Below are 57671 nucleotides of genomic sequence, written 5' to 3'. Positions count from 1 at the left end.
TAATGTGATTTTTTAAAAAAAGGAAAGATTTTTAATGCCATTATTACAAAAACCGAAAAAATGGGCTGCTCTTGCACTCGTTGCCAGTGTTGCTTGCATATCAGTCGTTGTTTGGTGCATGTTTAGTGTAAAAGGTGGAACGATGGGGTTTAGGGATGCCGCAGGAATAACAAGATTGACTGTTCAGGTAAGTGCCGGTATCGCTATTTTTTCGACTGTAATTTTGATCGTTTCATTGATTCGTAGAGAGCTTATTTCGAGCTTAATGAGTGGGATTGCGGCACTAATGCTTTCTGCGCTCGTTTTTGTAGCTGTAACTAGTCAACCCTCTGAATATGACTCGCCTGCAGGGCCTGCACTTAATGATATTTCAACAGACACTTTAGATCCGCCTAAATTCGATGCAGTTGCAGGAGTTAGACCTAGTGATAGCAATACTTTGGTTTATCCTGGTGAATCGGCTGTGGCAAGGCAATCAGTCGCATTTCCTGATATTGCACCTATCCAATCAGAACTTGGTAGCCAAGCTGCTTTTGAACGTAGTCTTAAAATAGTTGCAGATTCAGGATGGAAACTAATTGCAGAAGATGATGTTAGCGGAGTTATTGAAGCCGTCGCTACAACCGCTTTTTTTGGCTTTAAAGACGATATTGTTATTCGAGTTCGCGATACTGGCAACAGTAGTATTATAGATATTAGATCTCACTCTCGAGTAGGTCGTGGTGATCGGGGACAAAATGCCAAACGAATTCGTCAGTTTATTGAGGATTTTTAATGCTAGTTATTGTTAAGTGAATCAATTATCTATATGAGTAGCTAAATAAGTAGCAATACAACCAGCAGTAGATATATGCATTTTTAATCGAGGAAGGTTACTAAACCTTGCAGATTAGAATACATCACTTCAGCGTTGTAAACTTTACCCTCAGACTTAATGTATTTGGTTAAATGCTGGCTGTATGAATAAAAAAGGTGAATCATTGCTGATCCACCTTTTTTAATGCTAGAGGCGTTAGCCCTGCTTAGTGAAAACTCCCCAAATTACTGAACTATTGCTATAGCTGCAAGGACTACAAGTTTTAATTACATGCGGTAAGTTAAGTTTAAACCGACAGTGCGGCTTTGGCCTACTGATGCACGATAACCACCGTTAATTAAATACACTACGTCTTCATCTGTTAAGTTAGTGATGTAACCACTGATTAATAGATCACCGACAGTATAATCAACACTTGTACCTATGATTGCATAATTACCCGCTTTGTAATCTTCAGTATTATCAAGGTCAGAGTAGTATTCACTGACGTAGGTCACATCAGCACCTAGTGTTAGGTTTTCGCCAATGTATTGTGTTAATCCTAATGATGCATTTAGCTCTGGGGCATTTGATAATTCATTACCTGCAAAGCTGTCATCTGAATCAACTTTAGTTTTTAATAAACCAATTGACGGACGTACTTCTAAGCTGTCAGTTAACCAGTGAGATAATTCAACTTCTAACCCCATTGTATGTGCTTCACCTACGTTAGTGATTTTGTAATCAGAAATACCTTGGTAGTCTGTGTAGTCATTATAGAAAATGGCAGTGTTGATGGTGGTGCTGTTATTTAATGCTGTTTTAGCGCTTAGTTCATAGGCATTGACCGTTTCACTTTCATAAGTATAAACCTCAGAAGCACCTGCGTAGTTATAGTAACCAAGCCCACCTGAGTTATAACCTTGACGTACTGAAACTCCAAACGTTGTATCTTCATTTGGGCTGTAAGTTAAAGCAAGTTTAGGTAATACAAACACATCTTCAATATCATCATCTATATCATTAGTCACATAAGTCGCAGTAAATAATCTGTCTTGTTTTTCGTATTGAACTCGTGCACCAGTTGTCAGTGTGAATTGATCGTTAATGTAATAATTCATTTCACCGAACAGACCTAAGCGTGTTTCGTCTGTTTGACCTTCTGTAGAAAAGCTTTGACTTGAAACTGTATTCTCCCGATCGGCAGCCATCACACCTACAAACCCATCGACTTTAGAATTACTTGGTGTGAAAGTTAATTGGCTCTCTATTTTGCTCGTTTTATCTTTAAAGTTATAAGTTTGTTCGGTTGGGTATTGGTCAAAAATATTTGTCTGACTATTAAATGACAGTAGGGTGCTACTTTCTATTTGATTACTAAACTTATATTTAATTTCCGAAGAAATATTGTAAACTTTAGAATCTTGAATACGTGTGTTGTAACTGTAGTTGCGGCCAAGGCCTTCATTATAATTAGTACCTAAGGTGAAGCTTTCATCTTCATGCCCTGAACCATCGTCCCAGTTTGCCCAGTTCAAATAGTTGCCGTCTGCTTTGCGGTAATTAGCTGTCAATTTGATTGATAGATCTTCATTAAAGGCTGGTTTCCACAATAATTTACCACGGAAGTTTAGGTTTCTTGAATCTTCAGGATCGACTGGCACGGTATCAGTATCGCCATCGTAGGTAATATAGCTTTGTCCATCGGTACCGTCGAATGCGAAGCGATAGGCTAATTGTTCATTGATTGGGCCTGATGCCATTAATGCAACATTTTTCATCACATTACCGTTTTTGTAAATTTCAGCACCACCACGAATTGCATATTCTGGCGCAAAAGTAGGGTCGTTGGTTTTAACTGAAACGGCACCACCAATAGAGTTTTCACCCTGTGTCGTTGATTGTGGGCCACGCATTACTTCTACTTGTTGTACATCCCACACTCCTGAACCACTAAAGTTATAACCAGTAAATGCATCGGAAACACCATCGACATTTGTATCAACACGTTGACGAGCACCACTTCGAATCGCGTAGAATCCGGTTGCCGCTCCACTACCATTAACACCACGAATATTAACACTACCAAATCCTGATGTGACCACATTGGGGGCTTTGATGATCACATCATTCACCGTTTTGGCCCCCGTTTTATCAATATCTTCACCTTCAATTAGGGTTATTGCTGTGGTGGTCTCCTTGATATTTCTATTCATTTTTTCCCCTGTCACAATGATCATTTCTGTCTGTGAAGGTTCTTCTGCCATGACTTGACCGGTTAACGCGATCATAATGCCTGCATATACTTTGCAATGCTTCATATTTACTAGTTCCATTATTAAGTTGTTTTTATATTAATTGGTAATGATATTTATTATCATTAATGTCAATGTAATTACTGTTAAGATCACAGCACAATAAGTTATGCAAAACGGCTATTCAGTTATGGAAAAAAATTTTATGAAGTTTAAAGGGAAGTTAAAGCAGACTTTACCTAAAGGTACTTTTATTCGAACAATTGGAGATTTAAAGCAAAAAACTATCTTTTCTGACAGTCACTCTAACACCTGTGCTACAGATAAAAACAAGCAAAGCTTAGCGTTAATAGAAGGCGACCTGATATCTTATCAAGTGAATAATAACTTTATACTGCATGGTGGAAAGACTAAGGAATTAGTCGATTTTCAAGTACTGGCTACTGCCAAAAAATCGCTTTGTATCACCATATTGTTAACTGGTAAATTAGACTTTGGATATGATGATCTAAACTTTTTTTATGATGCAACACAGCAACAACGTGGCGTGGTGGTTAGTCTCACAAAACCTGTGAGTTTTCGTCGAACGTTATATAAAGACAATCAAGTCGCTAAACTTAACATCATATTACTGCACCAATGGATTGAACATCGTATTCGCTGTGATGATAATTTTAGTCATTTTATTAGCCAACATTTAGCGAATTTTGAATTTCAATTAACAACTGAGATACTTTATTTAACGACTAATATTATTGAATCCAGTACACCAAGTACGGCCATCGAGCAAATACACCTTGAATCTTTAACGCAGCAGTTATTGCTTAAGGTGCTCATGCAACTAAATGATGCCGCGAGTGTTATAAAGCAGCTTGAGAACACCAGTTTAATCAATGAATCAAAAGGATACGATCCTGTATTAGATAAGTTAGTGTCTTATATCGAAGCTAATTTATACATGGATTTATCTGTTAGTGACCTAGCAAAGTTTTCGGCAATGAGTATTTCTAGCTTGCAACATAAATTTAAAAGTTCACTGGGTATCAGTGTGTTAGGTTATATTCGCCGTCGGCGTTTAAATATTGCCAAACAGCAACTTGAGGCGGGTTTAATGTCAATCTCTGAAGCCGCTTATAATGCTGGGTATCGCCATCCTTCTAATTTTACCAGTGCATTTAAAAAAGCGTTTGGTATTCCACCACAGGATCTCATTCTTAAAACAGATCATGCGTAGATGCTTTAAATGATTACTTATTACATTTTTTAGCAACACTTGTATAAAATTTAAAAGGTTATTAATGAACAACGCATTACCATTAGATAGTTTATTAACGTATTTTGATCTCTCAAAAAATGCTATTGGTTCTTCTCGATGGTGGAATGACTTATCTAAAAGTAAAGCTCCTTTTACCAAGGTACAGCAGAATGGCACTTGTAGAGTGTTATTTATATGGCAGGATCCTGAAGGCGGTAAGCACTCATCAACAACCAGCTCGGTTATCTTAAATGTTAACGGATTGACCAACCACAACACATGGCAACCTAACTGTTTAAACAGATATAACGACAGCGCTCTATGGTTTGCTTGTTTGGATATTAATGACAAATGGCGCGGCAGTTATTCTTTTATTCCGATTCAAGCTAATCAGTTACCACAACTTGTTAAACAAGGCGATGAAAGTCGAGAAGCACAACGCTGCTGGTGGTTAGAAATGGTAAAGCAACAAGTGCTAGATCCATTGAATAGCGGTCCGTCGGTTGCGTCTGGTTGGGGACTGAACTCCTCATTACATTTACCGAATGCACCACGTGAGTTAGGTTGGCAAGAATGGGACCAAGGTAAGCTTAATAATTTACCTATTGCGGCAAATGTTAATATTACATGGTTTGCAGACCAACTGGATAATCAACGTCAATGTACGGTTTTTTCTACGGCGACGGGCAAAGCACCTTTAGTTATTTTGTTAGATGGAGAAAAATGGGGGGCAGATTCTGGGATGCTTTCTGTACTGCAATACTTAACTAACATTAACAAAATAGTGCCCGCTCATTACTTGTTAATTCCGTCTATTGACAGTAAAACAAGGTGGCAGGAATTGAGTTGTTCTGCATTGTTTTGGCAAGCGGTTACGGAACAGTTGTTACCTCGAGTTACAGATAGGCTTTTACAATCGGAAAAATCAATCTCAGAGTTCATCTTAGCAGGGCAAAGTCTGGGCGGATTATCTGCTGTCTACGCAGGGATACATTTTCAGACGTATTTTACTAAGGTGATTTCATTATCTGGTTCGTTTTGGTGGCCGGAGGTTGAAAGAATGCAAGATCCAGATGCTTATAAATCAGCGCATCCAGAATGGAAAAAAATAGTACCCAAAAACAGCTTAGCTGATCGGGTATCAAATAATGAGGTGAGTGTGGCTGGTTTGCATATTTATCAAACCGTAGGTAATGCTGAAACACAATTAAGTGTTTATAACGATTTGCATTATGAAATTTTCAAGCAACATGGTGCGAAAATTACCTATCAAAAAGTGGATGGTGGCCACGATTGGTTATCATGGCGATCCTCTTTGATAAATGGTTTAATCTCGCTTTTACCCAGTCAGGTTTAGCCTGTTTAGTGTTTAGATTAGTGTGGATTTAATTTAAGCTTCATTTCGTTAATTGTGACTGTTGAGGCTCTGCCTCGTGGTATAATTAACGGCGTATGCGAAATAGGATCAGGCAAAATTAAACAGGATAAACCAAATACTTCTTCAATAAGTGTTTCGGTGATGATGTCATTTGGTGAACCAGTGGCAATTATTTCACCTGATTTTATCATGATTAAATGGTCGGCATAACGACAAGCATGATTAAGGTCATGCAACACAGCAACTAATGTATGGCCTTGAATTCGATTAAGATCTTGAAATAGATCCATCAGTTCGATTTGGTGGGCAATATCTAAATAAGTGGTGGGTTCGTCCAATAACAATAATGATGTTTCTTGTGCTAATGCCATCGCAACCCAGACCCGTTGACGTTGGCCGCCAGATAACTGGTCGACATTGAGCTGCGCAAAGTCGATTACGCCTGTGGCTTGCATGGCTAATTCCACGGCTTTTTGATCCGCTTCAGACCAAGGTTGAAACCATTTTTGATGCGGGAATCGGCCACGTGAAACTAAATCGATTACCTTAATGCCGTCAGGAGCAATGGCAGATTGCGGCAACAAACCCAATTTTTTAGCCACTTCTCGCGTCGATTGACTGTGTATGTTCTCGCCATTTAATAAAATCTCACCTGATTTAGGCACCAGTAAACGACTTAATGATCGTAATAGGGTCGATTTTCCACAGCCATTTGGTCCGACTATCACCGTGAATTTACCGTGAGGAATATTCACTGAGAGGTCTTTAGCAATCACATTGTGTTCGTAGGCTAGGGTTACTGATTTTGTTTCCAGTGCTGCTTGTTCAGTCATTGTTTCTGATGTGCTGACACAACGTGCCTTAAATGATGATTGTGTCATTATTTACCTTCTCGAATAATCAAATAAACTAGATAGAGGCCACCTAAGCTAATGGTGACAAGTCCTACTGGCAAGGTCGTGTTTTGCCAACCGTGTTGAGCAATAAAGTCAGCACTGGTGAGCAACAATGCACCCACTAGCGCAGAGCCGAACAGGGTAATATGGCGTTGTGGATGTAGCCGACGTGCTATTTGTGGGGCGGCCAATGAAATAAAAGAGATTGGGCCGGTGATAGCCGTCGTCACTGCGGTTAGCGACACGCCAACTAACATTAATACCAAGCGTGTTTTATTGACTGAAATACCTAATGCTGCCGCGGTGTCATCGCCCATTTCTAATAATTTCATACGGGTGTTTAATAGCATTGAGAGGCCGATTAACAGCAAAATTAATAGGGTCGCTGGCATGATGCGTGACCAAGTCATGCCATTTAATGATCCCGCACTCCATAAAGCGGCGGTCATTGCGGTTTCTAATGAAACGGTTAGTGACAACCATTGATTAAATGCGGTTAAAGTAGCACTAATTGCAATACCAACAATAATCAACCTGAAGCCTGAGTGACCATCACGATAAGCAAAGAGATAAACTAAAACCGCCGCACCTAAACCACCGATTAATGCGCCAATCACACTGTACCAATAGAGGTTACCAAATAGTGCGATGGCAATGAGTACGCCAGTGAAGGCACCAACATTAAAGCCTGTAATATCAGGGCTGCCAAGTGGATTTCTGACTAATGATTGGAAAACTGCACCACTAATGCCTAGTGCGGCTCCAATGATGAGGGCCGCGAATAACCTTGATGCTCGCCACTGCCACACGACAATCGATTGATATTTGTCTGCTTCACCGATGATTAACTGCCAGATACCTTGTAGGTTGCTCGCAATACCATCACCAATACCATGCCCAATAAACAGGGTAAAAAAGATTAAGGCTAACGCTAAAGTAAACACAAAAGCTGGGCCTAAAATGGTGCGGGTAGGGGTACGTAAAGAATAGCTGCTATTGGCGATCATAAACTACTTGCTCCCTTTCGACGTACCAGATAAATAAGAATAGGTGCGCCAATAAAAGCCGTGACAATAGAGACTCTTAACTCACCAACCACTAAAACTCGGCCGATAATGTCAGCAATAAGTAATAAACAAGGCGTGAGAATAAAACTGAATGGAATGATCCATCGTTGATCAGGGCCAACCATCCAACGCGCAATATGCGGCATCATTAAGCTAACAAACCCTATAGGGCCTGCGGCAGCGGTTGCTGCTCCGCATAATAAGGTAATGGTAATTAAACCAACAATTTGCACACGAATAGGGTTACTGCCCAGCGAAGCCGCTAATGCATCGCCTAAACCAAATGCGTTTAATGCGGGTGTAATGCTTAAGGCTAATAAACATCCGGCAATAACAACAGGCGCGATATATAAAGGGACTGCCAAGGTGCGAATATCCAAACTACCCACTGTCCAAAATCGTATTTGGTCAAAGGCCAGAGGATTAAATAGAATTAATGCAGAACTAAGGCCTGCAAATACCGCCCCTAATGCTATACCTGCTAAGGTTAATTTAAGCGGGTCTACTTTACCGGCACTGAGACTACCAATAGCAAATATCAATAAGCTCGCTACTAATGAACCTAGCGCGGCATAAATGAAAAAGTCACTAAACTGAGTAGCGCCTAAAAATACCACTGCAATGGCGACTGTCAAGCTCGCGCCTAAATTGATGCCGAGTATGCCTGGGTCTGCCAATGGGTTTCGTGTGATTGCTTGTATTAAGGCACCTGAAGTCCCTAAGGCCATGCCTACAAATAATCCATTTAATGTTCTTGGTAAACGACCTTCAAAGATAATTGTGCTGGTTAATCCAGGTTGGTCGGAAAATAGAACATGGTAAATATCACTGATCGATAATGATTTAGCACCAATACATAGGCTGGCGACCATGATCAAGGCCAACAATAATATGCAAAGCATTAGCCATTGAAAACGACTTAATACTAAGCTACGTAAGCATTGTAAGGATTGATAGCGACTTGTTGAACCGTTATGAGTTTGATCATTAATCATTGCTGCTGTCACCAAACAACGACTGTAATCGTGTTAGCAAGTTGGTTGCGCTGTAATAGTCGAGCCTAAAAGTATCATTACCAACAGCATAAACTTGGTTATTTTGAACTGCTTTATTGTTTTGTAAAAAACTATTGTCGAGTACTAATTGCTCTGACGCTTGTTCAGTAGCAAATAACAGAATGGATTGACCGGTCACTGCATCTGGGAATCGTTCACCTTTAGCGATAATAATGTCATCGCGAACGCCCATACTAATATCGCCTTTAATTGAATTTGGAATGGTGGCCAGTGTAAAGCCTAACTCTTCTAGTAAACGCCCTTGAGCAGATTGGCTTGTCCAAATGCTGGCGCCACTGCCATCAGGGTTATAAACCATCGCAGTGGTAGGTTGTGCAGGTAATGTAATGCTTTGTTTGGTTTTTATGGCTTGTTGTTGGAATGAATCGATTACTGATTTCGCTTGTGCTTCTAACCCAAACAGGTCACCAAATATCTGTGCCAATTGCAGCCAGCTTTTATCATCGTAACGAATGACCAAAGTCGGGGCGATATCTTTAAGTTGATCATACAAACGCATTGCAGAGTCAGCGCCAGTGGTTGAAATGATAATAATATCGGGTTTTTCTTTAATAATAGCTTCGGCATTAGGCTCACTTTGATACAAGGCTTTTACACCACGTTGCTCTGCAATACTGTCCCACTGACGCATAAAGCCTTTTTCTGAGGCGACGTTGGTATTGGGCATGGTGGCGCCAGAGGCGACTAAGGGGGCATCTATTGCCAGTAATGTGCCAGATAAAGTCACACTGGTAGACACGATACGTTGCGGTGGTTTATCGAGTGTTAATAGGCCCTGTGAAGTCATGATGCTTCTTGGCCAACCTGCAGGGTTTTTTTCAACTTGATCCAGTATTAATGCTGAATTGGTTTTTGGTGCTTCACCACAACTTGCTAATACAAGTCCGATAAGCAGTATTAAGGAAGGGCGGACAAGTAATTGAATCATGCGTAACACCTTGAATAAAATAATATGATTATATCGTTAAATTCATTTATTTAATACAAATGATAACTATTAGTATTAATGGCTTTTAAAATTATTTATTAAGGTAGTCGTTTGGTAAGGATGAACTGTCAAATAGACTAACATCCTGCATTCTGAACTGCTATCAAGAAGCGAATAAATAACACTTTAAATAGATCGTTAGAAAAAGATGGGTTGTGTTTTTTTACAGATAACGCATGACGTCTGGTCTATCGTTGCACGATAAAGAAGCAATATGATTTGATATATGTTGGATTTAATAATTTAAGGTGTTATTAATTATAGAGGGATTAAAACAGAAATTTTAAAAATAGAAAAGAGGGTCTGGTACTGAATTTCTTATTTAAACTTGAAGAATTACTAAGACTAAAAAATGGTGCCGCTACTGGACTCAACTTTTAAGCTCAAGCCATTGAAATTAATGATTGTAATTTATTTTTTATGTTGCCGTGTTACCTGAGGTGTTACTTTAAAGGAAAGTGACTCGTTTATTTATTTAAAAAACACTCTATTAAATATTATATTTAAAAAGCTGCAGCTACACAGGGTTATTTATGTAGTTTTAATTGTTCTCTTTAATAAACAACCCTGCCTATTATTTATCATGAATTAGAAGGGCCTCTTAAGCGCTCAAATTCATTATCAATAAGATCCTTTATTAAAGAATTAATTTTTTGGTCTTTATTGTTAGCGAGCCAATCTAAACGCTCGCTAGTGCGTTTACTCATTGATATGCCACGAGATTTAGGGCCATTTTCCTTATTTCGGGCTGTCATTTGATTCCAAGCCAAGCGAGCCTTTAAAAATAAAGATTCAGTTCCCACTGGGTTCTTCAAAAATTGGTAATCAAAATCCGCTTGTAAAGCGAAATAACGCTCTTCGTCATTGATAGCCTCCCATGGTAGGCGAAGCCTTTTTATTTGCTTTTCCATATAGTTATGTAGCCACTCAACCTTTTGCTTATCGTTACCATCTAGCCACCGAAACAACTTTATATTAGTTTTTTCTTTGAAGCTTTTTACCCAGGCTTCTGAAAGCAAGCTCATTATATACTGTTGCCCGCTCATCGAAACTTCTCCCTCCCAGAAAGCACATTTAATTATTTCCAGTCTTTCTTGATGACTATTAGGCATTTTGTTGCGAGGGCGAATATCAAACAGTCTCATTGCATTTTTACCATTCAAAATGCTATTTAGCCCACCTCTCTCTTCTTGATTTTGTAATGGTTCACGGTTCCCTTTAGGGTCGTAATCCTCCTCTTTAGCTCGGCTATATGGACTATTTTCTTTTAGGAAATGATAACAAAAAGCACATATTCTTCTGTCATTTTTTATCCATTCAAAAGCATCATTGGTAAGCTGTTCTTTTTCATGAAAGCTTTTCTTGAGTAAAGAAATGAGCACAGCTTTAAGGTCATTATCATCAGGTTTTTGAATTGTGCCGGCTAAACATTTTCTTATTCTTTCAGGAGTAAAATCAGATATATCTTGATGCAAAAAAGAATCTGCTCCCGTCAAATCTTTGGCTTGGTTAATCAACGAATTTGAATTAATACCAAACATTTCTCTGAGGTTATTGGCATAGAAAACGGCTTCTCTCCAACTCTTTGACTCTAAAGAATTACTCATTATGGTCTCGTTATTTAAATAAAATTTAAGTAATAATAAGCTAGTTAATTGATAGTTTAAAGGTAATTATTGCATAATTATAACGTAATTATATATTTCTCTATTAATTGTAAATACTGAGTTTAGAGTCTATTTGGCATCATAAATGTCACCTCTTGCGTTATATTTTACAGTTATTTAAATCTACCAAACACAAAACAGAACAGCTAATAACTAAAATAGCTGTATATCTATGTGTTAATACAATCTACATGTAATAGATTATTCTGAGTGAGTGTTACTTTAAAAACATTATCTTCCTTATGCTTTAGGGATCAGAATATTAACCGGAAAATTGTAACTTACGGCTGAAAAAAGGACGGTATTAAGTGGATAAGATAGGAACAATATAAAATATATTATGCGTGTGATTTTTCAATATTGTTGATTTCATGATTACTCATTATCACTGGCTCAATGACCATTTTTATTTTTTGCTATAAAGAAAGGAAAGTGTCGGCTATTGGTAATACTATTACTCATTCCATATCACTCATAGAGTTCATTAGTAACCCCTAGGTTACTAATGCGTTAGTGGCTCCAACTTAATAATTACTACACAAGCATTCATTTGAACGTAAATCACAAATGGATCTAAAATAATGTCAAAACACCCAATTAATAAAAACTTAAACATCATAAAAGCCAGTACCTTTGAAAACCTCCCTTTGGGAAAACCTAAAATACAAGGTACTTATAGATTTATTGAAGAATATCTTAATTCGAATATTAACGTAATGGATGACGCGTTACATACTCACGCTAGAACGCTCGCAGTGAGAGTTGATTTACACATACCAACATTACTAGACAGAAGCCTTAACAACCTCCAAGAGGCGATTATCACTCGATTTATTAAATCATTAAAAAGTAAGGTGGAGAGCCACATTGCACGTACAGCACGAGGTGGCAGACGTGTACATTATTCAGGAGTAAAATACATTTGGGTTTGTGAACGTGGTAAATCCAATAAAGACCATTACCACCTAATGCTATTCCTAAGCAGTGACACTTTTAGATACCCTATTTTTAAAAGTTCACTAAAATCCAGTCACCTCGCTATTATGATTGTAGAAGCATGGCAGAGTGCGCTTAGGGTTGATTTTGAGACTGCATGGCATTTAGTAACTATTCCTTCGAAGGGCTCTTATTCCTTATGTAATACGCCTTCCCCTAAAGACGATCTAACGTATTGTGCTGTATTTAAGCACCTTAGTTATTTTGCTAAAGTTAAGACAAAAGCTTATGGAGAAAATAGAAATAGTTACGGTTGCAGTCGTTTACCTAGATTTTGAATAAAAAGAATGTTGATAGTAATCTGTTGGTATTCTTTTATGGGGAACCTAGTGCATGGTACTTTGTGGTTAATGAGATTAAATCCTCTACAGGAGCGCGATAAGCGTGTATCTGGGCGACTAGAGAAGGCTAACTATTAGCCTTATAAATAATAAATCGAATCTTTGAAAAATATACATGAAACCATTCTAATTAAATAAACCAAGTCATTACTTATGTAGAAAGGGTGAGCACAATACGGATTAAGTAAAGCAATGTTAGGTTTATTGAAACGGATTATATGAAGGAAGAAGCTCTATTAAACGTGTTATGGCATGGTTCAAATTTACATTTAAGCATTAAAATTAATACTCAGCGAAAAATATATTATGCGAGTACCATACAAAAACTTGTTGCCCATTATTAGGGGGCTCACGACAAGTTTGAAATAGGAGTAAGGAAAACTACTGTCTAGATAATATACTCACCATATATTCTATTCATTAATAACCCTTAGGTTAGTAATGCGACGAGGAAAGATAAATAACTAAAAAATTATAGAGAACGTATTCATTTGATAGCAACTAACCAATGGATATAATACTCATGCGTAAACACCCAACTAATAAAAACCTTAATGTCATCAAAGCTACCACCTTCGAAAACTTACCAATAACAAGACCAGAGGGGCGTGGTGCCTACGAATTCATTGAACAATATTTAGTATCGAATAAGCGTGTAATGAATGATGCTTTGAACACTCATCGCCGAACCATTGCAATAAGAGTAGATCTACGCTTTCCTTGCAATTATTTCGATGCTGATTATCCTAAAGTGTTCAATGAAATTGAAATAACGAGGTTTATTAAATCGTTCAAAAGCAAAGTAGAGAGTCTCCTTAATCAGCGTAGAAGAGAAATTAAATCCACTTCGAATGTTTACAATACTTCAGTGAATTATATTTGGGTGTGCGAATGTGGAGAACATGGTTCATATCACTATCATCTCGTTTTGTTTTTAAATAACGACACATTTCGTAGCTTAGGTTTTAAGAGTAGTCCTCAGGAATCCAGTAATTTAGTCAATATGATCGTTGAAGCTTGGGAAAGCGCTCTAAATATTTCTTTCAGAAAAGCTTGGGATTTAGTCTCTATTCCTCCTAAGGCTTCGTACAAGCTAATTAAAAGGGACTCCCCTGAACAGGATATAAACTATCGTGATTTGTTTAATAGGATCAGTTACTTTGCTAAAGTTATTACTAAAGTTTATGGTGTAAGCCGAAATGCCTATGGCTGTAGTCGCAGACGTAATATCTGACATAAAGAGTTTTTAATAATAATATATATTTGAAACACTTTTCATCCGGAGCCGCGTGTACTTTGATTGCATCCATTTTTAGCGCTGTAAGCATATAACCTAATTGCACCACTGACTAAGCCTTGTAACAGGCCTCTATTGGTGAGTTTTATTTGTATCAAGTGTCAGTCATGGATCAAACATACAAAAAAAAGAAGTAACACCTCTTTTCTTTTTATTCTGGTCTCGATTAGAAGTAGTGCTCTAGGTCTTTCAATAAGGCCTGTGCACTTTCAATCATGGCTAACTGTACCATTGCTTGTTTACTTGCTAAGAATTGATGTAATGCTTTAGGCTTTTGATTCAAGATACAGATAAGCACGTCTTGAAGTTCATCTTGATTTGCTGAGCAAATTGCGTCAATCAAATCTGTCGATTGTTGGTTAGATGCTTCATCAATTATCTTCTGGCGATATTCGTCCGCGATACTGGTATCGATGTGACTGAGAAATTGCACAATATCATCAGTATCATTAATGTTATCGTATAGCTCTTCTTTCGCTTTTTCCCTTAGTTCCTCTTTGTATAAATCAACGGTATGAGGTGAAATCCCTTCAAGCAACTCTTTTAGGTTGTCGACAGATTCAATATGATCATAGGCGAGTTCAATTAAATCGATTTCTAATTCAACATTTTGTGTAGTGATGACTTGGTTTAAACTGGACATAATACTTTCCTTATTAAATTTTAGGCATAAAAATACTCGTGCTTTAGCACGAGTATTAGAGGCTATGTTGTGGATTTTTAGGTTTTTAACTCTGTAAGTTCTTTACCTATATCGCCTTGTTTGGTTTTGGTATCAGTAAGTTTTATACGCAGCTGGAATATACGCAATGCGAGATTTAAACAGATACCCCAAATATAAGACATTTGCTTACTGAATCTAATTTCAAGTAAGTGGCTAAGTAGTTTGATGATGTCAGTGCTTTTAACGACTGTACTTCTGTCATAGTGAGTTACTTGCGCTCGCTGAAGGCCCGTGGTTACTGGTGTGGTGATGCGCTCTCCTTGAGTAACAGTTTACTTTCCAAAATGCCAAGTCGGGAAGCATGATGATTACTATTAAGTCGATACTTTGATTTGGTCAAACGCACTAAACTCTAGATAGCTTATAAAGTTATGTTGCCACAACTCAAATAACGCTTTAACTGTATAATGAGTAATCGGTCTAGGAGGGCAATAATTTGTAAATAACATGCCTTCACTGAAATCGAAATTTAATTCCTTAACCAGTTCTGCATAGGGGTAACCCAGGTAGCTGAAGTCTGTAATGTATAACAAACTCCATCGCTTATTATCTCCCATTTTCTCTAATCCAATTTCAACAGGGTGATAGCCACCAAGTTTATAATTATATTCACTATCACGAAAGTTAATGCTGATATGTGTTCTCTCTTTAGCAATCTTATTGCGACTAATTGCTTCATTGATATGAACTAATAACTGAGTAGATATTTTTAATGGGCTAGATTTAAGTTTAATATTTTTCATATCAATCCTCTCTCTGCAAATGAAAGCGCCGTTCTGCCTACTACGACATGATCTAATACTCGAACATCGATTAACTTTAATGCATCAATTAATCGTGTAGTAATGCGTTTATCTGATTCTGATGGCGTCGGCGACCCCGACGGGTGATTATGAGCAAGTATTAGCGCACTCGCATTTACTAATAAAGCCGCTTTCACTACTTCACGAGGATACACATTTGCACTATCAATCGTCCCATGGAACATCTCCTTGTACTCAATTAACTGATGTTGACTATTTAAAAACATAATTGAAAATACCTCATGTTCGTAATGAGCCAGCTTGAACGTTAGATACTCTTTTGTGGAAGTTGCACTTATAAACTCTTCACCATCAACAAATTTAGTTGCAATAATCTCCGATGCTCTTTCAAGTATTTGATGTTCGGTCATTGGGGTATTAGTAGGGTATTTTGTATTAGTTTCTTTGTGCATTGATTGCTCCTTAAAAGCAGGTGGGTTGGTTATGCACAAAATGATATATATCTGAATATATTTTCAATTAAAGCTAGGTGAAAGTATCTCGTTCTTCTTATTTTTTACTGACGTCCTCTATGTATGAGAAGTAATACAAATGAGGAAGTAATAATGAAATTCATGAGATTAAAAGAAGTGATGGAAATGACGGGTCTTGCACGTGCAACGGTTTACAAATACATTGCTAATAACCAATTCCCTAAGTCGGTATCATTGGGTGATCGTGCTGTTGCTTGGTTGGAAAGTGAGGTTGAAGAGTGGATGCTTGAACGCATTGCGGAACGAGATGCAGAGCAATGTGAGTGTAATAAGTTCACTGATTATAAATATGCTGATAATTAGGAACATAACCATTTAAAAGTTAACTGTATTTGTTAGTATTTAATGATTACCTAAGTAATTGAGAATGCTATGGACTGCGCTGTAAAACAAAACTACTTCGAACAAAAACTTTCTACCCTATCCAAACAGGGGATTAGTAATGACGACGCCATATTAGATGTTATCGAAGCATATTTAGATGGTAAACCTAAACCTGCAAAGTCCAAAAAACAAAAAACAGCAACTAATGACCAACTATTTTGGTCGTCTGTGTTTTTGTGGGACTTAAGTGTTGAAGTGATAAGTTCAGAAGCCTTTATTCTTGCACTCGCGCGTTACTTTTCTGTTGAGAAAATATCTAACTTTAGTTTATTTGAGCAAATTACTTACAGATCCCCTGAATCGATGAGAAAGGCGATAAGAGCTTCCGAGATAGTATTAAGGCCATCGAGCAATAAATGGACTGAAATAAAGCAATTAGCATCGAGGATTCCTGGTGAGCTGTCTGAGTTAGTCGCTGTTTGTAGTGCCTTTCAGCACTCTCATCAAGAACGTGTAGATTTAGTTGTTAAATATCAACAGCCGTTCAAAGATTTAAGTGTATTTGAGTTATTAAGTTATTCGAGTGTGTATGCGTTTAAATATCTGTTTAATGAGCCAGATGCATTTGATGGTAGTGTAATTTCAACAGGTGAACGTTTCTGCGCATTAAAAGAAATAGCTGAATGGAAGCTCCGTCATGCGGAGCATAGCTCTTTTAACCTAACCGAAGTTAATATAGGAAAATCATTAAAAATTCATCAATCCCCATTAGTATTTCCTTCTCAAGAAGACTCATCAATCCCTGAGTACTTCTTACACCATTTTGAAAAACTGATGCAAGCTCAAGTTGAATTAGATGGATTTCTATCTCGCTGTGTTACTCCATTTTGCTTTGATGATGAATGTGGATATTATTTAGAGGGTGAGCGCTTGGAAATGCGTAAAGACACGTTTTCAGAACAACGAGCGTGGGATCTAAATGGTAAAAAACAAAACTTAATCGATGGTTATTGGGTTATGCGAGGAGGTTTAGAATTTAAAGATAGGGGGTTGGATAAACAGTTAATCGGTTCAGTAGAAAACCATGACGATAATCAAATTGCTTATATCAAATCACTTGGTGCATATCTTCAGCTATCAGATATCTACGGCATTGATAACGTTATTCAAACGGATAATGGGCTAAAGGTAGATGTACACCAGGCGTTGTTATCACTAGAGCTAATGATTGCATTTTATAACAAAGACTATATTAAAGTGTTTGCAACAAACTTACATGAAACAGGTGACTGGAAAACATCTTTAGGAATGCTAGCACTTAGTGGGTTAATAGACCCCAATAACCTACAAAATAGATTCCCTATCACGTTCTGTAACTGGAAAGAAAAAGCAAAAAATATAGTTGGATGGACTGTTAGTAAAGATTTTCCTAAAGGGAATATTAACGCTGCAGAAGCAATACTCGATTTTTGGTCTTTTGATTGTAAAAAATGGTCAACTCAACTACAAGCCAATAATCATGAGAACATGCCTCAACTAACTGAAAGGCCAATCTTTAAACTTGGTAATTACAGTGTTCAATTACCTTGGATGATGGCAGGGCAGTTAACCAGCGTAAATGTGATAAATACATTACGTCGCTTTGCGAATAAGCGTCCAGAAATTAGAAGTGAAACTCAAAGAATCGAGACTAACTTAGGTAATCAATTTAAAAAGCGTGGCTTTACCGTTATTGAAGGCTATGAGCCTGATAGAACTGATGATTTTAATCCTGGTGAGATTGACCTGATTTGTGTTCTAGATAACACCGTAATAGTAGTTGAAGTTAAATCGACATATCGAAGAACCAGCAAAAGAGAAGTTATACGTTACAAGCATTCCGCATTAAGAAAAGCGGGGCAACAAATAAAAAGGAAAACCGAAGCTGTAAAATACCTGTTAGAAACTGATGATACATTTCGGGAACTGTTAGGTATTAAACAATCAGAGGAATCGAACGTAGTAGGGTGGATAGCCGATACAAGTTTAGAATATGACCATGAGTACTTTAATGGGTATTTGAAGATCTCAGTAGAAGAGTTACATATAGCATTAAGAGACGAAGCTGAGATGCTGGTGGACTTGGTTGAACTAATTGATGAAGACAATAGAGTCGGTTCACTTTATCTTGATGGGTTTAGTGCTACAAGCTTTGTTGGGGTAATTGAACATTCAAAACTTTGGGCTTATTCGCTTTAAAATGCTTGCTTGGGAGCTGGCTTAATTAACCATTAAAAAGTTGTTTCCAAAAAGCCAGATTACTTTATGTGATGACTTAACTACTATTCTAACTGTCGTTAACAAACGACATTTAATTAACTAGAAAACTATAGGAGTTCATCATGTCAAAAAATAATAGTACGCCAAACAACACAGGAAAATCAAGTTCAGGAAGAGGGCCTTCAAGCCATAGTGGTCCTGGTGGGAACTGGCCAAGCACTACTGGTGGGAAGTCGGGTGGAGGTCGTGGAAACGCAGTGCCTAAGGGGAAATAATGAAACTAAATAAAGTGAATAAGGATCAGCTACAAGCTGATCCTTATATTAGTAGTGAAATTTTTAGTTTTCCAAGTATAGGGGAGGTAGTTAAGTCATTATTCGACCACTCAGGTTTGCTTGCAAATAAAGGAGATAAACATGGAATATCAGAACAAACGAAAAAGAAAATTCAAATACAATTAAGGCGGCTTGCTAAAGAAGAATCGGAGCTTGAAAATAATTTACAGGATTTATTAAAACAATATTCTGAGTTATTGAAACTGGTAAATAACAGTAAAAAGTTTAGTGATGCGTTTATGAATAGCGTCATTGATATCCTCGTGCAGTATAAAGATTTAATTAGAGGTGATGGCACTTTCTTAAATAAACCTGAAACAATAAAATTTGTACTCGTAACCAAACTTATTGATAGATTAGTCCTGTCTTATCAAAAAAACAGTTTAGCATTTAACCTTTCTTCTCTTGATTTAACAACACCTAACTTTAAAGGCTGGTGGTTACCGGTAATAAATGCGTATTAACATGATGCCGATCGCTCAATAACATTCATCGCGATCGCTTTTTTGTTTGTCTGTAGACCTCAGTAAAATCTAACTTAGGTGATCGGGTGACGTCAAGGTATTTAGTTTTTTACGCATCGATTCACCCTTTAATTCTAGTTTAATTGAGCCATGTACTAGACGATCTAATATCGCATCGGCATGCGTTGATTCTCCAATCATTTCATACCAATTTTCTATCGGTAACTGACTACTAATCATGGTCGATTTAGTATCGTATCTTGCATCAATTAGCTCTAATAAATCACTACGCTGTTGTACTGTTAACGGTTCTAGTCCCCAGTCATCTAATATTAATAAACTTGCTGAACTGAGTTTGTTAATAAGTTTTCGGTAGCTACCATCTGCTTGTGCAAGATACATTTTTTCAAGTAGCTCTTTGAGTCTAAAATAATAAACGCTTTCGCCTTGCTGACAGTGATTGTATCCAAGCGCGCAAGCGAGATACGTTTTACCGCACCCCGTAGCCCCAGTAATAAGTATGTTTTGATGTAGTCGTAACCACTCGCCTTGCCCAAGTGAGCGTATTTGAACTTTGTTAATCTGACGACTCGATTGATAATCTAACTGTGCTAATTGCGCACTTACTCGGAACTTTGCTTGCCGTGTTAAGCGTTCAATCCTCCGGTTGTCTCGTTGTGTTATTTCATTATCGAGTAGTAGCGCCAGCCGCTCTTCGAAAGCAAGTTCAACATAAGCGTTCGGTTGTTCAGTTTGCTGTTTAAGCGCATCACGCATGCCACTTAATTTTAGATTGTTGAGTTGTTGATAGACTGTTTTCATTGTATTTCCTTAATGGTAATAGCTATTTCCGCGAATGTTTTCATGTTCAATTTCATTCAATAAATCAAGTTGAACTTCGGGTAATGGTTGCTTATCTAATCCTTTTTCAAGGATGTTGGTGATTTGCTTTAAACGGGTTGCCCCCATCCACAGACCGCGATGACAAGCGGCTTCTAACCGTGCAGGGCTGTATTTTTTGGCAAGGCTCAGTAATCCTAAACAGACACGGTAACTTTGCTCTGGGTGCTTTTTAGCTTGTAAAAATTCAATCACCAGCTTCTCTGTTGATTTACCGATATCTCTTGCCCAACTTTCAAACCGCTGGGGAGACCATTGTTGCTGTTTTTGATGAGCTACCGGCATGTGCTGTTCGTTTGTGGTGTGCCCGCCGAGCCGATGATTGCGAGAATGAACCGCAACCTGTTTTCCATGATGATAAAGCGTGACCAGCTGACCGGTGACATGCGCTTCAAGCTTTTGTTTTATCAAGCAATGAGGGACAGAGTAGTAATGCTTTTCTACTTCAATATGGTAATCAATATGCACTTTCACCTGCTTGATTTGGGTAAATATGTAAGCCTTGTCGGGTAACGGTTTTAAGACTGGTTTATCGAGTAATTCAAATTGAGATAAGCGGGATCCTGGTTTCTTCTTCATTTGACGCGTATTTAAATCAATCAATAATTCTGCAATGCGCGTATTTAATTGACGTAAGCTGAAGAAAGGCTCATGACGTAATCGCACCATTATCCAGCGTTCAACAATTTGCACACCGACTTCAGCTTTAGACTTATCCTTAGGTTTATAGGGCCTTGCAGGGACAATGACGGTGTTGTAATGCGCGGCAAGCTGTTGGTATGTAGGATTAAGATCTGGTTCGTAACGACAAGCCCGTGTTACACCACTTTTCAGGTTATCTGGAATGATTAGTTCCGGTACGCCACCCAGAAATTCAAAGCAACGAGAGTGACTCATTACCCAATTTTCTAAGCCTTGGGTAAATGTGGCTTCCGCATAGGTGTAATTTGATGCGCCCATAACGGCAACAAAAACTTGTGCAGTCCGGCATTCGCCGGTACTGGGATCGGTAATATTCATGGTGGGACCACAGTAATCAACGAAGAGTTTTTCACCAGCTTTATGGTTTTGGCGCATTGAGGGCTTCTGGCATTTCAACCAGGTTTTGTACTGCCGGCAGAAGTGATTGTAACTGTAAGCACCTTCTGGATGCCGTTCAACATACTCCTGCCAGAGCAAAAGTAATGTCATGGTCTTTGGCCGGAGTTCTTGTTGTAGCACCGCCCAATCGGGTATGGCGAATTGCTTTGGCCGAGGCTTTGATTTAAGGAATGCCCGCTGCAATGACTCATCATTCCACTCATCGTTTAAAGGCCAACTTGCGATGCCCAAGGATGCTGCTCGCGCAGAATAAGTAGAAACAATAGAAGCTGAAATTGATAGGCTTTTTGCTATTTGGCGATGGCTAAGTAAACAGCCATATTTTAGTCTTAAGATCTCTTTAAGTTTACGCATAGAAATGTGTACCGTTGCCATGGTTATTCCCCAAATGAAACCAAGAAGAATAACGGTTAAAAACACCTACAGGCAGACAAAAAAGTACAAACTATGAGCAATAACATTTCAGGCGATCACTTAATAACATTTTCGCCAAAAGTGATCGGCATGAATGTTAATGAGTGATCGCGATGGATGTTATTAGGTGATCGGGTCAGAGGTTATTAGGTGATCGGCATGGATGGTAATATGCAATGGCATTTTGTGTAACTCGGGTGACAGTTATGTACGTGAATACATTATGGGTAAAAAAGATGAAAAAAGCGGTAAATTTAGTGGAGGAAAAGCCATTGTTAAAGCCGTCATTTCTTTACCTTCGGATACATTTAAGCTTTCAGGCACAGGTGCTAAAACCAGTATTCTGTATCTACAAAAACGTAATGCACATCATGATGATGAAAATACTTTCGCTAATCAAGAACAGACGGATGTATTTATGGCGGTGGCTGATACACTGGGTTATGTCGTGAAGAATAACGTTGAAGATTACTCAACAGGGGTTCCGAATGATTTAGCTGCTATAGCCGGTGCTTATGTGAGGGGCGAGTAATGTTTACCAAGCGTTATAAAGCTAAAGAGCTAATTGATATTATTGCAGCACCATCATACTCCCCAGATCTATTACGTATTATAGAGAAAACCAAAAATGGAAAAAAATTGGGGACATTCCTCAGTGCTAAGCCCAGACTTGGAGTTACAGGGACAATTGCAAAGGACTATGTATCTAGTGAAGTAGAAGGTTCCATTCCTTACTTTACTACGAAACAGGTTAGAGAAAACCTATTTGCCACATTAGATCAATGTAAATACATTTCAAAAGAAGCTGACTTGGAGTGGGCTCACTGTCGCGTTTCCAATGGATCTATCATTATAAACAAAAGTGGTCGTGTCGGAGCGGCTGCAATAGTTAACTCTGGTAGTTTTGATTATGTAAATTCAGTGTCTGACATTATAAATATCAAACTTGAAATTTCAGCACCAATAGATAAATATTTCTTGGTTGTTTTTTTAAATAATATATATGGCCAATCACAATTGATACGACTCTGTGGAGGCGCTGTATTTGACCATGTAAGTTTACACGAAATTCCAGATATTAGGCTTCCTAATGTAGGATTAATAGCTCAAACCTACATAGGAAATAAAGTTCGCCAAGCAGAGGTTTTAGCTGAGTGGGCAAAAAATAAAGATGAAGAAATCCAAACTTATCATAGTGCCTATATTCCAGATCAAACTAGGCTTAATTTCGGAAAAAAAACACGCCTAGTTTCTGCAACTATAATGACAGAAAGAATGGACGCCCATTTCTATCCAGGGGTTGTTGATACATACTTAAGTCAAAAGCCTGAAAATTTTGGAAAGCTATCAGGTTACTGTAATTCGATATTTAATGGGCAAACGCAAACGCAAACGCAAACTGGCAAGGATGGATGTAAGCAAGTTACGGTAGCAAATTTATCCCCTGATTATATCAAAGGGCACCCAAGAATAGTCGAAGCACCAAAAAATAAGGAAAAGCTTACTAAAAAATACGATTTACTTATGTGTAATGCAGCTCATAATAAATCGTATATAGGTAAAGATATAACTTTTGTACACAGTGATAAACCACTACTCCCTTCAACTGAAGTGATGGTTATTAGAACTGATTCGTCTAGAGTGCCATCTTCATACTTACGTACCTATTTGTTAAGTAAACTAGGCTTTGTTCAAATTCAATCGACTATTCGTGGAATTACTGCCCATTCATACCCAACTGATATGGAAAAGTTAGATATATTTGTACCTAAACTAGAGGGGAAGGAATTAGAACGCTGGCTTGCTACTGATCAATCACTCGCCAAAGCTGCCCTTGCTAGTGAGTGCTCTACTCAATTAACTATTGCCGCTAAGTTTATCGTAGAAGCATTGATAGAAGGTATTATCACTGAAGCTGAAATCATTGTTGCCCAGCAAGCTCTAGATGATGGCGATAACTCAAAAGATAAAGCAATCCTTAGTAAACTCACCGATAAAGGTTTTGGAGAAAAAAAAGGGGACCTACTATTTTCCGACCTTAATGTACTGTATGACTTATTTGACGAAGTGAAGTTTACTAAAAATGGGAAGGGTATAAATGATGAGTAAGGAGACTCTCCTTTTACTTGCTCTCATTGAACAAGGTATCTGTGTTAATACGTCAAACTTGGAGGTATTGCAAACCTTGGGACTTTGGCATCTATCTGATGATCAGCAATGCTTAATCGCAAGCAAGCTATTGCTAGATTTACGCCAATCCTTACCGACTAGCCAAGATACCGTCGCTGCTATTTTTGCTACACAAGCGACTTATCAAACTGCGTGGAGCAATATTGTTGCTGCACAATTAAAAGATGCGGGTTCTCGTAACGATGAACAAGCGTTGATCGAGCAAATTAGTCAGTTAAGTGATGCTGCAGAAAGCGTGTTAAACCAGCTTGATAATGCTTCATTACAGGCAACGAATTTTATAGAGGTTGAAAGCTTAGCGTTTGGTCAAGCTGCCGAGCAAAGTGCCAGTTATCCCAAACTGTTACGCGCTTTAGCCTCTGCAGTAACAATAAAAAAAGATGAAAAAAGTGCTATTGAACTAACTAAAATCGATAGCGATAACATATCTTCGACTTGGCAAATTAATCGCTTAATTCGAGTGCCTGATATTACCTCTATCTCGGATAAAGCAGATCAATATTTATTAACGGGTAATGTTGAAGCAATCGGTTCTGAAATAGATAAACAATCTAGTTTAGCTTGGCTATTAAAGACTCCTTGGGCTTACCTATTAGCCCACGTGGCTTATGCACAAGATGTGTGGCGTTCAGAACAAATTGCGGGTGGGTTGAGATTAGAGATTGATCCCACACAAGCGAAGCATTTTATGCAACCCAGTAAAATTCAGGTCATTGTCACGACACGTGATGATGTAGAAGTGAGCTGTGGCACGTTAGCAGAGTTACTTTTACGTGTATTAGATAACTTGAGTATTTCACTGTTTACCGAGCTCGCCCCTAAACAGCAAGTGGCTAAATTAGATGCTGTCATTAGTCCGATTATTGGTTATATGGTGGAAGCCAAAGTTTGGCAATTTATTCAGGGTAGTAGTAAAGACATTCCCCATTATCAAATCCATCCGCAATTCGAACCCATTCCTAATACACGTTTGGGTACGATTAATTTTGCGCGACCTGGTCAACATATTACCGCTGCAATTCGTGAACAAGCAGAGCACTGGGCAGTAGAGTTAAGTGGCCAGATAAGGAGTGTTCGATGAGTGTTTGTTTATTTAGAACGATGATTTTTACAACCAACAAATTTCAAATAATTAGAGGCTAACAGATCGTGACTACTACAAACGAATTACATGAAACGGCTTGCGTTGCCGAAAGCCCTGTGAATTATGCATTTCAATCATCAGCTAAGCATCATTGGCAGTCCGATGGTTTGTCATCTTATCCGCCTAAAGACCCTTTGGTTGGTCAAAGCCAGTTTTTTAATGATTTCGAAAGCTTCATTCATCTAGTGGATAAAGAAGACAATAATTTTGCCCAGGTATTTTCGATGGTGGCGGAATGGGGCCGTGGTAAATCTCGTTTAGGCTATGAACTAATTGCACAAATTAATGATGCAAGCCCTGGATGGTATTGCCGTGACCAAGCTGGTGATTTAAAGCAATCAACATTATTTAGAAGTGATGCTGATCGTGAGCAGTATTTAGGTTTGTATATTCGTTATAGCCAAATCGCAACAGAGTTTCAAAATTCTGATAATTGGTTTGCTTATGGTTTATATACAGCATTGCAGCCATTAGCAAAAAACACCTTTGACGGCTCTATTCAATCTCAGGTAGCGAAACAGTGTTTTGACCGATTAGAGGTAGAAGGGTTTGATCACCAAGAGCTTGCTAACCGTTTAGAAATTAATAAAAAATATAGTGATAAAGAACTTTACGATGATGAGTTTCTCGCCACTAGACTTGTTAATGCTGCCTATGAATACTTACAGCAGTTTGGTATTAAGTATCTATTAGTTGTATTGGATGAGCTAGAAACTGCTGCAGAAGCCGCGACTTACGGATTAGAAGGGGATGATTTAAAACGCCTTGATGGCCGTGCTATTAAGCTGATGGGACAGGCGATTAAAGAGGAAGATCCGCGCCGAAAACTACCTTGGTTGCGTTATGTGGCGTTATGTTCGCCTGCCATTGGTGAAGAGCTGAGAGAAGTCTCGTCGTTAGCACGTCGTTTTTCGATGCTGGATTTAGAGCACAATGCGTTTTCTGATGTAAGTGATTATGTTGCAACATTAACAAAAAGTGGTCGGCTTGCTCAGAATTATTTACCAGGCTTAGTTGAATCAGCTTATGCCATGAGTGGCGGAAACTTCGGTTGGTTCAATGTGATTATGGCCGCGGTAGATGAGAAGCTTACTAGCTTAAAAATGAATGGAGAAACTGTAAAAAGTATTGGGCAACTTTTCAATGCGGTGGTGAATAGTTCACCAAGAATAAGGGACCATGTTTTAGATGCGGGGGCTATCGGGGCGATAAAAACAACTAATTTAAAAATAACTGATGCAGCAACAGAACTACTTTATGGTCAATTGCCAATCGCGTTAGATACAGCAAGTGATGAAACCAAGGCGTTAGTTTCAACTTTAAATGAATATGAAGAGCCCGTTGCAACTTATTATAACGCGGATAAATGGACTGTTGATAGTTGTAGGCCAGCGTTACAAAATGCAAAGTTTAAGCGTGATAAAGGTGATTTATGGCTATTTGATGGTATTGAGCAACAAATCAACCTAAAGCAATTACTCGCAAACTTATCAACCTTTGCCATTCATGAACAAGCAGGCCAGTTGTTGATCCCGACTAGCAAGGTCGAGTTTATAGAGTTATTACAGCTACTTTACCCGCATGGTGCAACTGACGATATCGCACGTGCTTTATGGTTACACTTTTATAGTGATGTGCAAGCGCTTAGTGCAACACCTACTCATATTGGTCCGAGTGTTGCGATGCTTAATCGTTTAAATCTTCGCTATCGAAAGCAGAGCCAGCATTCATTGATCTTTAGAGATCAAGATTATTCGAATGCACATGAAAAAATTATGGCTAATAGAAGTGAGAAAATAAGTGATAAGCAACGAACACGCTTAACGGGCTTGATGCGTTTAATTGATAGCCATTGGCAATATGATGCGGTGGATAGTGAGTTAGTAAGCGACTTGAACACTATTGCAACCAATGCATCAAGAGCAAAGCAAGATGTAAATGGCCTCGCTTCATGCCGTGCCTTGCAGTTACATCCTAAGGGACGAGTTGTTTTTGCTTACGTTAGTAATGAAGTTGAATTAAAAAAACTGTGTTCACAAGCGACTGCACAGTTTGGTAATGAGGGTAGATATCCTGTTATTGCTGTTACATCATCGATTGATTTAAGTAATAAGTTTCAAAATGCATCAGATCCCGTTTTACAAAAAGCGAAAGACTATTTATGTTTGTATCGTTTGAGTCATAACGAGGAGCATATACTTGAGCAAATAGGGATTGCAACGAAAGATTGCCATGGTTTTGTTCTAGAAATGAAGGGGTTTACCACCAAGTTTATGCAACGATTGAATGCATTAAACCGTGGTGTGATGGAGTGTATTAACATTTGGCGTCAAGGCCTCCATGAGCGTGGTTTGATTGCTATGCCACTTCGTGTAGGGCAAAAGCTTAATGACAAAGATCGTGAAACATTAGTACAGGGATGGGCTGATCTTATTGTTCGCTCAAATGTAAAATCTTTAAGTCGATATGATAAGACACCTAAAAGTGTTGCTGATGATGCATTATATGATTTGGTTCATCAACTTCGCGTCCCTACTAAAGAGCAAAACGATGGTTTCAGTGAATTAGAATGGAGCCAATTATTTACGTCAACTAATGAACTTTCTGCAGATGCACAATTTCCTGTCTTTGTTTGCCGTTTAATGAAGGAGCGCTTATTCAAAAGTATGGCGCTAACTTTTGAGCAAGCTAAGCAAGATTGGTTTTTTGGTTACAGTTGGATAGTTACGCCTAAAGAGGTGTTTACTGACTGGATGCTTATTTTGCGCACTGCACTGTTAATCACAGAAAGTGCAGACCCTAGTAAACCAAAAGTATCTATTTACCGATTGTTCAAACGGAGTGCCTTTGAAGGTAATTTGACTGAAGCGGACAATTGGCTAAAGAATGATTACCCTCAGCAAGTTGATACTATTGCAACCCTATTTGGTGAGGGGCGAATTAACGAGCTTTTTGCTCCACTCGGGCGCACTAAAGTGGGTACTAAAACTAACAAAGCTAAAGCTAAATTAGTGAGTGCTAAAAAATATCAAGATACTTTTAAACGTATAGAAGAAACTGATTTAATAAAACTTTCAAGCGATGAAAACAGTTACCAGTTAGCGTTAAGTGAAACGTCTCAAGCTAGGTTTAACCACCAGCAAGCTGTAGATTGGGTATATGACGCTGATAAGTACAAAGTAACACTAAAACAAGATCAGTTTTTTAATTTAGACTTTGAGCTAGATAAAACGCCATTATGGCAACGTATTGCCAGAGCTAAGGCCTTTTCAGATCAGGTATATAAAACCGAGTCTGCTATATCTAAGCGAACGACTGAATTGATTGCGTTAATTAAAAAAGACAATAGCACGCTAATACAATTCCCAATTAATATATTCACGTTATCGCTTGAGAAAATCTCTCATATTCTGGCAGGTGCAGTAAAGCCCGGTACTATGTTAGGAGAAACTGCAGATAAGCAACAATCTGAAGCTGGAACACTTGGGTATTATTTGCGGAATTTAGAAGTAGATCGTGCACTGTCTAGACTGGAACAACTAGCGAAAGAGGTTGGTTACTCACCTGACACTGAATTGTTTTCTGATATAGAACAGATTGATGGGGCGATCATTAGCGCTTATCGCATGCTTAAGCAAGAGTTTGAAAAGCAGTTACTAAGAGCAACAACAGCTAAGGAAGGGATCGCAATTGTTGAGCGTGACTTAGTCAATGCACCTTCAGATTATGCGAAGCTTTACCCTGATGGATCAATTAAACTGGCAAATTTACAAAAGAAAGTTAAACATGTCGATAGCCTGTTTGATGATGTTCAAGATGATGCTAATGACCTGAAAGATAAGATAAATAGTGAGATGCAACTTGGCCAATTTAGACTACTTAATGATCAAGTTCCACCGCTACTAGATGGTGTGAAGAAGCAACTAACTCAATGGCAAGGTGATATCGATTCACTTAAAAACTTTAGTAAAGGTTATAGAGAGTCTTTGCTGAATTCTCAAAATACAGGGGTCGATAGTGCATTAAATGTATTAAAAAAGGTGAATCATCAGAGCCCATTGACACCGCTTATGCTTAAGAATGTTGAGGCTTTTGGTACCTTAGCTGACGCAAAAGAGAAGCTTTCTCAGCGAGAGGTAAGCCATATGACAGAGATAACTAGTTTGCTCAATTCTACTTTAATAAGTGCAGAGCGTTGGGTGCAAATAGTGCAAGATATGGCAGATGATAACGATCCTGCTTTACAGACTGATGAAGCTGAGGAATTAGTTGCTAAGCAAGTGATCGTAAGAACTTACCGTTTAGGCGGGGTATCGTAACTTTGGAAACCACATTCTACCTATTCGGAGGTCTTGCAAGCCATCGACGAGGCGCTGTTATCTCTGACTATTTACCAGTTAAGCTGTTAGATAGTGATGGTGCGCTGCCAGCTTACGGTGCCTTGATGATGTTTGGCCTAGAGTGGCAAACTTATAGTACAGAACAGCAAGCTAATTTAATGGTTTGGCTTAAGTCTTCTGGTCGATCACTTTTGTTAATTCCTCCTTTTAACACGGGGGAGCTTAGCGATGTATTAGATTGGCAAGTTGAAAACATAAATGATGATAAGACTACCTCTGTTAATGGTTTAGCACAAAATTTAGCGGATGAAGTTCGATTTCAGTTTGAAGCTGTGTCTCACCAGTTTTCTTCTGAATATGCGCATAATTGGAACGATGATAGTTTAAATACTCTTTACTATAAACCTCACTCTTCAGGTGGTGTGTTTGTCGCCACCTCGCTTCCACTATGGTCCCTCACATGCCTTGATATTCCAGAAATAGTGAAATCATGGTTAGCTGGTTTATCAGTTATTGCAGGACAAGTTAAAGAGCCAACTTTAGACATTGATAAAGCAATGTTAGTGCTTAATGAGAACCATCTCGTTTTACTCTGCTGTGCTTATGGGCATAGTTTTAAAGATGCTAATAGTTTAGTGCAACGAGTAGGGCGCTTAGGTGTATTTCGATTATTATCAGAAGAGTTAGATTTAGCGTTGGTTGAGTTGATCGACGATAGTTTATTTTTAAACGGTGAATTGACCGAAAAGGGCTTAGCTGCATTGGTGGCAAGCCCTTATAAGCTCTATGCCGATGAATTAAAAAGGATGCCAGGATGAGTAACCGTAGTTTAGCGCAAACCTTAGCGGTGCAAACACAATTGCATATGCCTGGGACGGTGGGGCGATTATTACAACAAATAAGAGATATAGAACAGCTTGCCCCTTTGTTTGTTGAAGCGGGCCTGGTTAAGCCTGTTGAGCGACCTAATCCATTGAACATTAAAGTCGCAGGTATCGCGACCCGTTCAGCAGTTCAAAAAACATTAGGTGGTTTTTTATATGCGAGTGCTGCTGTCAGTTTAGACCTCACTATTCAAGATAATGCGGTGTCAACTACAGGGCAAGATAGTTTATGTGAGCTTGATGATATCGATTTTGTTAATCAATCCAAACGCTTGGCGTTAATTCAAATTCGCCAAGCTTACCAAATGGCTGAGCAACGTTTGTTAAGTGACCAGCCAGCTGATTTGATTTTAATGGACTGTCCATTATTTCTTGGTCGAGACATGGCGCCTCTTAAAGATGCTCCTGAGCATGCTGAATATCGAAAAACGTATGAGCAGACTTTATCTGTAATCGATCAATTTTGGCAAGAACATAAAGAAAAGCTTTATCCTTGGAATGCTTCTGGTCCTATTTTGGCTGGCATCGCATCAGAGAAATTTGGTGCGATCTTGTATGTTGCTAAGCAAGACCTTAGAACCCCTAAAGGCATGGAACAGTTATTATCCAGTGAAGGCATCGATCAGCAAGCTGCTGGCGATATTCTTAGTCACCTTAAAGGTCTGAGTAGCATTGGTGAACAACGTTTCATTAATGGCATTTTAAGTAGCTTTACACGGACCGCTGCTTTTCGTATGTCACAAAATCAAACCCGATTAGAGCCTAAATCAGCCGCTGAAAATGGTTTGGTTGGGTTCCATTTTAAAGGTGGTAATAACACCGGTATTCGCCTTGTACAGCTGGCGGGGGATGAGCCTGAGTGGCACGCTGAAGCGTTAGATAAATTGTGTGGGCAGTTAATGTGTTTGATGGCGGTTGGCGGGAAAAAAGCTTATCCATTACCGATACAGCTAGCAGAACAAGAGTTACGACAGTTAGACCAGTTTGTGAAATTTTATAAATCCAATATTCAATCTGCACTCAAATCACGAGAAGTAGAAGATATTTGGTTATCTGATTTAGACGGAGAGTTTTAATGAAACATCAAGTTTTAGGTACCTTAGTTGGTAACACGGGTGAACCACATAATTTACAAATGGTGCTAAACAGTTCATTTTCAGGACGCCGTGGTGAGTTTGTACGTATTCGACATCAAGAACGAAAAGATGAGCCTGTTACTTATGTACTAGGCCGTATCGTCTCTATTAAACGTACAAATATGTTGTTTAATTCGGGCTTTGGAAACTCTGTTTCAGAGCTTGAATTATTACCGGGTGCTGAGGTTACTGGTGAGCATGTTTATGCCACTGTTGATTTAGTAGGTTATAAAGATTCAGAAACTAATCAGATTAAGATCCCGCGTAGACCATTAGATCCAGGCTCTAAAGTTGAGACCGTTGATTACCAGTTTTTAAGTGATTTTTACGAATTTAATGAACAAAACAGTCTGCATATCGGTAACTTAGTTGGTTATGAACACGGTGAAAACACTGTACCTGTTTATTTAGATGTCAATAAGCTTGTTACTGAACATATGGCTATTTTGGCTATGACGGGCTCTGGTAAGTCTTATACTGTTGGGCGTGTAATCGAGCGTTTGGTTGCACTTAACAACGGTACAGTTGTTGTATTTGACCCTCATGGTGAATATGGTCGTGCATTGCAAGGTGGTAATTTACAGTTTGGCGATCATTTTGACACTGAAGATGAGCGTGATGCTAAATCACTACCTGAAATCAAAAAAATGTTTGAGAAGCTTCAAAAAGCGGATGCGGGTATTAAAATATATACGCCTCAAATTGACACGTTCAGACAAAAATACGCCAATAAAAATAATGTGCTGGCATTACAGTTTGATAAGTTTGAGATGGATGATATTTCTGAAATTCTCCCTGGATTAACTGAACCACAACAACGTGTGTTAGATGTAGCAATTCGATATTGGCGCACCGTTGAAACGGTAGAGCCAAGAGATATTAACAAACTACGCTACTTCCTTGGTGATGGTATTGATGAAGTAAAAAATTGGGATGATTTAAGCAGTGCAGAAGCGCAAGCATTAAATGGTCGCTCTGCCGCTGTTGCATCGATGAAACTATCTCGAGTATTGAATGAAGCACAAAGCTTCTACTCATCAGATCTTTCTGGGCCAACAGATATCTATGAAATGATAGGTCGTCCTTCAGATAAGAAAGGCCGTTTAGTTGTAGTCGACTTACAAGGGTTAAGTGATACAGCAAAACAAGTTATTTGTGGTTTGTTATCTAGCGAGATTCTCCGTGCGGCCTCAAGTAAAACAGACAAAACTCGTCCGGCATTTTTAGTTTATGAAGAAGGGCATAACTTTGCTCCTGCGGGTGGTAAAGCGGTAAGTCACCGAATTATTAAAAAAATAGCGGGTGAAGGTCGTAAATTTGGTGTGGGGTTCTGCATCGTAAGTCAGAGACCATCGAAACTAGATGCTGATGTAACTTCACAATGTAATACTTTGATCACTATGCGACTTAAAAACCCTGATGATCAGCGTTTTATCACTAAAGCTTCTGATATGGTAAGCAAAGCTGACTTGGAAGAGTTACCAAGTTTATCAACGGGTGAAGCGTTGATTTGTGGGCGATCTATTCCTGCTCCATTGCTTGTAAAAGTGGGTCCTAAAGCGTTGGTGCATGGTGGTGAATCACCGGAAGTATTAAATGTTTGGGGTAGCTTTAGTGAGTAATAGCTTGTTATCACGTATTAGCGAAGCAACAGGCGATAAAGCTTTTGTAAGAGGTGCATTTCCTATGCTGAGTGATTGGGGTATCCAAGATGAGGACACTCTGATTCATAGCTTAGGATGTAGTTATTGGATGCAGCTAGGTCATCATCTTGGTTTCTCTGGAGCAGTAGAGATACCTGCTCCCCTTCAGTATGCAGTCAGGGCTAAGCACGATATTCGCTCAGATGCTGTTTGGTTCGATAAAGTAAGTAAACAACCGAAGCTTGTTGTTGAATATGAGCGCTATTCCGGCAGTAAGTCGGATCAGGAAAAGCTCGTTGGTAAAGTGAAAAACTTGTTATTAGCTCATAGACGTTGGTTACTACAACCTGAGTTGTTAGTTCTTGCTTATTGGACTTCAGGTTTAAAAACAATGCCTGATCATCAGGCACTAAAAGAATTATTTTCTCAAGGCTTTTTATTAGGTAATGGCGAGCGTGTTGAAGGATCAAATCCTAAACAGTTAGTCATGCTAAATTTTGTTTTTGAGTGTGATAAACAAGGTGTGCATAAACTTGTTGATGTGATTGAAAGAGGTTGAAGATGACGAAAAGAAAACACTATTTCATGCCAAGTAGTGATATGAAGTTAGGCGACCGCTATTTATTACTTGAGCAACTCGGCGATGGTACTCATGGCTGGGTCTGGCGCGCACAGCGTTTAGAAGATAACGAAATTGTAGCCGTTAAGATACCCAAGGATTGCTCTGCTTCAGATAGTAGCTTGCGAGAAGGGCATGATTTACTCGATGCTCCCTCACATAGCAATGTTATTCAGATTTACTGGATGGGACGCATTCCGCCTGAAAGAGAATGGTACGGTATTGAAATGGAATACTTTCCAAGTAGGAGTTTGGCGCAACTTCTTGAAGATAAGTACAGTGGATTTGCCAAAACCTACAAACAAATTTTCGAGATTTACGAACAAATTCTCCTGGGTGTTAAACATCTAGCCGATTTAGAAAAGCCAGTCTCTCATGGGGACCTTAAACCACACAACATTTTAATTAGTGGTGATCAGGTTAAGCTAACAGACTTTGGCAGCTCAGCGTTACCTGAAGAGATTTACGCTCGCAGTCGTCAAAATGGTGGTACGGTTTTGTATTCAGCTCCTGAGTTTGCAGATTGCTCTGAGCGTCGAGGTAGCTTTCTTGAGTTGATCAGAGGTGATATGTATAGCCTGGGCGTTCTCATGTATCAGCTTGTTACCGGTCGGCCTCCGCATGACACGCCTAGTGCTGTATATCGTAGTCTTCCATACGCAAATCCAAGTGAGCTTAACAAAACTGTTTCTCCAAAACTGGAACAATTTATAACTAAGGCATTGAGTATTGAACCTAATGATCGTTGGTTAAATATTGATGAGGTGCTATCTGATTTAAAAATTGTTCGTATAGCTCAGCTGAACTTTGAACCTTGCATAGCGACATCAGAGTCGGGTATTGAACTAGGTGATTGGTCTACACGTGCGATGTCTTTGATTGAAGATGAGAAATATGTTGAGGCTGCACAAGTCGCTAAAGCTGAGTTTGATTCAAGTAAAGATTACCATGCATTATTAGCTCAATTAAGAGCGTTATATCGTGGTGCTCGGTACTTTGAATGTGTTGCTGCTTTGAAGCAAAACAAAGATTGTTTATCGTTAGACAATGAGTTGGGTGTTGAGTTTAGAGAGCTTGCATTGAATACCTATTTAAAAACAAAAGATGTGTTGAATGCTAATAAAATAATTGAAGATATTGAAACTCGAGGTGATCTTGTTAAGCCTGAAATGTTGTTAAAGAAAGCTTCAGTATGCGGTTTGCAATCTCGCTATGATGAAGCGATAGAGCTGTTAGTCAGTCTTAATAAACAGTTTCCACGTAGAGCGCATATTTTAAAACGTTTAGCACTTGCTTATGAACAGGTGAGGCAACCAGAGAAAGCCCTGGCATATCTGAAGGTTTATTTAAAAGTAAATAGTGATGATTGGGGAACCGAGCAGGTTGAAAAGTATCGTCGGCTTGGGTTTGTTTGATAGTGATAATTATATTTTTAATTACTAATGATAAAGGGTAGATGACGTATGACTGCAACAATTCAGATGAACAAAAGTGCACTTTTTGAACTCGTCATGGCGGCTATGGAAGCATATGCGATAAAGCATGATGGAAAGAAGGAAGTTGCAGTAGAAACGATAGCTCACCTTTGGGGAACGGTAAATAAAAATGCACCGTTCAAATGTAAAATAGAGCATGTGTCTGTTGAGACTTCTGCGGAAAGGAAGCGAGGAAGCGTATGGGGAAACCCTGAATCTCTCAAAATAAAAAAAGATATTGCTTCTGCATTTGGTGATGGTTATGGATACATTGGTTCATTTCATACGCACCCCTGGCTTAAGAATGAAAGTTTAGGTGGAGCTCTTAAAGTTGAAGGTCCAGACTCCATCAGAAAATATAAATTATTTAGATTCTCTGATGGAGACCATCGATGTGAGGTTGCTAGACCAGAAATAACTGTTGGAAAGAAGCAATATAGTATTGCACTTGTTATGACAGTTTTTTCTATGGATAGAGTAAATGACCAGAAAGATGGGCGTTTGGAAAAAAAACTATTTGAATTTTCACTTGGTAATATTAAGTTTTGGCTAAAGGCTCAAGTGTTTGAACATAAATCATCAGAATTGTTATCTGAAAATGAAATCGCAGCGTTTGAATCTTACGGCTTAGATTATGAGGATTATGAATCTGAACAGGTTTTACCCGTTCCAATTGATACTGAGTTAGATTGCAAGGCCCTTTCATCTTTTGATCTCTTGCTGAAAGATTTTGGTCGTCTTAAAGCAGAAGGAAATTCTGCTGAATACCGCAATAAGGATGTAGCTGAAACTCGATGGTAATGGGCTCTAATGGTTATAGCTGAATTTAACTCATAGACATAAAGGAAAATAAAGAATGGAAGCCGCATCAACGATCAGAAAAATGCTCGCAGGTAATAAAATATTTGTACCGTCATACCAACGAGCCTATTCATGGTAAACTCCTCAATTAAAGCGTAAACAAAAAAGTACTCAAATTGATGTGTTTCTAAATGACCTTAATGAATATAGCAAAAGCAACGCTCAAAGCCCTTATTACTTTGGGCATTTTCTTTTTGAGGAAAAAATAGATTCTTTTACTGTGATTGATGGCCAGCAAAGACTATCTACAATAGTGATTTGAGTGAAGATGAAAAAGATAAATTTGAAGATATGATAATGCGTCGGAGCACTTATCGCTTCGCAACAGTAGATTATGACAATTCATTTTTTAAAGATTATGTTATTAATCAAGTCAAAGCAGATAGAAAATGTTTAGAAACCGAGTCTGCAAAGAGAATTGCTGATGCGCCGCTAGGCGTCATCACTAAGTGGAGTTGCGTATATCTTTTTAAGGTGATGACATTAGTTCGCAATTTTTAACGCTTTTAAACCAGTAATAGAATTTGAACCTTTAGACGCTTTTTCAATATGTTCACTCCACCAGCTCATTACAACCTTACGACGCTCAAGGTAATCAGTGCGGTTGTAAGCACTTCTTACTTTATCTTTGTCTACATGAGAAAGGGCAGCTTCTATTACGTCTACATCAAAGCTTTGCTCGTTTAAAGTGGTGCTCGCAAGAGCTCGAAGCCCATGGGAGGTTTGACGACCTTTAAAACCCATTCTCTCTAATGCTTTATTTGCCGTTTGTTTGTTTATATGTTTTTTATTTGTTTTGTCTGCTGGGAAAATGTATTCACATTCTCCTGTAATAGAGTCGATAGTTTCTAATAAAGCTAAGGTTTGACTAGTTAATGGAACGGTATGAGGCCTACCTTTTTTCATTCGCTCTGCTGGAATGTTCCAAAGTTGCTGCTGTCGGTCAATTTCATCCCAACGTGCGCCAGCCGTCTCAGAAGGGCGGGTCATTGTATGCAGTTGCCATTCAATTAAGCAACGAGTGATTAGCTTTATACTTGCGTAATTTAGTGCATTTAAAAGCTCTGGTAGTTCTTCTGGTTTTAATGAAGGTTGGTTAGTTACTTTTGCAGTTGCAAAAGCTTTGCCAATCCCAGCTAGTCTGTTGTGTTCAATAATTCCGGTATTAACAGCAAAGGTCATTATCTCATTGAGATTACGACAAACTCTACCAACAGTCTCAAGTTTTCCTAAGTTAGCAACGGGTTGTAATATTTTAATTGCTTGAGGCGCTGTGATTTCATTTATAGGGAATTTCCCTAAATGACTAAGAATATATTTATCTAGACGTTGTTTTAGTTTGGTAGCAGTAAGGTCTTTGATGCTCGATTTCTTAACAGTGAACCAATCGTCGAACACAGCTTGTAAAGTATTGGTTAACTCTACTTGTTGAACAGCTAACGTATTATCTCTATATTCTTTTGGATCAATTCCATCAGCAAGTAGTTCCCTCGCTTCGATTGCTTTTGCTCTTGCCTTTGCTAAGGTAAGTGCAGGATATTTCCCAAGGCTAAGATTAGCGCGTTTTCTGCTAATAGGACGATAGTAGTTAAATAGCCATAGCTTTGATCCAGTAGGCTTAATTCTGAGTGCAAGACCATTACCATCAAGTAAGTTGTATTCTTTCTCTTTTGGTTTAGCTTGCTGTATTTGTGTAGCTGTAAGAGGGGTAGTTTTTATAGCCATGGTAACATCGTCTCATATCATTTATCTCAGTGTTACCTCCATTGTTACCATAAACAATAGATTCTGCAAGACGTTAATGGACACTAAAAGAATGAGAAGTAGCCTAAGCACTGATAAATATGGGGTTTTTAAATGAAATATAGACGTTAATGGATGTTATGGAACAAGAGAATGGTGCTCGCTACTGGACTTGAACCAGTGACCTACGCCATGTCATGGCGGCACTCTACCAACTGAGTTAAGCGAGCTTATATAGAAGCTGTTGAAAGCGAAGTGATTTTGCGATATCTTGGCACTGCTGTCAATGAAACTTTAGCAACTTTAGTTTGTTTGATGTTTTTTTGTGCACTGCGCTTGTTGTTCGTCTGTTTTAACGGCAATTAAGGTTATTTAGTGGCCTCTTTTTTAGTGCGTTCAATAAGTTTTGGGATTTCTGCAATGAGCTGTCTGTAAATACTGGTGACTTTTTTATAGAAAATGGCGGTTAATAATGTCCCTGCTATGAAAGACAGTAAGATTAATAGTAACATTATCGATAACCCACGTTGCTGATAATGTTGAATTAAACTTAAAATACGTTCTTGTTCCAAAGCTATACGGATATAGCCTATCTTAGTGCCATCGGCATAAAGCTCTGCGATGTAGGGGATAACACCCTCTGCTTGATCACTTTGCTTACCACCAATTTTGAGTAATACAGGTAAAGGGATTGATGCTTTAGATTGGTAAAGTATTTGCCCCAGTTTATCGTAGATAATTGCATCTCTCACAATCGGATCTTCACTGAGATCATCAATCAATAGTTGTAAACTTTCTTGGTTTTTTTGTGATAAATAGCGGGATGCTTCAGCGGCGGCTAAATTGGTTAATGAATACGAGAACTTTTCTGTTTGTTGGAAGCGGACTTCATTCGATTCATTTTGTAGGGCAATAAATTGATAAGCAATCACTGCAAATAGTGCAAACATAGTTACGACCTGTAACGTACGTTTTATCCAGAAAAGCTTGTTTACCATACTTTTAAACCCTTTGTTATCGTATCTACGCTTGCATTATAAATTAGCAATCGCTATCTTGTGAGCAATATTTTTACGGCAATTAACCTATAGGCATATTACAGTGGAAACGATTAAAACACTTCAAGTACCTACTCACTCTATCTCATTTTTGCAATGGAAAGTAGATTTGCAATCTCCAGTTGAAGCGAGACAGCCATTATTTTTAATTAATGATACACCAGAAAATGAATTTTATGCTCGAGCGGAATTAGTGTTAATGGGAAAAAATCTCAACACTCGCGCTTTAACAGCCATAAAAACAATACTAATTAATGAAGCTGTTTCACAGGTTGTATTATCTAATTTAGGAGAGGTTGAAGGGGTTAATTTTATACGCCTAACTCTTAATACGCTACCAAGTGTTGTAAACGATGCTGTTAGCGCGTTTGCACTTGAACATGAGTGTGACGTTGCCTTAGTTGAACAGTTACCTAATTTTGCAGTACCTGGTCTAGTGTTGATGGATATGGATTCGACAACGATACAGATTGAATGTATTGATGAAATTGCACGTTTATATGGTGTTGGTGATCAAGTTTCAGCTGTTACTGCTGCGGCAATGCGAGGTGAGTTAGATTTTAATGAAAGTTTACGTACCCGTGTCGGCAAGTTAGCAGGAGCACCTGAGTCGGTGATTAAAGAAGTTGCCGATAATATGCCACTCATGCCAGGTTTAGTGGCATTAATTGCTGGCTTAAAAGCGGCGAATTGGAAAGTTGCGATTGCTTCTGGTGGGTTTACTTATTTCGCTAATCGATTAAAAGCGGATCATGGTTTTGATGCGGCTTATGCGAATACCTTAGAGATTGTTGATGAAACGCTAACAGGCCAAGTAACGGGTGAAATTGTAAATGCTGATGTTAAAGCGCGTACACTAAAAGAGTTAGCGGTAACGTTTGAAATTCCTATGAATCAGACGGTTGCTATTGGAGATGGTGCTAATGATTTAGTAATGATGGCGGCCTCTGCAATGGGAATTGCTATACATGCGAAGCCTATTGTGCAAGAGAAAGCTGCAGTTGCACTTAATCACTTAGATTTGGAAGGGGCGTTGTGTTTACTTATTGCTTCGTTGCCTTTACAAGCTAAGTAATAGCAATTAGGTTAAACAGCTGAGCATTCTTGTTGGTTAAAATATATTACTTATATGTTAGATATTTTGTAAAAAACAACCATTTGTGGCAATTTCTGCCTTAAATTGATGTCTTTTTCTTGCCAATAATTAACCATATACTTAATTAAATTGGCATAAGTAATAAGTAAACCTTTTGTTAGTTGCAAGATTAAATAGGCGGAGCAAACTGTTTGTATGCACCGCCTAACTTGATTAATAAAAGTGAGCTTGTGCCAGCATTGACGAGCTATTTCTTTGAACAGTCACCTTTTTACAGGTAATTATTAAAAGTTGACTATCAATTGTTAATGGCCAACATAAAATGATCGACCATAAACAAACCTCAACAACTACCAGCAAAAAGTCTTAATCACCAAGAATCTGTTTCGTCCTGTCTATAACTTGAATCATGGCATTAATTTTTAGTATTTCTTCTTCAATACGCTGGCCAAGATGTTTTGCATAGCAGGATAGAATATTTATTTCTGAGCTAACTACCGCTAAATCAGGTGCTTTAATGGAAGTTAGTCGGTAATGCAATATTTGCAGTTGCTTCAGTTCTTTATTTTCTAAAATAAACTTTCTTTTATTCTCTTTAGATTTAAAGTCTTCATCTAAGTAGCTATTGATTTCCCAATGTTTATTCGCAACTAATATCTTTTGAACATAAATAGTACACTCAAAATTAAGTGAATTTTCAAGTGTTGACACTGTTCTTAATGGAGTATGTAAAATACGTTCTAATAACCTTTTATTAGATAAGGCTAAGTGATTATTGCTACCTATAGCTTCACTATTAATATTAAATAATTGCTTGAGTGCCTTAGACGTGTCTGCAATAGAAGATAGTCCAATTTTTGCTTTTAAATTTTGTGTTGATACATAGAAAAAGGCGGGATGTAGCGCACTTTCTGCCGCTTCTCGTAAACGTGATGTTACGGGTTGTTTATTAGCCTTAAGTGGGATTACTTGAAAGTGTGTTGGGTTATTTTTAATTAAAATTGAAAAGAATTGGTTCATAGTTAAATAACTATCACGGGTTGCAACTTGCAAGTGGAAGGTATTATTTGGGCCAGAAGAAATCACATGGTATTCAATGTTAGAAAGGATAAATTGTTTAGATAGCTTTTGTAGATCGATAAAATCAATTTTAATTAAACTTCGTCTTGCCAACGATTCTTTGGCGCTCAATTGTATTTTTAAACCTGACGTTGAGAAATCAACTATTTTCCCAGTACAAATATCCTTGCCCGCTGTTAATTTGATTACACTGTTAAAGCTATAACGTTCTTCTTTACGTAATTCATCGGGAAACAGATCATATACAGGAACAAAGCCTGGTTGTTTTTCTCGGTGCACAAAGATATTTAATAAGTTTAGGTCTCTTTTTTCATCGCTGCGATGATCTATTTCAATGATTTCATTGGTAGCTATTTCAGTTAATGTTGCAAGATGCGTAATATCATTAAATATTGATGGCTTTATATCAGTTAACCCGTATGTTTTTTTTGCTTCATATATATTTTTTTGTAGAGTTAAATGATAGCAACGCCAATTAGGTTTAGTACGACCATACTCAATAAATAAATGCTTTAAGTTTTCTTTTTTTAATTCTTCTTCGGTCGCCGATAAGAAGAACTCCTCGCCTTCACTCATATAAGTAAAGCAATATACTGTGGTTGCTAGTGTTGGCTGCGCCATATTCAACATAGCCGCTAATCGTTTTTCAGAGAATAAAAAGGGCAGTTGATTGGCATTATCACAACGCCAATCATTTATAATTTCTTTATTAGCCTGATTTCGGAGTGAAAATATTAATGGGGAATTGTGGGCAGCATTAAGATAAAGAGGAAGGCTACTTAAGCCCATCAATGTACTGGTTCTAATGAGTTTTTCACGCGCTAGATGGAAATAATAGTGCACATCTAATTTATATTTATGTTGATTACTGCGAATAAATAATTTGATAAAATTAACAAAAGCCGGTTTATCGTCTTCTAGATTTAAATACAGATAAAAACCCGTTTTTTCTTGTTGTTGTTTAACTAAACGATAAGTTATGTTTTGCCCTGTGATAGCTTTGTCTTTGTAGTCATTCCCTAAAGCGGTAAAATCAACCTTAATGAATTGATCATCAAGGTAGTTCGACTTTTCAGATAACTTGACTTTAAGGCCTGTAATAGAGATGTTTGAAGTACTGGCTTGATGCTCAGAACCATCTTCAAGTATGACGGTTATTTTTGATACAAAAAACATACGTGCAGCAGATTGTTTACTGTGATTATTTAATTGAATGTTTTCTGTAATATTGGGATCTACTTCAGGTGTAATTTTAGCCACAGGTTTTATTGATTTTTCCTGTTTTACTTTTTGAACATGCTCTAACACTTGCTCATAAGCACCAATAGTATATTCACCATATAATTTTATTGCCGCTGTTAATTCTTTATCAGCAGAAGGGGTAAGGTAATGCATAATTTCTTGGTGCATGAATTGTTGCGTATCATCTGTTACCTTTTCACGCAGGTCAATAATTCGAGAACAAGGTTTAGCAAGTCGGCTTAATTCCATCTTGACCAGAAACTTATCACTAGTACTTTCACCAAAGAAAATTTTATCCAGCATAGTACTAAAATCCGCTTTATTTCGAAGCGGAATTAATGTTCTGATTTGCGATTGATAAGCCTTAAAATCCATAAATGCAGTATCTCTTTTTACATAGTATTTGTTATTAAAAAGTTATTCTAGGTCGATACCTTCTATATGTCACTTATTACTAAGGATCTTTTGGTGGTCTACCACATTAAATCATCTGGTATTGCAAATTCAGCATATGGGTCATCTTCTTCATTTTCTGCTGAGTTATCAGTTTGGTCATGCAGTGCAACAAGTACTGACTCATCAATAGCTCGTAATTTTTCAGCGGCTTCTTTATTGATTAAATAAAATTCATCATTTAAAACACAAATAGCAAAAGCACCTTTAATTAAACCTTGCTGAATAGAGGGGGTTACCGCAATGCGTTTAACTTTGTTTTCATATGTGAAATGGTAGTCTAGTTCACCTTGGTAATCTTTTTCACAATGCTGGGCAATCATCTGGATTAATTTACCGTGTGCAGCTCTTATTGCTAATTGTTGTTGGGTTTCTTGGTTATCCGCTAGGTCTTTTTGTCTTTGCAATTCAGTTTTTTCTTGCACTGCTTTTTGTAAGTCTGAAACAACCACTGTCCCTTTTTTTTTCTTTTGTTTTGCTTGGCGACGTTTTTCTGTTTGTGCTTGTTTTGCTTTTTGCTTATTAACTAAACCTGAATTCATTAATTGCTCTTGTAATGAAGCCATATCGAAACCTTTTGCTGATGAAATATAAAGGAAATAGTTTAGCATATAATATTATTTCAAATATCGACTTTCTTTTAAAAAAGGGTTAGATTGAATTGTCGGATAAAGGAAATGTTCAAATACAAGGAGCTGAATATAATGAAAAATTTACAAGTTAAGCAGTTTATGACAGGTAAAAGCATTGCATTCACAAAAGGAATGAATTTAGAAGCCGCTGTTGATAAATTATTATTATCTAATTTAATTGGTGGGCCTGTTGTCGATGAGTCGGGACATGTAGTAGGTTGGTTATCTGAGCAGGATTGCCTTGCTAAGTTAATTGAAGCGAGTTATTACCATGAACATGCTGCATTGGTTGAAGATGTTATGTCTGATGCTCCTTTGAGTATCCCTTCGACGCTTAGCATTTTAGATTTAGCACAGAAAATGATCCACGAAAAACCAAAAATGTATCCTGTGTTAGACGAGGATAATATTTATGTTGGTTTGATCACTCGAAAAGTTGTGCTGGGCGCAATCAAGTCACAATTACAACAAAACTAATATTAGCGATCATTTAATATTCATCAGTCGTAGTGCATATAAAACGTGCTAATTAGGCACGTTTTAGATTTATTTAAATCTAAATTAAGCCTTAAAGATACTGTAATAGAAACAGTGTGGCAGCGCCTAATATTCTGTAAATAACTCCATCTAACTTCTTTGTATTACCTTTGTATCTAAACTTCTCCTTAGTTTAACTCCACTTTTTTCATGTTTTGAACATAAGCTTTGACTTGTATTGTTCATCATAAAAATGATAATGCGACTAACTGTTACGACACTCTTGGGTTAATAACCTGTTTATTCCAGCAAGTTAAATTGATCGGGGTTCCTTTATATTGTTCAAGTTGTTTAATGAACGCTACTCGCGTGTTCGCAGTTACACCTAAACTTTGTAAATGCGCTGTCATCATTTGGCAGTCTATCAATTGCCCTTGAAAACGTGAAAAATGCTGGCTAAAAGCAATAAAAGCAAGTTTTGATGCATTAGTTTGTTGATGAAACATCGACTCACCACAAAAAATGCCACCTATATTCACCCCATATAATCCACCCACTAATTCATCTTGATCCCAGACTTCCACTGAATGTGCAACGCCGCGCAAATGTAACTGATAATAAGCAGCTTGGATCGCTGGGCTGATCCACGTTTCAGATTGCTTTTTACGTGGCTGTGCACAGGCTTTAACAACGTCTTTAAATACATGATTAATCGTCACGGTAAGTGTTGTTTGGCGAATAAATTTTTCCATGCTTTTACTTATATGCACTTGCTGTGGTTGGATTACGGCTCTTTCAGCAGGACTCCACCATAGAATGGGCTCGCCATCAGAAAACCAAGGGAAAATAGCGTGTTGATAGGCATTAAGCAGCCGTTCGGGTGATAGGTCACCCCCGATTGCTAATAGTCCTTCTGGATCATCTAACGCATTGTTGGCATTGGGGAATTGAATAGAGTCAATGGATAATGCGGTGAGTTGTTTTGGCATAAGTTCTCTAGATGTTTTGGGAAAAATAATTAAAGCTAGCTTATTTGCTAGTAAGTGATATTCCCAAGAATTTAAAAAATGCTATTTTTATATTGATCAGTTATTCAACTCAACATTATCAGGTTATAAATAACGGCGGTAATTATTTTAAAGTCTGCATTTTACATGATTTTAATAGATTAAGGATCCATAACGGTACTTAGGCTACCTTTTTTATTGGCTGTGTTTTTAAGGTAATCAAAAAGGTAATCACTTTACAGTTAGCTGTTGTTTACTCAATAAATCGGGTTTTCAAACATTTAACTATTTTATTTGTTATCGTGTATTAAATTTATCACATTTTAAAAAATTAAGGTCACATTGATGAGTGTAATCGATTACGAAAACTTGTTTGAAGTTAGAAAGCAAAAAGAAGAAGAAAAAGGGCAAGTGACTATTGTTATAACACCTGATTTAAGCATCCCATCTCCAGACTTGATGATAAGACATAGAATTAAATTTGATGATATTTTAAATTCAAAAATAACCTTTAATACCATTAGCAATTGTAACGACATTAAAGGCAGCGTGACAACATTCTATAAATTCAATAATGAATTTAAATCTATTATCTTCATTCAAAGTGAAATCATTCCCTACAGCACTGATTTAGATGATCGTTATATGAATGAGGCTTATAAATATACTTTTCTTATCCATGGGCTTGCCCATATAAATGACTTTGAAAATAGTATTAATTTTAATAAACACGATAAGCAAATAGATGTAATTAAAATTGAAGCTTATGCAGCAACCTACATACTAAAATATTTAACAGTGAAAAGTTACGACATGGCTAGGGCGTTATATGCACGCAGATTACTTAAGTTAAATAATTCAAGTGATGGTTGTTGTTTACAAATTCAACGAGAAATAATGAAGAAGTATCCAAAGAAAAAACTACTTCAATGGTCAAAACAGCTTTAAAAAAAGAGGGTACACAGATAATTAAAGGTTATGAAACCCATTAACTACTGTATACCCTCATTATTGCTCACTTTACCAAAGAACATGACCTGTAGCGGTGCTACTTAGTCACGCCATTAAGTGTGATGAGCTAGTCGTATTATTTTTCAGGGTAATGTAAATCAACTTCACCCGTATACATTTGACGAGGACGACCAATTTTTTGCCCAGGTTGATCTAACATCTCTTTCCAATGTGAAATCCAACCAATAGTACGAGAAACAGCGAATATTACTGTAAACATAGTACGTGGAATACCCATAGCACGTAAAACAATACCTGAGTAGAAGTCTACATTAGGGTAAAGTTTTTTCTCGATGAAGTAAGGGTCTTCAAGCGCAATACGCTCTAGTTCCATTGCAACATCTAGAAGTGGATCATCAATTTTCAGATCATCTAATACTTCATGACATGTTTTACGCATTACCGTTGCTCGTGGATCATGGTTTTTATAAACGCGGTGTCCAAAGCCCATTAAACGGAATGGGTCATCTTTATCCTTTGCTCTTGCAACGAACTCAGGAATACGATCAACAGTACCGATCTCTTCTAACATTTCTAAACATGCTTCGTTAGCACCACCGTGAGCAGGTCCCCATAATGAAGCAATACCAGCTGCTATACATGCGAATGGGTTAGCACCTGAAGAACCGGCTAAACGCACAGTAGAGGTTGATGCATTTTGTTCATGGTCAGCATGAAGAATCAATATTTTGTCCATTGCACTTTCTAGTACTGGATTAACAACATATTGTTCACATGGAATACCAAACATCATCTTCAAGAAATTACCGGCATAAGATAATGTGTTATCCGGGTACATGAAGGGTTGACCTATAGAATATTTGTAGCTCATTGCCGCTAAAGTTGGCATTTTTGAAATGAGACGGAATGCTGCTATTTCACGACATGACTCATTTGTAATATCTAAGGAGTCATGGTAGAAAGCTGATAAAGCACCTACTACACCAACCATAATCGCCATTGGATGAGAGTCGCGACGAAAACCGCGGTAAAATGCGACTAGTTGTTCGTGTAACATTGTATGATGAAGTACAGTGTGTTTGAACTTGGCAAATTCTTTTTCAGAAGGTAGTTGACCGTTTAGTAATAAATAACAAACTTCTAAATAATCTGATTTGTATGCTAAATCATCGATAGCATAACCTCGGTGTAGTAAAATCCCTTCATCACCGTCAATGAAAGTTATTGCAGACTCACAAGAGGCTGTTGCAAGGAAACCAGGGTCGTAAGTGAAGTAGCCTGTTTTTCCTAAGCTACGAATATCAATGACATCATTACCAGCTGTTCCACTAAAGATAGGTAGTTCAACAGGATCTTGTCCCGGTAAGTGAAGTATTGCGACTTTGTCCGACATTATTTTCTCCCTTGTTTTAAAAATTATTTATATTTTTTAAAATTCTTTGTACTCTTTTTGTACTCTTATTTTTATATACACGCTTTTTTGGTGCCACATTTTTACAGTCAAAATTTAACCTTGTCAAATTATACATTGCAACTTTGCGGGAGAAGATCGCAACAAATATTAGATAAAATCTTTAATAATCCAAAGAGCTATAATTTCTTTCAAGCCTCTGATATCTTAAGGATTGGGTGGGTGAATTTTTTAATTGTATTATTTATTGATTAATTGCAAATTTTACCGTACTTAGCTCACAAAAAAATGCGTTTCGATGTTACAAAGCATTAACAATGTGCTAACAATAGAGCCCGTAAAACAACCCCTAACTTTTAGCCATCATAAAGAGATAAATTGTGCGCAAAGAGAGACCTAAAAATTTAGACCTATCCACGGTTAAATTCCCCATTACTGCTACAGCTTCAATACTGCATCGTGTTTCTGGGATCATCGTTTTTATTGCATTAGCAATATTCCTTACCCTCCTAAACTGTTCGTTATCATCAGCTCAAGATTTTCAAAGTGTACAAGGTTATTTAGACTTGTTTATCGTTGAATTTATTTTCTGGGGATCATTAACAGGTCTTGCTTACCATGCCGTATTTGGTGTTAGGCATATGATACAAGATTTAGGGTACTGGGAAGAAATGGACAGTGCATCACTTAGTGCAAAAGTAGGCTTTGGCCTTACTGCTGTATTATCAATATTAGCGGGGATTTTAGTATGGTAAAGGTTGCAGGTACTTTCGGACGAAGCGGCGTCCACGATTACATATTAATACGTGCCAGTGCAGTTATTTTATTAGCCTACATTTTGTATCTTGTAGGCTTTGTTGCATCTGCGGATATTACTTATCAAGTTTGGACAGGCTTTTTCTCACTAACATTAACAAAAGTATTTACGTTAATGGCATTAGTGGCAATGCTAGTTCATGCATGGATTGGTATTTGGCAAGTTTTAACAGATTACGTTAAATGTACTTTATTGCGTGGCACATTACAGTTTGTGTTAACAACAATTGCATTTGCTTACGTTATTTTTGGTTTTGTAATTTTGTGGGGTGTTTAAGTGAGTTTACCTATTCGAGAATTTGATGCGATTGTTATTGGTGCTGGTGGTGCAGGTATGCGCGCGGCATTATCTATTTCGCAGGAAGGAAAAAGCTGTGCGTTGATTACTAAAGTATTTCCAACGCGTTCTCATACTGTATCTGCTCAAGGTGGTATTACAGTAGCGCTAGGTAATGCACATGCAGATAACTGGCAATGGCATATGTACGACACGGTTAAAGGTTCTGATTTTATCGGCGACCAAGATGCTATTGAGTTTATGTGTAACGAAGGACCTGATGCGGTTCGTGAACTTGAAAATATGGGTTTACCTTTTTCTCGTTTCGAAGATGGCTCAGTTTACCAACGTCCTTTTGGTGGTCAATCTAAAGAATTTGGTGGCGAACAAGCTGCTCGTACTGCAGCAGCTGCTGACCGTACAGGTCATGCTTTATTGCATACGCTTTACCAACAAAACATTAAAAATAAAACGACTATTTTCTCTGAATGGTACGCACTGGATTTATTGAAAAATGATGATGGTGATGTTGTTGGTTGTACTGCTATTGATATTGAAAGCGGTGAAGTTTGTGTGTTCAGAGCGCAAGCTACAGTACTAGCAACGGGTGGTGCAGGGCGTATTTATGCTTCTACGACTAATGCTCACATTAATACTGGTGACGGTGTTGGTATGGCATTACGTGCTGGAGTACCGGTACAAGATATGGAAATGTGGCAATTCCACCCAACCGGTATTGCTGGTGCAGGTGTTCTGGTAACAGAAGGGTGTCGTGGTGAAGGTGGTTATCTTTTAAATAAAGATGGTGAACGTTTCATGGAACGTTATGCGCCTAATGCTAAAGATTTAGCGGGGCGTGATGTTGTTGCTCGTTCAATCATGATTGAAATTCGTGAAGGTCGTGGTTGTGAAGGTCCTTGGGGAACGCACATTAAATTAAAACTAGATCACCTAGGTAAAGATGTATTAGAAACTCGTTTGCCAGGTATTTGTGAATTATCTCGTACGTTTGCTCACGTTGATCCTGTACATGAACCGATTCCAATTATCCCTACTTGTCATTACATGATGGGTGGCGTACCTACGACGGTTAATGGTCAAGTATTAAAGCTTGATGAAAATGGTAAAGATGTTGAAGTGAAAGGTTTATTTGCGGTAGGTGAAATTGCAAGTGTATCAGTTCATGGAGCAAACCGTTTAGGTGGTAACTCATTACTTGATTTGATCGTGTTTGGTCGTGCCGCAGGTAAACATCTTGGTAAAGTATTAACCAAAGAAAATACAGCTAAGCCACCTACAGAAGAAAACATTGAAGCTTCTTTAGCACGTTTCAATCGTTGGGAAAAAGGTACGGGTACAGAGTGTCCTGATCAAATTCGTAAAGATCTACAACAATGTATGCAAAATAACTTCTCAGTATTTAGAGACGGTGCTGCAATGGCTGAAGGCCTTGCCGAGTTACGCGTGTTACGTGAACGTTTGAACAATGCTAAGTTAAGCGATAAGAGCAGCGAGTTTAATACAAATCGCATTGAGTGTTTAGAATTAGATAACTTAATGGAAACTGCTTTTTCAACTGCTTTAGCGGCAAACTTCCGTACTGAAAGTCGTGGTGCGCATAGTCGTTTTGACTTCCCTGATCGTGATGATGCAAATTGGTTACACCATAGTATCTTCAATCCTGAAACAGAAAGTATGTGTAAACGTGACGTTAATATGGCGCCAGTACTACGTGAAGCTTTCCCACCTAAAGCACGTGTTTACTAAGAAGGTTTTATAATATGAATGTTACATTTTCTGTTTATCGCTACAACCCTGATGTTGATGACAAACCTTCAATGAAAGAGATGTCATTAGAAATACCTGAAGGCTCTGACATGATGGTGCTTGATGCTTTAATTGCATTAAAAGAGCAAGATAAGTCATTGTCATTCCGTCGTTCATGTCGTGAAGGTGTTTGTGGTAGTGATGGTTTAAATATTAATGGTAAAAATGCATTAGCGTGTATTACGCCTCTTTCTGATTTACTTTCTGCTGGAAAAATTGTGCTTCGTCCACTACCTGGTTTACCAGTGGTACGTGATTTAGTGATCGATATGACACAATTTTATACTCAGTATGAAAAAGTAAAGCCATTTTTAATTACAGATGGCACTATACCGCCTGCTGGAGAGTTCAAACAATCTCCTGAAGAGCGTGAAAAATTAGATGGTTTATACGAGTGTATTTTATGTGCTTGTTGTTCAACCTCTTGTCCTTCATTCTGGTGGAATCCTGATAAGTTTATTGGTCCAGCTGGTTTATTAGCTGCCTACCGTTTCCTTATCGATAGTCGAGATAGTGCAACTGAAGAACGCTTGTCGAATTTAGATGATGCTTTCAGTGTTTTTCGTTGTCACGGTATCATGAACTGCGTGAGTGTTTGTCCGAAAGGATTAAATCCGACCAAAGCGATTGGTAAAATTAAATCTATGTTATTACAACGCGCAGTTTAATTACTAAATAATTATTATTAATTAAACATTAATAAAGAATAAGGAATTTTAATGCCAACTAATGTTATGGAAACTTGGTTAGCCTCATCGCATCTTTCCGGGGCAAATTCTACTTATATCGAAGACATTTACGAATTGTATTTAGAGGATCCACTTGCTGTGGACGCTAATTGGCGTGAAGTCTTTGATGAGTTACCAAGTGTGACTGATGCTCCTGAGGAGCGTCATTCGATTATCCGTGAACAGATGAAACTTGCGGCCAAAGGGCCAAAATGTTTCACACCACCAGATGGTGCTGTTCACAATGATGCAAAACAAGTCAAAGTGTTACAATTAATCGGTGCTTATCGTAACCGTGGACATGAAATCGCTAACTTAGATCCTCTTGGTTTAGTTAAAACTGAATCAGTTAAAGAGTTAGACCCTTTCTACCATGAACTGACTGGTTCTGATTTAGATGCTAATTTCAATATCGGTTCATTTGCTGCTGGCAATGAAACGATGGTGTTAAAGGATCTTATTGCATCGCTTAAACGTACTTATTGTGGTTCGTTGGGTGTGGAATACATGCACATCACGAATACTGATGAAAAGCGTTGGATCCAAAACCGTATTGAGTCATGTGAAAGTCGCCCATCGTTCAGCAACGAAGCTAAAAATCGATTTTTAGAAGAGTTAACTGCAGCAGAAGGGCTTGAGCGTTACATTGGTGCTAAATTCCCAGGTGCAAAACGTTTCTCTTTAGAAGGGGGTGATTCTTTTGTCCCTATGCTTAAAGAAGTCATTAGGCGTTCGGGCGAGCAAGGTGCACATGAAGTTGTTATTGGAATGGCTCACCGTGGTCGTTTAAACGTGCTAGTTAACGTATTAGGTAAAAAACCCGCTGATTTGTTCAATGAGTTTGCTGGTAAACATGCCAATATAGATGGCTCAAGTGATGTTAAATATCACCAAGGTTTTAGTAGTGACTTTAAAACGGCTAAAGGTAATGTTCATTTATCATTAGCATTTAACCCTTCACACTTAGAAATTGTTAACCCTGTAGTCTTAGGTTCGGTTCGTGCTCGTCAAGAACGTTTAAATAGTATTGGTGAAAGTGTTTTACCAATCACTATCCACGGCGACTCTGCTATTGCTGGTCAAGGTGTTGTGCAAGAGACATTCAATATGTCACAAGCACGTGCATTTAAAGTAAGTGGTACTATCCGTATCGTTATCAATAACCAAGTTGGTTTCACTACTTCAAACCCTGAAGATACTCGCTCAACGCGTTACTGTACTGATATTGCTAAAATGGTCCAAGCACCCATTTTCCATGTTAATGGTGATGATCCTGAAGCAGTCATGCAAGCGGCACATATCGCAATTGATTTCCGTAATAAATTCAAACGTGATGTTGTTATTGATTTAGTTTGTTACCGTCGTCATGGCCATAACGAAGCTGATGAACCAAGTGCAACACAGCCATTGATGTACCAGAAAATCAAAAAACATCCTACGCCACGTGATATCTACAGCAAGCAACTTGAAAGTGAAGGTGTGATTGCAGAAGGTTTTGCTAAACAGCTTGTTGCTGATTACCGTGATGCCTTAGATAATGGCGAGTGTGTGGTTAAAGAATGGCAATCGATGCAAGGCAATTCAATAGATTGGTCTCCTTACCTAAAACATGACTGGGATTTACCCTACGAAGCGGGTTTCCAAAAACAACGTTTAGTGGAATTAGCGGAATCTATTAGTCATTATCCAGAAGATCAGAAACAACATTCACGTATTGCGAAAATCTACAATGACCGTCAGGCGATGGCCCGTGGTGAAAAGCTACTTGATTGGGGTTTTGCCGAAAACTTAGCTTATGCAACCTTGTTAGACTCTAAGTATAACATTCGTTTGGTAGGTCAAGATTCTGCTCGTGGTACCTTCTTCCATCGCCATGCTGTATTGCATGAGCAATCGGAAGCTAAACGTTATACTCCTCTACATAATATCTCTGATGATCAAGGTCACTTTGATGTTTATGATTCAGTGCTATCTGAAGAAGCGGTACTTGCTTTTGAATATGGTTACTCAACTGGTGCACCTAAAGGTTTATGTATTTGGGAAGCGCAGTTTGGTGACTTTGCAAATGGTGCTCAAGTTGTATTTGACCAATTCTTATCATCAGGTGAACAGAAGTGGGGCCGTATGTGTGGTCTGACTGTTTTATTACCACATGGTTATGAAGGTCAAGGTCCAGAGCATTCTTCTGCTCGTTTAGAGCGTTTCTTACAATTGTGTGCTGAGCATAATATGCAAGTATGTGTTCCTTCAACACCTGCTCAGGTTTACCACATGTTACGTCGCCAAGTAATTCGTTCAATGCGTCGCCCATTAATTGTTATGTCACCTAAATCATTGTTACGTCATCCATTAGCGGTTTCTAGCTTAGATGAATTAGCATCAGGTACATTCTTAAATGCAATTGGTGAAGTGGATGAATTAAACCCTGAAGCAGTGACTCGAATTGTTCTATGTAGTGGTAAAGTTTACTACGAACTTTTAGAAAAACGTCGTGCTGAAGAATTAAACCATATTGCGATTATACGAATCGAACAGCTATACCCATTCCCTACGGATGAAGTAAATGATTTACTTGAGCAATATGCGCATGTAACTGAGTTTATTTGGTGTCAAGAAGAGCCTCAAAATCAGGGCGCTTGGTACTGTAGTCAACATAATTTCCGTACTGTCATGCCTGAAGGCGCTACGCTGCATTATGCAGGTCGTGCAGCATCAGCATCAACGGCGGTAGGTTATATGTCTCTACATGTTAAGCAACAAAAAGCATTAGTGAACGAAGCACTTGGTTTTGATGAACAGTAATCAAAATTAAATCGAATTTATTGAAGAAAATTATTATTGTAGGAAGCGTTAATTATGATTGAAGTATTAGTTCCAGAACTTCCAGAATCAGTTGCAGATGCAACTGTAGCAACTTGGCACAAACAACCTGGCGACTTCGTCGAGCGTGATGAAGTATTAGTTGAAATCGAAACCGATAAAGTTGTTTTAGAAGTACCTGCTACAGCATCAGGTATCTTAAAAGAAATAATTGAAGATGAAGGTGCAACCGTACTTTCTAAGCAATTATTAGCTAAATTAGAAGAAGCAGATGCACCTGCTGCAGCTAAAGAAGAAGCTGCTCCAGCTGAAGCGCCTGCAGCAACTGCTGATGCAAGCCCATCTGTACGCCGTTTAATGCTTGAAGAAGGCATTGATGCACGTGATATCAAAGGATCTGGTAAAGGTGGTGTTATCACACGTGAAGATGTAGATAACTTCCGTACGTCTAAAAACAAAAGTGAAACGGCACCTAAAGTTGATATCGTTGCTGCTGTTGCTGCACGCAGCGACAAGCGCGTACCAATGACTCGTTTACGTAAGCGTGTTGCTGAACGTCTATTAGAAGCTAAAAACTCGACTGCAATGTTAACGACTTTTAACGAAGTAAACATGAAACCAATCATGGATCTTCGTAAGCAGTACCAAGAAGTGTTCGAGAAAAAACATGGTATCCGTTTAGGGTTCATGTCTTTCTACATCAAAGCTGTGACTGAAGCGCTTAAACGTTACCCAGAAGTCAATGCTGCAATTGACGGTACTGATATCGTTTACCACAACTTCTTTGATATCAGTATTGCTGTATCAACACCACGTGGTCTTGTAACACCTGTTTTACGTGATACAGATACTTTAAGTGTTGCTGACATTGAAAAGGGCATTCGTGAGCTTGCTATCAAAGGTCGTGACGGCAAATTAACGGTTGACGAAATGATGGGCGGTAACTTTACGGTTACTAACGGTGGTGTATTTGGTTCACTGCTTTCAACGCCAATTATTAACCCACCACAAGCGGCTATCTTAGGTATGCACAAAATCCAAGACCGCCCAATGGCCATTAATGGTGAAGTGAAAATTTTACCTATGATGTACCTAGCACTTTCATACGATCATCGTTTAATTGACGGTAAAGAATCAGTAGGATTCTTAGTAACAATCAAAGAACTACTTGAAGATCCAACACGTCTATTACTAGACGTTTAATATCGATTTTTAAAAATAGTCGATTGGCTGTTTATATTGTTAAACAGCCACAAAAAAATTGTTTTTACACTCACGGCCTTCGGGCTATTAAGTTTAACTAAACAGATGGAAATAAATCATGAATTTGCATGAATATCAGGCAAAACAATTATTTAAAGAATACGGTTTACCGGTTCCTAATGGTGTCGCTTGCGACAGCGCTGAAGATGCTGTGAATGCTGCATCTAAATTAGGTGGCGAACGTTGGGTTATTAAATGTCAGGTACATGCGGGCGGTCGTGGTAAAGCGGGTGGCGTACAGTTAGTTGATTCAAAAGACGGTATTCGTGAATTCGCTCATAAATGGTTAGGTCAAAACTTAGTGACTTACCAAACAGACGCAAATGGTCAGCCAGTTAATAAATTATTATTAGAAGAATGTAGTGACATTGCTAATGAGCTTTATTTAGGTGCGGTAATTGACCGTGCTTCACAACGTGTTACTTTCATGGCGTCTACTGAAGGCGGCGTTGAAATTGAGAAAGTTGCAGAAGAAACACCTGAACTAATCCATACTGTTATGATCGACCCTTTGGTTGGCGCACAAGCGTACCAAGGTCGTGAATTAGCATTTAAATTAGGTTTATCTGGTAAGCAAATTGGCCAATTCACTAAGATTTTCTTAGGCCTTGCAACTATTTTTGAAGATAAAGATTTAGCGTTATTAGAAATTAACCCATTAGTAGTGACAGGTTCAGACGACCTAATCTGTTTAGATGGCAAAATTACTATTGACTCAAATGCAATGTACCGTCAAAAAGCACTTCAAGCTATCAACGATACAACACAAGACGATGCACGTGAAATGCATGCTGCTCAGTGGGAACTTAACTATGTAGCACTTGATGGCAATATCGGTTGTATGGTTAATGGTGCTGGCCTTGCTATGGGTACCATGGATATGGTTAACCTACATGGTGGCAATCCGGCGAACTTCTTGGATGTTGGCGGCGGTGCAACTAAAGAACGTGTTACAGAAGCATTCAAAATCATCCTTTCTGATGACAAAGTTAAAGCTGTTTTAGTTAATATCTTTGGCGGTATCGTACGTTGTGATTTAATCGCAGAAGGTGTTATTGGCGCAGTAGCTGAAGTAGGTGTTTCTGTTCCTGTTATCGTTCGTTTAGAAGGTAACAATGCAGAATTGGGTCGTAAGATCTTAGCAGAGTCTGGTCTTAATATTATTGCAGCAACATCATTAACAGATGCTGCTCAGCAGTCTGTTAAAGCGGTAGGTGGAAAATAATGAGTATTTTAATTAATAAAGACACTAAAGTAATTTGTCAGGGTTTCACTGGTGGTCAAGGTACTTTCCACTCAGAGCAAGCGCTTGAATACGGTACAAAAATGGTCGGTGGTGTTTCACCTGGTAAAGGCGGACAAGTACATTTAGGCTTACCTGTATTTAATACAGTACGTGAAGCTGTAGAAGAAACGGGTGCGACAGCATCGGTTATTTATGTACCAGCTCCATTTTGTAAAGATGCTATTTTAGAAGCGATTGATGCAGGCATTAAATTAATCGTTACTATTACGGAAGGTATTCCTACACTAGATTTAGTTGCAGTTAAAATCAAACTAGATCAAGAAGGTGTTGTGATGATCGGTCCTAACTGTCCTGGTGTAATCACACCTGATGAATGTAAAATTGGTATTATGCCAGGCCACATTCATAAAAAAGGTAAAGTAGGTATTGTATCGCGTTCTGGTACATTAACTTATGAAGCCGTTAAACAAACTACAGACGAAGGTTTTGGTCAATCTACTTGTGTTGGTATTGGTGGCGATCCAATTCCTGGTTCTAGCTTCATCGATATTCTAAAATTATTCCAAGAAGATCCTGAAACTGAAGCAATCGTAATGATTGGTGAAATCGGTGGTACTGCGGAAGAAGAAGCGGCTGCATTTATCAAAGCAAACGTAACTAAACCTGTTGTTTCGTACATCGCTGGTGTTACTGCACCTGCTGGTAAGCGTATGGGACATGCTGGTGCGATTATCGCTGGTGGTAAAGGTACTGCAGAAGATAAATTTAAAGCATTAGAAGATGCAGGCGTGAAAACGACTAAATCACTTGCTGATATCGGTAAAGCACTACGCGAAGTAACTGGTTGGTAATCTCTTAACGAGATTTCTTACTGTGTTGACTCACAATATAAGCCTCGCTTTAATAGCGGGGCTTTTTTATGGCAGTTATTTATTGTGAGTTGTATTAGAACAACAGATATAAGCATAAAATTGATTAAATCTCTAGCAGCTGTTTATTTCAGTAAAGCACTACGTGAAGTAACTGGTTGGTAATCTCTTAACTAGATTTCTTACTGTGTTGACTCAGAATATAAGCCTCGCTTTAATAGCGGGGCTTTTTTGTTTGCCCAGCAAAGCTGGCAAACCCGCTCACTTGCAAGAAAGTGAGATCACCCTGATTGAGGGGAAGATAATCCGAATGGCAAGGGCGTCACTGGCTAACGGTGGGGTCTGAAGGAAGCCATAGGAAGTTAGAAGTACACAACTAACCGTAACCTGTTTCGGCAGTGTTGGTGGATAAGCGTCCAAAATAGCGCGAAGTCCAATACTCAGTCAGACCAACACTGTGTTTGAGGGTGGTCATTTCTAACAGGGAGTCAGTGTAATAACTGGGGAAGCCTGGCACTGTATCCAAGCATTT

At 38.3% G+C, this 57671-nt stretch carries 49 protein-coding genes and 1 tRNA gene; 32 read left to right on the top strand and 18 right to left on the bottom strand.

Annotated elements, in window-relative coordinates; all coding sequences use genetic code 11:
• The first annotated feature begins 34 nt into the window (after positions 1-34).
• The gene (locus H592_RS23120) at positions 35-775 is read left to right on the top strand and encodes a DUF1499 domain-containing protein (RefSeq protein WP_051368826.1); all 741 of its coding nucleotides are present in this window, start codon (positions 35-37) and stop codon (positions 773-775) included.
• A 308-nt stretch (positions 776-1083) separates the two neighbouring features.
• Here the strand turns inward: H592_RS23120 and H592_RS0100240 are convergent, their stop codons facing one another.
• Positions 1084-3117 (bottom strand): TonB-dependent receptor, encoded by a 2034-nt coding sequence (locus tag H592_RS0100240; RefSeq protein WP_028866968.1) that lies wholly within the window; start codon positions 3115-3117, stop codon positions 1084-1086.
• A gap of 139 nt (positions 3118-3256) precedes the next feature.
• Here H592_RS0100240 and H592_RS21160 point away from each other — a divergent pair, with 139 nt between their 5' ends.
• Together H592_RS21160 and fes are read left to right on the top strand one after the other, a co-directional pair.
• Positions 3257-4285 carry a helix-turn-helix transcriptional regulator gene (locus tag H592_RS21160; protein WP_051368824.1) on the top strand — a complete coding sequence of 343 codons (1029 nt, stop codon included), beginning with the start codon at positions 3257-3259 and terminating at the stop codon, positions 4283-4285.
• A gap of 64 nt (positions 4286-4349) precedes the next feature.
• Positions 4350-5663 (top strand): enterochelin esterase, encoded by a 1314-nt coding sequence (fes, locus tag H592_RS0100230; protein ID WP_028866967.1) that lies wholly within the window; start codon positions 4350-4352, stop codon positions 5661-5663.
• A gap of 17 nt (positions 5664-5680) precedes the next feature.
• On the opposite strand, the gene H592_RS21155 is transcribed toward fes, so the two are convergent.
• From H592_RS21155 to H592_RS0100205, 5 genes are all read right to left on the bottom strand, one after another.
• Positions 5681-6565, bottom strand: a complete 885-nt coding sequence (locus tag H592_RS21155) for an ABC transporter ATP-binding protein (protein WP_084296160.1) — start codon at positions 6563-6565, stop codon at positions 5681-5683.
• Complete coding sequence (locus H592_RS0100220) at positions 6565-7587, bottom strand: FecCD family ABC transporter permease (RefSeq protein ID WP_028866966.1); 1023 nt, start codon at positions 7585-7587, stop codon at positions 6565-6567. The genes H592_RS21155 and H592_RS0100220 overlap by 1 nt, the downstream gene beginning before the upstream one ends.
• Positions 7584-8642, bottom strand: a complete 1059-nt coding sequence (locus H592_RS0100215) for a Fe(3+)-siderophore ABC transporter permease (RefSeq protein WP_028866965.1) — start codon at positions 8640-8642, stop codon at positions 7584-7586. Before H592_RS0100215 ends, H592_RS0100220 begins: the two co-directional genes overlap by 4 nt.
• A complete protein-coding gene (gene fepB / locus H592_RS0100210; RefSeq protein ID WP_028866964.1) occupies positions 8635-9651 on the bottom strand; it encodes a Fe2+-enterobactin ABC transporter substrate-binding protein in 1017 nt (338 codons plus the stop codon). The genes H592_RS0100215 and fepB overlap by 8 nt, the downstream gene beginning before the upstream one ends.
• Positions 9652-10292: 641 nt before the next feature.
• Positions 10293-11318 (bottom strand): hypothetical protein, encoded by a 1026-nt coding sequence (locus H592_RS0100205; protein ID WP_028866963.1) that lies wholly within the window; start codon positions 11316-11318, stop codon positions 10293-10295.
• A gap of 641 nt (positions 11319-11959) precedes the next feature.
• Here H592_RS0100205 and H592_RS21150 point away from each other — a divergent pair.
• Together H592_RS21150 and H592_RS0100195 are read left to right on the top strand one after the other, a co-directional pair.
• Entirely contained in the window at positions 11960-12652 is a 693-nt protein-coding gene (locus H592_RS21150) for an inovirus Gp2 family protein (RefSeq protein WP_051368822.1), read from the top strand.
• Positions 12653-13238: 586 nt separating this feature from the next.
• A complete protein-coding gene (locus H592_RS0100195) occupies positions 13239-13949 on the top strand; it encodes an inovirus Gp2 family protein (RefSeq protein WP_028866962.1) in 711 nt (236 codons plus the stop codon).
• Between the two features lie 229 nt (positions 13950-14178).
• Here H592_RS0100195 and H592_RS0100190 read toward each other — a convergent pair whose 3' ends face one another.
• The 3 genes from H592_RS0100190 to radC form a co-directional block, all read right to left on the bottom strand.
• Positions 14179-14655: a hypothetical protein gene (locus H592_RS0100190; RefSeq protein ID WP_028866961.1), complete on the bottom strand. Its 477-nt coding sequence runs from the start codon at positions 14653-14655 to the stop codon at positions 14179-14181.
• A gap of 395 nt (positions 14656-15050) precedes the next feature.
• Positions 15051-15479 carry a DUF2787 domain-containing protein gene (locus tag H592_RS0100185; RefSeq protein WP_028866960.1) on the bottom strand — a complete coding sequence of 143 codons (429 nt, stop codon included), beginning with the start codon at positions 15477-15479 and terminating at the stop codon, positions 15051-15053.
• Positions 15476-15952, bottom strand: coding sequence for a RadC family protein (gene radC, locus H592_RS0100180; protein WP_028866959.1), 477 nt, complete (start codon positions 15950-15952; stop codon positions 15476-15478). The genes H592_RS0100185 and radC overlap by 4 nt, the downstream gene beginning before the upstream one ends.
• 153 nt (positions 15953-16105) lie before the next feature.
• On the opposite strand from radC, the gene H592_RS21145 reads away from it, so the two are divergent.
• From H592_RS21145 to H592_RS0100160, 4 genes are all read left to right on the top strand, one after another.
• Positions 16106-16336: a helix-turn-helix transcriptional regulator gene (locus tag H592_RS21145; RefSeq protein ID WP_051368819.1), complete on the top strand. Its 231-nt coding sequence runs from the start codon at positions 16106-16108 to the stop codon at positions 16334-16336.
• Positions 16337-16405: 69 nt separating this feature from the next.
• Complete coding sequence (locus H592_RS0100170) at positions 16406-18595, top strand: NERD domain-containing protein (RefSeq protein ID WP_028866958.1); 2190 nt, start codon at positions 16406-16408, stop codon at positions 18593-18595.
• Positions 18596-18738: 143 nt separating this feature from the next.
• Positions 18739-18891, top strand: a complete 153-nt coding sequence (locus tag H592_RS24150; protein WP_169727629.1) for a hypothetical protein — start codon at positions 18739-18741, stop codon at positions 18889-18891.
• Positions 18891-19415 (top strand): hypothetical protein, encoded by a 525-nt coding sequence (locus H592_RS0100160; protein WP_028866957.1) that lies wholly within the window; start codon positions 18891-18893, stop codon positions 19413-19415. The genes H592_RS24150 and H592_RS0100160 overlap by 1 nt, the downstream gene beginning before the upstream one ends.
• Positions 19416-19484: 69 nt before the next feature.
• On the opposite strand, the gene istB is transcribed toward H592_RS0100160, so the two are convergent.
• Together istB and istA are read right to left on the bottom strand one after the other, a co-directional pair.
• The gene (gene istB / locus H592_RS0100155) at positions 19485-20237 is read right to left on the bottom strand and encodes an IS21-like element helper ATPase IstB (protein ID WP_028866956.1); all 753 of its coding nucleotides are present in this window, start codon (positions 20235-20237) and stop codon (positions 19485-19487) included.
• A 9-nt stretch (positions 20238-20246) separates the two neighbouring features.
• A complete protein-coding gene (gene istA / locus H592_RS0100150; RefSeq protein WP_028866955.1) occupies positions 20247-21791 on the bottom strand; it encodes an IS21 family transposase in 1545 nt (514 codons plus the stop codon).
• A 202-nt stretch (positions 21792-21993) separates the two neighbouring features.
• Between istA and H592_RS0100145 the strand changes: the two genes are divergently transcribed.
• The 12 genes from H592_RS0100145 to H592_RS24850 all read left to right on the top strand — a co-directional run bounded on the left by H592_RS0100145 (position 21994) and on the right by H592_RS24850 (position 36623).
• Positions 21994-22362 carry a DNA methyltransferase family protein gene (locus H592_RS0100145; RefSeq protein ID WP_028866954.1) on the top strand — a complete coding sequence of 123 codons (369 nt, stop codon included), beginning with the start codon at positions 21994-21996 and terminating at the stop codon, positions 22360-22362.
• Positions 22362-23939 carry a restriction endonuclease subunit S domain-containing protein gene (locus H592_RS21140; RefSeq protein ID WP_051368818.1) on the top strand — a complete coding sequence of 526 codons (1578 nt, stop codon included), beginning with the start codon at positions 22362-22364 and terminating at the stop codon, positions 23937-23939. Before H592_RS0100145 ends, H592_RS21140 begins: the two co-directional genes overlap by 1 nt.
• A complete protein-coding gene (locus H592_RS0100135) occupies positions 23932-25101 on the top strand; it encodes a hypothetical protein (protein ID WP_028866953.1) in 1170 nt (389 codons plus the stop codon). Before H592_RS21140 ends, H592_RS0100135 begins: the two co-directional genes overlap by 8 nt.
• 68 nt (positions 25102-25169) lie before the next feature.
• Positions 25170-29483, top strand: a complete 4314-nt coding sequence (locus H592_RS21135) for a hypothetical protein (RefSeq protein ID WP_051368816.1) — start codon at positions 25170-25172, stop codon at positions 29481-29483.
• 2 nt (positions 29484-29485) lie between these two features.
• Positions 29486-30322, top strand: coding sequence for a hypothetical protein (locus H592_RS0100125; RefSeq protein ID WP_028866952.1), 837 nt, complete (start codon positions 29486-29488; stop codon positions 30320-30322).
• On the top strand, positions 30319-31464 hold the full coding sequence (locus H592_RS0100120) for a hypothetical protein (RefSeq protein WP_028866951.1): 1146 nt from the start codon (positions 30319-30321) through the stop codon (positions 31462-31464). The genes H592_RS0100125 and H592_RS0100120 overlap by 4 nt, the downstream gene beginning before the upstream one ends.
• Positions 31464-33146, top strand: a complete 1683-nt coding sequence (locus tag H592_RS0100115) for an ATP-binding protein (protein ID WP_028866950.1) — start codon at positions 31464-31466, stop codon at positions 33144-33146. Before H592_RS0100120 ends, H592_RS0100115 begins: the two co-directional genes overlap by 1 nt.
• The gene (locus tag H592_RS21130; RefSeq protein ID WP_037070646.1) at positions 33121-33726 is read left to right on the top strand and encodes a hypothetical protein; all 606 of its coding nucleotides are present in this window, start codon (positions 33121-33123) and stop codon (positions 33724-33726) included. Before H592_RS0100115 ends, H592_RS21130 begins: the two co-directional genes overlap by 26 nt.
• A 2-nt stretch (positions 33727-33728) precedes the next feature.
• Entirely contained in the window at positions 33729-35201 is a 1473-nt protein-coding gene (locus H592_RS0100105) for a protein kinase domain-containing protein (protein ID WP_028866949.1), read from the top strand.
• A 48-nt stretch (positions 35202-35249) separates the two neighbouring features.
• Positions 35250-36062, top strand: a complete 813-nt coding sequence (locus H592_RS0100100; RefSeq protein WP_028866948.1) for a hypothetical protein — start codon at positions 35250-35252, stop codon at positions 36060-36062.
• 181 nt (positions 36063-36243) lie between these two features.
• A complete protein-coding gene (locus H592_RS24855) occupies positions 36244-36384 on the top strand; it encodes a GmrSD restriction endonuclease domain-containing protein (protein WP_211235596.1) in 141 nt (46 codons plus the stop codon).
• Entirely contained in the window at positions 36381-36623 is a 243-nt protein-coding gene (locus H592_RS24850; protein ID WP_028866947.1) for a hypothetical protein, read from the top strand. Before H592_RS24855 ends, H592_RS24850 begins: the two co-directional genes overlap by 4 nt.
• Here the strand turns inward: H592_RS24850 and H592_RS0100090 are convergent.
• From H592_RS0100090 to H592_RS0100080, 3 genes are all read right to left on the bottom strand, one after another.
• On the bottom strand, positions 36606-37847 hold the full coding sequence (locus H592_RS0100090) for an integrase domain-containing protein (RefSeq protein ID WP_028866946.1): 1242 nt from the start codon (positions 37845-37847) through the stop codon (positions 36606-36608). The two genes, H592_RS24850 and H592_RS0100090, sit on opposite strands and share 18 nt — an antisense overlap.
• A 172-nt stretch (positions 37848-38019) precedes the next feature.
• A tRNA-Val gene (locus H592_RS0100085) sits at positions 38020-38095 on the bottom strand.
• Between the two features lie 138 nt (positions 38096-38233).
• Positions 38234-38863, bottom strand: a complete 630-nt coding sequence (locus H592_RS0100080) for an AhpA/YtjB family protein (RefSeq protein WP_028866945.1) — start codon at positions 38861-38863, stop codon at positions 38234-38236.
• Positions 38864-38966: 103 nt separating this feature from the next.
• Here H592_RS0100080 and serB point away from each other — a divergent pair, with 103 nt between their 5' ends.
• Positions 38967-39998 (top strand): phosphoserine phosphatase SerB, encoded by a 1032-nt coding sequence (serB, locus tag H592_RS0100075; protein ID WP_028866944.1) that lies wholly within the window; start codon positions 38967-38969, stop codon positions 39996-39998.
• A 387-nt stretch (positions 39999-40385) separates the two neighbouring features.
• On the opposite strand, the gene H592_RS0100070 is transcribed toward serB, so the two are convergent.
• Positions 40386-42716, bottom strand: coding sequence for a PilZ domain-containing protein (locus H592_RS0100070; RefSeq protein ID WP_028866943.1), 2331 nt, complete (start codon positions 42714-42716; stop codon positions 40386-40388).
• Positions 42717-42814: 98 nt separating this feature from the next.
• Positions 42815-43360, bottom strand: coding sequence for a DUF2058 domain-containing protein (locus H592_RS0100065; protein ID WP_028866942.1), 546 nt, complete (start codon positions 43358-43360; stop codon positions 42815-42817).
• Positions 43361-43498: 138 nt separating this feature from the next.
• On the opposite strand from H592_RS0100065, the gene H592_RS0100060 reads away from it, so the two are divergent.
• A complete protein-coding gene (locus H592_RS0100060) occupies positions 43499-43903 on the top strand; it encodes a CBS domain-containing protein (protein ID WP_028866941.1) in 405 nt (134 codons plus the stop codon).
• Between the two features lie 272 nt (positions 43904-44175).
• Here the strand turns inward: H592_RS0100060 and aat are convergent, their stop codons facing one another.
• Positions 44176-44892 carry a leucyl/phenylalanyl-tRNA--protein transferase gene (aat, locus tag H592_RS0100055; protein ID WP_028866940.1) on the bottom strand — a complete coding sequence of 239 codons (717 nt, stop codon included), beginning with the start codon at positions 44890-44892 and terminating at the stop codon, positions 44176-44178.
• A 363-nt stretch (positions 44893-45255) separates the two neighbouring features.
• Here aat and H592_RS0100050 point away from each other — a divergent pair, with 363 nt between their 5' ends.
• Positions 45256-45858 (top strand): hypothetical protein, encoded by a 603-nt coding sequence (locus H592_RS0100050; RefSeq protein ID WP_028866939.1) that lies wholly within the window; start codon positions 45256-45258, stop codon positions 45856-45858.
• 139 nt (positions 45859-45997) lie between these two features.
• Here H592_RS0100050 and gltA read toward each other — a convergent pair whose 3' ends face one another.
• Positions 45998-47275: a citrate synthase gene (gene gltA / locus H592_RS0100045; RefSeq protein ID WP_028866938.1), complete on the bottom strand. Its 1278-nt coding sequence runs from the start codon at positions 47273-47275 to the stop codon at positions 45998-46000.
• A 398-nt stretch (positions 47276-47673) separates the two neighbouring features.
• Here gltA and sdhC point away from each other — a divergent pair, with 398 nt between their 5' ends.
• From sdhC to sucD, 8 genes are all read left to right on the top strand, one after another.
• Entirely contained in the window at positions 47674-48048 is a 375-nt protein-coding gene (gene sdhC / locus H592_RS0100040) for a succinate dehydrogenase, cytochrome b556 subunit (protein ID WP_028866937.1), read from the top strand.
• Positions 48042-48386 carry a succinate dehydrogenase, hydrophobic membrane anchor protein gene (gene sdhD / locus H592_RS0100035; protein ID WP_028866936.1) on the top strand — a complete coding sequence of 115 codons (345 nt, stop codon included), beginning with the start codon at positions 48042-48044 and terminating at the stop codon, positions 48384-48386. The genes sdhC and sdhD overlap by 7 nt, the downstream gene beginning before the upstream one ends.
• On the top strand, positions 48387-50153 hold the full coding sequence (sdhA, locus tag H592_RS0100030) for a succinate dehydrogenase flavoprotein subunit (protein ID WP_028866935.1): 1767 nt from the start codon (positions 48387-48389) through the stop codon (positions 50151-50153).
• Positions 50154-50167: 14 nt separating this feature from the next.
• A complete protein-coding gene (locus tag H592_RS0100025) occupies positions 50168-50881 on the top strand; it encodes a succinate dehydrogenase iron-sulfur subunit (protein WP_028866934.1) in 714 nt (237 codons plus the stop codon).
• A 51-nt stretch (positions 50882-50932) separates the two neighbouring features.
• On the top strand, positions 50933-53743 hold the full coding sequence (gene sucA / locus H592_RS0100020) for a 2-oxoglutarate dehydrogenase E1 component (RefSeq protein WP_028866933.1): 2811 nt from the start codon (positions 50933-50935) through the stop codon (positions 53741-53743).
• A gap of 54 nt (positions 53744-53797) precedes the next feature.
• A complete protein-coding gene (odhB, locus tag H592_RS0100015) occupies positions 53798-54964 on the top strand; it encodes a 2-oxoglutarate dehydrogenase complex dihydrolipoyllysine-residue succinyltransferase (RefSeq protein WP_211235595.1) in 1167 nt (388 codons plus the stop codon).
• 118 nt (positions 54965-55082) lie between these two features.
• Entirely contained in the window at positions 55083-56249 is a 1167-nt protein-coding gene (sucC, locus tag H592_RS0100010; protein ID WP_028866931.1) for an ADP-forming succinate--CoA ligase subunit beta, read from the top strand.
• Complete coding sequence (gene sucD / locus H592_RS0100005; RefSeq protein WP_028866930.1) at positions 56249-57121, top strand: succinate--CoA ligase subunit alpha; 873 nt, start codon at positions 56249-56251, stop codon at positions 57119-57121. The genes sucC and sucD overlap by 1 nt, the downstream gene beginning before the upstream one ends.
• Positions 57122-57671: the final 550 nt, after the last annotated feature.

Origin of the sequence: Psychromonas arctica DSM 14288 (assembly GCF_000482725.1) — a bacterium.
Taxonomy (GTDB): domain Bacteria; phylum Pseudomonadota; class Gammaproteobacteria; order Enterobacterales; family Psychromonadaceae; genus Psychromonas; species Psychromonas arctica.
This window is presented reverse-complemented; position numbering and strand designations above follow the sequence as displayed.

What these genes read in the sequence shown, in the direction of transcription:
- H592_RS0100090 (WP_028866946.1), bottom strand. Translation starts at nt 37,847, where the DNA reads ATGGCTATAAAAACTACCCCTCTTACAGCTACACAAATACAGCAAGCT.
- H592_RS0100120 (WP_028866951.1), top strand. Translation starts at nt 30,319, where the DNA reads ATGAGTAACCGTAGTTTAGCGCAAACCTTAGCGGTGCAAACACAATTG.
- H592_RS0100105 (WP_028866949.1), top strand. Translation starts at nt 33,729, where the DNA reads ATGACGAAAAGAAAACACTATTTCATGCCAAGTAGTGATATGAAGTTA.
- H592_RS0100185 (WP_028866960.1), bottom strand. Translation starts at nt 15,479, where the DNA reads ATGAAAAATATTAAACTTAAATCTAGCCCATTAAAAATATCTACTCAG.
- H592_RS21160 (WP_051368824.1), top strand. Translation starts at nt 3,257, where the DNA reads ATGAAGTTTAAAGGGAAGTTAAAGCAGACTTTACCTAAAGGTACTTTT.
- H592_RS0100115 (WP_028866950.1), top strand. Translation starts at nt 31,464, where the DNA reads ATGAAACATCAAGTTTTAGGTACCTTAGTTGGTAACACGGGTGAACCA.
- odhB (WP_211235595.1), top strand. Translation starts at nt 53,798, where the DNA reads ATGATTGAAGTATTAGTTCCAGAACTTCCAGAATCAGTTGCAGATGCA.
- H592_RS23120 (WP_051368826.1), top strand. Translation starts at nt 35, where the DNA reads ATGCCATTATTACAAAAACCGAAAAAATGGGCTGCTCTTGCACTCGTT.
- H592_RS0100060 (WP_028866941.1), top strand. Translation starts at nt 43,499, where the DNA reads ATGAAAAATTTACAAGTTAAGCAGTTTATGACAGGTAAAAGCATTGCA.
- H592_RS0100080 (WP_028866945.1), bottom strand. Translation starts at nt 38,863, where the DNA reads ATGGTAAACAAGCTTTTCTGGATAAAACGTACGTTACAGGTCGTAACT.
- H592_RS0100205 (WP_028866963.1), bottom strand. Translation starts at nt 11,318, where the DNA reads ATGAGTAATTCTTTAGAGTCAAAGAGTTGGAGAGAAGCCGTTTTCTAT.
- sucA (WP_028866933.1), top strand. Translation starts at nt 50,933, where the DNA reads ATGCCAACTAATGTTATGGAAACTTGGTTAGCCTCATCGCATCTTTCC.
- H592_RS0100220 (WP_028866966.1), bottom strand. Translation starts at nt 7,587, where the DNA reads ATGATCGCCAATAGCAGCTATTCTTTACGTACCCCTACCCGCACCATT.
- H592_RS0100190 (WP_028866961.1), bottom strand. Translation starts at nt 14,655, where the DNA reads ATGTCCAGTTTAAACCAAGTCATCACTACACAAAATGTTGAATTAGAA.
- H592_RS24150 (WP_169727629.1), top strand. Translation starts at nt 18,739, where the DNA reads ATGTCAAAAAATAATAGTACGCCAAACAACACAGGAAAATCAAGTTCA.
- H592_RS0100025 (WP_028866934.1), top strand. Translation starts at nt 50,168, where the DNA reads ATGAATGTTACATTTTCTGTTTATCGCTACAACCCTGATGTTGATGAC.
- sucD (WP_028866930.1), top strand. Translation starts at nt 56,249, where the DNA reads ATGAGTATTTTAATTAATAAAGACACTAAAGTAATTTGTCAGGGTTTC.
- H592_RS0100195 (WP_028866962.1), top strand. Translation starts at nt 13,239, where the DNA reads ATGCGTAAACACCCAACTAATAAAAACCTTAATGTCATCAAAGCTACC.
- H592_RS21145 (WP_051368819.1), top strand. Translation starts at nt 16,106, where the DNA reads ATGAAATTCATGAGATTAAAAGAAGTGATGGAAATGACGGGTCTTGCA.
- sdhD (WP_028866936.1), top strand. Translation starts at nt 48,042, where the DNA reads ATGGTAAAGGTTGCAGGTACTTTCGGACGAAGCGGCGTCCACGATTAC.
- aat (WP_028866940.1), bottom strand. Translation starts at nt 44,892, where the DNA reads ATGCCAAAACAACTCACCGCATTATCCATTGACTCTATTCAATTCCCC.
- H592_RS0100160 (WP_028866957.1), top strand. Translation starts at nt 18,891, where the DNA reads ATGAAACTAAATAAAGTGAATAAGGATCAGCTACAAGCTGATCCTTAT.
- H592_RS0100170 (WP_028866958.1), top strand. Translation starts at nt 16,406, where the DNA reads ATGGACTGCGCTGTAAAACAAAACTACTTCGAACAAAAACTTTCTACC.
- H592_RS0100100 (WP_028866948.1), top strand. Translation starts at nt 35,250, where the DNA reads ATGACTGCAACAATTCAGATGAACAAAAGTGCACTTTTTGAACTCGTC.
- sucC (WP_028866931.1), top strand. Translation starts at nt 55,083, where the DNA reads ATGAATTTGCATGAATATCAGGCAAAACAATTATTTAAAGAATACGGT.
- H592_RS21130 (WP_037070646.1), top strand. Translation starts at nt 33,121, where the DNA reads ATGTTTGGGGTAGCTTTAGTGAGTAATAGCTTGTTATCACGTATTAGC.
- fes (WP_028866967.1), top strand. Translation starts at nt 4,350, where the DNA reads ATGAACAACGCATTACCATTAGATAGTTTATTAACGTATTTTGATCTC.
- H592_RS0100145 (WP_028866954.1), top strand. Translation starts at nt 21,994, where the DNA reads ATGGTAATATGCAATGGCATTTTGTGTAACTCGGGTGACAGTTATGTA.
- H592_RS21155 (WP_084296160.1), bottom strand. Translation starts at nt 6,565, where the DNA reads ATGACACAATCATCATTTAAGGCACGTTGTGTCAGCACATCAGAAACA.
- radC (WP_028866959.1), bottom strand. Translation starts at nt 15,952, where the DNA reads ATGCACAAAGAAACTAATACAAAATACCCTACTAATACCCCAATGACC.
- H592_RS0100135 (WP_028866953.1), top strand. Translation starts at nt 23,932, where the DNA reads ATGAGTAAGGAGACTCTCCTTTTACTTGCTCTCATTGAACAAGGTATC.
- istB (WP_028866956.1), bottom strand. Translation starts at nt 20,237, where the DNA reads ATGAAAACAGTCTATCAACAACTCAACAATCTAAAATTAAGTGGCATG.
- H592_RS0100215 (WP_028866965.1), bottom strand. Translation starts at nt 8,642, where the DNA reads ATGATTAATGATCAAACTCATAACGGTTCAACAAGTCGCTATCAATCC.
- H592_RS21150 (WP_051368822.1), top strand. Translation starts at nt 11,960, where the DNA reads ATGTCAAAACACCCAATTAATAAAAACTTAAACATCATAAAAGCCAGT.
- H592_RS0100070 (WP_028866943.1), bottom strand. Translation starts at nt 42,716, where the DNA reads ATGGATTTTAAGGCTTATCAATCGCAAATCAGAACATTAATTCCGCTT.
- fepB (WP_028866964.1), bottom strand. Translation starts at nt 9,651, where the DNA reads ATGATTCAATTACTTGTCCGCCCTTCCTTAATACTGCTTATCGGACTT.
- H592_RS0100240 (WP_028866968.1), bottom strand. Translation starts at nt 3,117, where the DNA reads ATGAAGCATTGCAAAGTATATGCAGGCATTATGATCGCGTTAACCGGT.
- H592_RS21140 (WP_051368818.1), top strand. Translation starts at nt 22,362, where the DNA reads ATGTTTACCAAGCGTTATAAAGCTAAAGAGCTAATTGATATTATTGCA.
- gltA (WP_028866938.1), bottom strand. Translation starts at nt 47,275, where the DNA reads ATGTCGGACAAAGTCGCAATACTTCACTTACCGGGACAAGATCCTGTT.
- H592_RS0100065 (WP_028866942.1), bottom strand. Translation starts at nt 43,360, where the DNA reads ATGGCTTCATTACAAGAGCAATTAATGAATTCAGGTTTAGTTAATAAG.
- istA (WP_028866955.1), bottom strand. Translation starts at nt 21,791, where the DNA reads ATGGCAACGGTACACATTTCTATGCGTAAACTTAAAGAGATCTTAAGA.
- H592_RS0100050 (WP_028866939.1), top strand. Translation starts at nt 45,256, where the DNA reads ATGAGTGTAATCGATTACGAAAACTTGTTTGAAGTTAGAAAGCAAAAA.